General features: G+C 70.6%; 51 protein-coding genes (2 of these 51 cut by a window edge). 35 read left to right on the plus strand and 16 right to left on the minus strand.

The genetic code is table 11. The features are described 5' to 3' along the window. From thrC to SM116_RS06730, 5 genes are all read left to right on the plus strand, one after another. Positions 1-162: the end of a threonine synthase gene (gene thrC / locus SM116_RS06710; RefSeq protein ID WP_320943681.1), read on the plus strand. 927 nt of this gene lie to the left of the window's left edge; only the last 162 of its 1,089 coding nucleotides appear in the window; its start codon lies beyond the left edge, outside the window; it ends in the stop codon at positions 160-162. Continuing rightward, positions 159-1,112 carry a homoserine kinase gene (gene thrB, locus SM116_RS06715; protein ID WP_320943682.1) on the plus strand — a complete coding sequence of 318 codons (954 nt, stop codon included), beginning with the start codon at positions 159-161 and terminating at the stop codon, positions 1,110-1,112. Before thrC ends, thrB begins: the two co-directional genes overlap by 4 nt. Positions 1,113-1,251: 139 nt before the next feature. After that, entirely contained in the window at positions 1,252-3,462 is a 2,211-nt protein-coding gene (gene rho / locus SM116_RS06720; RefSeq protein WP_320943683.1) for a transcription termination factor Rho, read from the plus strand. A gap of 6 nt (positions 3,463-3,468) precedes the next feature. Next, complete coding sequence (gene prfA, locus SM116_RS06725) at positions 3,469-4,542, plus strand: peptide chain release factor 1 (RefSeq protein WP_320943684.1); 1,074 nt, start codon at positions 3,469-3,471, stop codon at positions 4,540-4,542. Between the two features lie 19 nt (positions 4,543-4,561). Further along, on the plus strand, positions 4,562-4,960 hold the full coding sequence (locus tag SM116_RS06730) for a phage holin family protein (protein ID WP_320943685.1): 399 nt from the start codon (positions 4,562-4,564) through the stop codon (positions 4,958-4,960). A gap of 4 nt (positions 4,961-4,964) precedes the next feature. Here SM116_RS06730 and SM116_RS06735 read toward each other — a convergent pair whose 3' ends face one another. The 4 genes from SM116_RS06735 to cysK (SM116_RS06750) form a co-directional block, all read right to left on the minus strand. Then, entirely contained in the window at positions 4,965-6,038 is a 1,074-nt protein-coding gene (locus SM116_RS06735; protein ID WP_320943686.1) for a DNA polymerase IV, read from the minus strand. A 44-nt stretch (positions 6,039-6,082) separates the two neighbouring features. Continuing rightward, entirely contained in the window at positions 6,083-6,667 is a 585-nt protein-coding gene (epsC, locus tag SM116_RS06740; protein ID WP_320943687.1) for a serine O-acetyltransferase EpsC, read from the minus strand. Then, entirely contained in the window at positions 6,664-7,617 is a 954-nt protein-coding gene (gene cysK / locus SM116_RS06745; protein WP_320943688.1) for a cysteine synthase A, read from the minus strand. Before cysK (SM116_RS06745) ends, epsC begins: the two co-directional genes overlap by 4 nt. Before the next feature lie 89 nt (positions 7,618-7,706). Beyond that, positions 7,707-8,645 carry a cysteine synthase A gene (gene cysK, locus SM116_RS06750; protein WP_320943689.1) on the minus strand — a complete coding sequence of 313 codons (939 nt, stop codon included), beginning with the start codon at positions 8,643-8,645 and terminating at the stop codon, positions 7,707-7,709. A 185-nt stretch (positions 8,646-8,830) separates the two neighbouring features. On the opposite strand from cysK (SM116_RS06750), the gene prmC reads away from it, so the two are divergent. The 13 genes from prmC (at position 8,831) to SM116_RS06815 (ending at position 19,990) form a co-directional block, all read left to right on the plus strand. Beyond that, positions 8,831-9,718 (plus strand): peptide chain release factor N(5)-glutamine methyltransferase, encoded by an 888-nt coding sequence (gene prmC, locus SM116_RS06755; RefSeq protein WP_320943690.1) that lies wholly within the window; start codon positions 8,831-8,833, stop codon positions 9,716-9,718. Positions 9,719-9,777: 59 nt separating this feature from the next. Further along, positions 9,778-10,572: an L-threonylcarbamoyladenylate synthase gene (locus SM116_RS06760; RefSeq protein ID WP_320943691.1), complete on the plus strand. Its 795-nt coding sequence runs from the start codon at positions 9,778-9,780 to the stop codon at positions 10,570-10,572. Then, positions 10,569-11,744 carry an MraY family glycosyltransferase gene (locus SM116_RS06765; RefSeq protein WP_320943692.1) on the plus strand — a complete coding sequence of 392 codons (1,176 nt, stop codon included), beginning with the start codon at positions 10,569-10,571 and terminating at the stop codon, positions 11,742-11,744. Before SM116_RS06760 ends, SM116_RS06765 begins: the two co-directional genes overlap by 4 nt. Next, entirely contained in the window at positions 11,741-12,220 is a 480-nt protein-coding gene (locus SM116_RS06770; protein ID WP_320943693.1) for a Cg1360 family ATP-synthase-associated protein, read from the plus strand. Before SM116_RS06765 ends, SM116_RS06770 begins: the two co-directional genes overlap by 4 nt. A 160-nt stretch (positions 12,221-12,380) precedes the next feature. After that, positions 12,381-13,181 (plus strand): F0F1 ATP synthase subunit A, encoded by an 801-nt coding sequence (gene atpB, locus SM116_RS06775; RefSeq protein WP_320943694.1) that lies wholly within the window; start codon positions 12,381-12,383, stop codon positions 13,179-13,181. Positions 13,182-13,227: 46 nt separating this feature from the next. Continuing rightward, the gene (gene atpE / locus SM116_RS06780) at positions 13,228-13,449 is read left to right on the plus strand and encodes a F0F1 ATP synthase subunit C (RefSeq protein WP_320943695.1); all 222 of its coding nucleotides are present in this window, start codon (positions 13,228-13,230) and stop codon (positions 13,447-13,449) included. Between the two features lie 26 nt (positions 13,450-13,475). Then, positions 13,476-14,027: a F0F1 ATP synthase subunit B gene (locus SM116_RS06785; RefSeq protein ID WP_320943696.1), complete on the plus strand. Its 552-nt coding sequence runs from the start codon at positions 13,476-13,478 to the stop codon at positions 14,025-14,027. Further along, positions 14,027-14,818 carry a F0F1 ATP synthase subunit delta gene (locus SM116_RS06790; protein ID WP_320943697.1) on the plus strand — a complete coding sequence of 264 codons (792 nt, stop codon included), beginning with the start codon at positions 14,027-14,029 and terminating at the stop codon, positions 14,816-14,818. Before SM116_RS06785 ends, SM116_RS06790 begins: the two co-directional genes overlap by 1 nt. A 61-nt stretch (positions 14,819-14,879) precedes the next feature. Next, entirely contained in the window at positions 14,880-16,517 is a 1,638-nt protein-coding gene (atpA, locus tag SM116_RS06795) for a F0F1 ATP synthase subunit alpha (RefSeq protein ID WP_320943698.1), read from the plus strand. A gap of 18 nt (positions 16,518-16,535) precedes the next feature. Continuing rightward, on the plus strand, positions 16,536-17,429 hold the full coding sequence (locus SM116_RS06800) for a F0F1 ATP synthase subunit gamma (RefSeq protein ID WP_320943699.1): 894 nt from the start codon (positions 16,536-16,538) through the stop codon (positions 17,427-17,429). Positions 17,430-17,453: 24 nt separating this feature from the next. Then, on the plus strand, positions 17,454-18,905 hold the full coding sequence (atpD, locus tag SM116_RS06805; RefSeq protein WP_320943700.1) for a F0F1 ATP synthase subunit beta: 1,452 nt from the start codon (positions 17,454-17,456) through the stop codon (positions 18,903-18,905). Between the two features lies 1 nt (position 18,906). Continuing rightward, positions 18,907-19,167, plus strand: coding sequence for a F0F1 ATP synthase subunit epsilon (locus tag SM116_RS06810; RefSeq protein WP_320943701.1), 261 nt, complete (start codon positions 18,907-18,909; stop codon positions 19,165-19,167). A 70-nt stretch (positions 19,168-19,237) separates the two neighbouring features. Then, positions 19,238-19,990, plus strand: coding sequence for a YaaA family protein (locus tag SM116_RS06815; protein ID WP_320943702.1), 753 nt, complete (start codon positions 19,238-19,240; stop codon positions 19,988-19,990). Between the two features lie 63 nt (positions 19,991-20,053). Here SM116_RS06815 and SM116_RS06820 read toward each other — a convergent pair whose 3' ends face one another. After that, on the minus strand, positions 20,054-21,568 hold the full coding sequence (locus SM116_RS06820; protein WP_320943703.1) for an APC family permease: 1,515 nt from the start codon (positions 21,566-21,568) through the stop codon (positions 20,054-20,056). Between the two features lie 83 nt (positions 21,569-21,651). Continuing rightward, positions 21,652-23,016 carry an NAD-dependent succinate-semialdehyde dehydrogenase gene (locus tag SM116_RS06825; RefSeq protein ID WP_320943704.1) on the minus strand — a complete coding sequence of 455 codons (1,365 nt, stop codon included), beginning with the start codon at positions 23,014-23,016 and terminating at the stop codon, positions 21,652-21,654. Between the two features lie 154 nt (positions 23,017-23,170). On the opposite strand from SM116_RS06825, the gene SM116_RS06830 reads away from it, so the two are divergent. Beyond that, complete coding sequence (locus SM116_RS06830) at positions 23,171-24,685, plus strand: S53 family peptidase (RefSeq protein WP_320943705.1); 1,515 nt, start codon at positions 23,171-23,173, stop codon at positions 24,683-24,685. 55 nt (positions 24,686-24,740) lie between these two features. Here the strand turns inward: SM116_RS06830 and SM116_RS06835 are convergent, their stop codons facing one another. The 3 genes from SM116_RS06835 to SM116_RS06845 all read right to left on the minus strand — a co-directional run bounded on the left by SM116_RS06835 (position 24,741) and on the right by SM116_RS06845 (position 30,101). Next, positions 24,741-25,457 (minus strand): PDC sensor domain-containing protein, encoded by a 717-nt coding sequence (locus SM116_RS06835; RefSeq protein WP_320943706.1) that lies wholly within the window; start codon positions 25,455-25,457, stop codon positions 24,741-24,743. Beyond that, positions 25,438-26,208: a FadR/GntR family transcriptional regulator gene (locus SM116_RS06840; RefSeq protein ID WP_320943707.1), complete on the minus strand. Its 771-nt coding sequence runs from the start codon at positions 26,206-26,208 to the stop codon at positions 25,438-25,440. The genes SM116_RS06835 and SM116_RS06840 overlap by 20 nt, the downstream gene beginning before the upstream one ends. Positions 26,209-26,279: 71 nt before the next feature. Further along, the gene (locus tag SM116_RS06845; protein WP_320943708.1) at positions 26,280-30,101 is read right to left on the minus strand and encodes a S8 family serine peptidase; all 3,822 of its coding nucleotides are present in this window, start codon (positions 30,099-30,101) and stop codon (positions 26,280-26,282) included. Positions 30,102-30,237: 136 nt separating this feature from the next. On the opposite strand from SM116_RS06845, the gene SM116_RS06850 reads away from it, so the two are divergent. From SM116_RS06850 to SM116_RS06865, 4 genes are all read left to right on the plus strand, one after another. Beyond that, positions 30,238-31,191: a helix-turn-helix domain-containing protein gene (locus SM116_RS06850; protein ID WP_320943709.1), complete on the plus strand. Its 954-nt coding sequence runs from the start codon at positions 30,238-30,240 to the stop codon at positions 31,189-31,191. A 107-nt stretch (positions 31,192-31,298) separates the two neighbouring features. Further along, positions 31,299-32,450, plus strand: a complete 1,152-nt coding sequence (locus SM116_RS06855) for a CaiB/BaiF CoA transferase family protein (protein ID WP_320943710.1) — start codon at positions 31,299-31,301, stop codon at positions 32,448-32,450. Next, complete coding sequence (locus tag SM116_RS06860; protein WP_320943711.1) at positions 32,447-33,637, plus strand: acyl-CoA dehydrogenase family protein; 1,191 nt, start codon at positions 32,447-32,449, stop codon at positions 33,635-33,637. Before SM116_RS06855 ends, SM116_RS06860 begins: the two co-directional genes overlap by 4 nt. Next, positions 33,637-35,079: an aldehyde dehydrogenase (NADP(+)) gene (locus SM116_RS06865; RefSeq protein WP_320943712.1), complete on the plus strand. Its 1,443-nt coding sequence runs from the start codon at positions 33,637-33,639 to the stop codon at positions 35,077-35,079. Before SM116_RS06860 ends, SM116_RS06865 begins: the two co-directional genes overlap by 1 nt. Positions 35,080-35,086: 7 nt before the next feature. Here the strand turns inward: SM116_RS06865 and SM116_RS06870 are convergent, their stop codons facing one another. Beyond that, positions 35,087-35,590, minus strand: coding sequence for a DUF4282 domain-containing protein (locus tag SM116_RS06870; RefSeq protein WP_320943713.1), 504 nt, complete (start codon positions 35,588-35,590; stop codon positions 35,087-35,089). 102 nt (positions 35,591-35,692) lie between these two features. Further along, positions 35,693-36,223, minus strand: coding sequence for a DUF4870 domain-containing protein (locus SM116_RS06875; RefSeq protein ID WP_320943714.1), 531 nt, complete (start codon positions 36,221-36,223; stop codon positions 35,693-35,695). Positions 36,224-36,373: 150 nt separating this feature from the next. Between SM116_RS06875 and SM116_RS06880 the strand changes: the two genes are divergently transcribed. The 6 genes from SM116_RS06880 (at position 36,374) to SM116_RS06905 (ending at position 45,518) form a co-directional block, all read left to right on the plus strand. Continuing rightward, positions 36,374-37,345 carry an aldo/keto reductase gene (locus tag SM116_RS06880; RefSeq protein ID WP_320943715.1) on the plus strand — a complete coding sequence of 324 codons (972 nt, stop codon included), beginning with the start codon at positions 36,374-36,376 and terminating at the stop codon, positions 37,343-37,345. A gap of 65 nt (positions 37,346-37,410) precedes the next feature. Beyond that, positions 37,411-38,049, plus strand: a complete 639-nt coding sequence (locus SM116_RS06885; protein WP_320943716.1) for a TetR/AcrR family transcriptional regulator — start codon at positions 37,411-37,413, stop codon at positions 38,047-38,049. 1 nt (position 38,050) lies between these two features. Further along, positions 38,051-39,784, plus strand: a complete 1,734-nt coding sequence (locus SM116_RS06890) for an ABC transporter ATP-binding protein (protein ID WP_320943717.1) — start codon at positions 38,051-38,053, stop codon at positions 39,782-39,784. Next, on the plus strand, positions 39,781-41,817 hold the full coding sequence (locus SM116_RS06895; protein WP_320943718.1) for an ABC transporter ATP-binding protein: 2,037 nt from the start codon (positions 39,781-39,783) through the stop codon (positions 41,815-41,817). Before SM116_RS06890 ends, SM116_RS06895 begins: the two co-directional genes overlap by 4 nt. A 68-nt stretch (positions 41,818-41,885) precedes the next feature. After that, positions 41,886-42,674, plus strand: a complete 789-nt coding sequence (locus SM116_RS06900) for a PP2C family protein-serine/threonine phosphatase (RefSeq protein WP_320943719.1) — start codon at positions 41,886-41,888, stop codon at positions 42,672-42,674. Positions 42,675-42,734: 60 nt separating this feature from the next. Beyond that, complete coding sequence (locus SM116_RS06905; RefSeq protein ID WP_320943720.1) at positions 42,735-45,518, plus strand: FtsK/SpoIIIE domain-containing protein; 2,784 nt, start codon at positions 42,735-42,737, stop codon at positions 45,516-45,518. Positions 45,519-45,571: 53 nt separating this feature from the next. On the opposite strand, the gene ald is transcribed toward SM116_RS06905, so the two are convergent. Together ald and SM116_RS06915 are read right to left on the minus strand one after the other, a co-directional pair. Next, on the minus strand, positions 45,572-46,687 hold the full coding sequence (gene ald / locus SM116_RS06910) for an alanine dehydrogenase (RefSeq protein ID WP_320943721.1): 1,116 nt from the start codon (positions 46,685-46,687) through the stop codon (positions 45,572-45,574). Positions 46,688-46,724: 37 nt separating this feature from the next. Next, on the minus strand, positions 46,725-47,744 hold the full coding sequence (locus SM116_RS06915; RefSeq protein ID WP_320944116.1) for an asparaginase: 1,020 nt from the start codon (positions 47,742-47,744) through the stop codon (positions 46,725-46,727). 41 nt (positions 47,745-47,785) lie between these two features. Here SM116_RS06915 and SM116_RS06920 point away from each other — a divergent pair, with 41 nt between their 5' ends. Next, positions 47,786-48,256 (plus strand): OsmC family protein, encoded by a 471-nt coding sequence (locus SM116_RS06920; RefSeq protein ID WP_320943722.1) that lies wholly within the window; start codon positions 47,786-47,788, stop codon positions 48,254-48,256. A gap of 3 nt (positions 48,257-48,259) precedes the next feature. On the opposite strand, the gene SM116_RS06925 is transcribed toward SM116_RS06920, so the two are convergent. Beyond that, positions 48,260-48,946 (minus strand): lysophospholipid acyltransferase family protein, encoded by a 687-nt coding sequence (locus SM116_RS06925; protein WP_320944117.1) that lies wholly within the window; start codon positions 48,944-48,946, stop codon positions 48,260-48,262. Positions 48,947-49,164: 218 nt separating this feature from the next. Here SM116_RS06925 and SM116_RS06930 point away from each other — a divergent pair, with 218 nt between their 5' ends. Both SM116_RS06930 and dxr read left to right on the plus strand, forming a co-directional pair. Next, positions 49,165-50,115: an FKBP-type peptidyl-prolyl cis-trans isomerase gene (locus tag SM116_RS06930; protein WP_320943723.1), complete on the plus strand. Its 951-nt coding sequence runs from the start codon at positions 49,165-49,167 to the stop codon at positions 50,113-50,115. A gap of 87 nt (positions 50,116-50,202) precedes the next feature. Beyond that, a complete protein-coding gene (gene dxr / locus SM116_RS06935) occupies positions 50,203-51,288 on the plus strand; it encodes a 1-deoxy-D-xylulose-5-phosphate reductoisomerase (protein WP_320943724.1) in 1,086 nt (361 codons plus the stop codon). A gap of 27 nt (positions 51,289-51,315) precedes the next feature. Here dxr and SM116_RS06940 read toward each other — a convergent pair whose 3' ends face one another. Next, positions 51,316-53,007: a Mur ligase family protein gene (locus SM116_RS06940; protein WP_320943725.1), complete on the minus strand. Its 1,692-nt coding sequence runs from the start codon at positions 53,005-53,007 to the stop codon at positions 51,316-51,318. 63 nt (positions 53,008-53,070) lie between these two features. Here SM116_RS06940 and SM116_RS06945 point away from each other — a divergent pair, with 63 nt between their 5' ends. From SM116_RS06945 to SM116_RS06955, 3 genes are read left to right on the plus strand one after another with little or no spacing between them, the layout of a single operon-like run. Continuing rightward, positions 53,071-54,450 (plus strand): M50 family metallopeptidase, encoded by a 1,380-nt coding sequence (locus SM116_RS06945; RefSeq protein ID WP_320943726.1) that lies wholly within the window; start codon positions 53,071-53,073, stop codon positions 54,448-54,450. 41 nt (positions 54,451-54,491) lie between these two features. Then, complete coding sequence (gene dapA / locus SM116_RS06950) at positions 54,492-55,469, plus strand: 4-hydroxy-tetrahydrodipicolinate synthase (RefSeq protein ID WP_320943727.1); 978 nt, start codon at positions 54,492-54,494, stop codon at positions 55,467-55,469. Between the two features lie 56 nt (positions 55,470-55,525). After that, entirely contained in the window at positions 55,526-57,202 is a 1,677-nt protein-coding gene (locus tag SM116_RS06955; protein ID WP_320943728.1) for a ribonuclease J, read from the plus strand. A 47-nt stretch (positions 57,203-57,249) separates the two neighbouring features. On the opposite strand, the gene SM116_RS06960 is transcribed toward SM116_RS06955, so the two are convergent. Beyond that, on the minus strand, positions 57,250-57,671 hold the 3' portion of the coding sequence (locus tag SM116_RS06960; RefSeq protein WP_320943729.1) for an SCO7613 C-terminal domain-containing membrane protein. Its footprint extends 4,108 nt past the window's final position; the window shows 422 of its 4,530 coding nt (coding positions 4,109-4,530); its start codon lies beyond the right edge, outside the window; the stop codon is at positions 57,250-57,252.

Consider the following 57,671-nt stretch of genomic DNA (forward strand, 5'->3'; position numbering starts at 1 on the left):
GGCGCGCGCATCGTCCTGACCGTCACCGGCCACGGTCTGAAGGACCCGCAGTGGGGACTCCGCCTGGCCGACGGCACGCAGGCGCAGCCGACGGTCGTGGATGCCTCGACCAGCGAGGTCGCCTCCGTGCTCGACCTCGTCGCCTCCGGAGCCACCGCGTGAAACAGACGCCCGGGGGCGTCGAGATCGGGCGCCGCGTCACGGTGCGGGTGCCCGCGACGAGCGCGAACCTCGGGCCCGGATTCGACACGCTCGGCCTCGCGCTGAGCGTGTACGACGAGCTCAGCGTCACGGCTCTGCCCGAGGGCGAGCTCGTCATCGAAGCCGAGGGCGAGGGCGCGGACGACGTCCCGCGCGACGCCTCGCACCTGGTCGTCCGCGCGATCGCGTATGCGTTCGAGGCGGTCGGGCGACGGATGCCGGGCCTGCACCTGCGCGCCGTCAACGTCATCCCGCACGGACGTGGCCTCGGCTCGTCCGGCGCCGCCGTCGTCTCGGGCCTGCTCGCCGCGAAGGGACTGCTCGAGGGCGATGTCGAGCTCGGCCCCGACACGCTCCTGCGCCTCGCGACCGAGATCGAGGGCCATCCCGACAACGTCGCCCCCGCCCTCTTCGGCGGCTTGACGATCGCGTGGGTCGACCAGTTCGGCCCCCAGCACAAGAAGCTGCTCGTGCACCGCGGCGTCTCGCCGCTCGTCTTCGTGCCCGGCTTCACCATGTCGACGACGGTCGCTCGCAGCCTGCAGCCCGACCACGTCACCCGCGAAGACGCCGTCTTCAACGTCTCGCGCTCGGCACTCCTCATCGCGGCTCTGACCCAGAGCCCCGAGCTGCTTCTCGCCGCCACCGAGGACAAGCTCCACCAGAGCTACCGCGCAGCCGCCATGCCCGAGACCGATCGTCTCGTCCAGGCCCTGCGCGCGGCGGGCTACGCCGCCGTCGTCTCGGGCGCCGGCCCGAGCGTGCTCGTCCTCGCGGACGGACCGGGCCAGCGCCTGACCGCGGCGGAGGTCGCCGCATCCGTCGTCGACACCCCATGGACCCCCCTGATGCTGGCCGTCGACTTCAAGGGTGGTACAGTGAGGGTGCACGCGGAGGATGCCACCGACTAGGTGAATCTGCCCTCCGACGCAATTCTGCGAGTCGTTGCAATAAAACCCGCGCCGGGCCCGAGCGGCCTGTCTGCGCTGCCGTCCTCACGGCGTTCGGCACGATCGTGCAGTTTCCATTCGTTTGACATAGGGAGAACTCGTGGAGTCCATCTCCGAGATCCACAACGACGGCGCGCCCGTCGACGACCGCACCGACGCGGACGTCGTCGAGGAGTCCGTGGCTGAGGACCAGGCGGCCGCGGAGGCCGTCGCCGAAGACATCGCGGCGGACGCCGCACAGCTGGCCGATGAGGCCGCCGCGGCCGAGCGGGTCGCGGAGGAGCTCGCCGGGGAGGCCGTCGAGATCGAGGCCGTCGTCGAGCAGCTCGAGGCCGAGGGCGAGACCGAGGCCGCGGCCGTCGGTGAGGAGATCGCCGAGGAGGTGGCCGCCGAGGCGGTCATCGCCGAGGAGGTCGCCGAGGCCGCTGCCGAGGAAGCCGTCGTGGAGGCGGTCGAGGCCGAGGTCGTCGCCGAGGCTGTTGCGGAGGCCGCCGCCGAAGAGACGCCCGCTGCGGCCCCCGCCGAAGGGGCCGCCGAGGCCGAGAAGCCCGTGAAGGCACCGCGCAAGCGTGCGCCGCGTCGGGCGAAGAGCACCGACGTCGTGACGCCCGCAGAGGCTCCGGCCGAGACCGGCGCTGAGGCTCCGGCCGAGCCCGGCGCTGAGGCTCCGGCCGAGACCGGCGCTGAGGCTCCGGCCGAGACGCCGGCCGCCGAGGGCGCGCCGAATGTCGAGGAGCCCGTCGCCGAGACGGCCGGCGTCGCCGAGCAGGCCGCCGAGGCTTCCGAGTCGGCGGAGGCCGCGGAGCCGGCGGAGGGCGCGGAGACGCCCCGTCGTTCGCGCAGCCGCAGCCGTTCACGCGGACGCGGCCAGGCCCAGCAGCCCGACGCCGCGGAGGGTGCCGACAAGGGCGAGGCCGAGGCCATGCCCCCGCAGGGTCAGAACGGCCAGCAGGGCCAGAACCCGCAGGGTCAGAACCAGCAGGGCCAGAACCAGCAGGGTCAGAACCAGCGGGATCAGAGCCAGCAGGGCCAGAACAGCCGCAACCGCCAGCGCAACAAGCGCCGCACCCCGGGTGCTCCGGCCGACGAGTTCGAGACCGAGATCGGCGAGGACGACGTCCTGATCCCGATCGCCGGCATCCTCGACGTGCTCGACAACTACGCGTTCGTGCGCACCTCGGGATACCTGCCGGGCCCGAGCGACGTCTACGTCAGCCTCGGCCAGGTCAAGAAGTACAACCTGCGCAAGGGCGACGCCGTCGTCGGTGCGATCAAGCAGCCCCGCGAGGGCGAGCAGTCCGGCCGCCAGAAGTACAACGCCCTGGTCAAGGTCGACGCGGTCAACGGCCTCTCCGTCGATGACGCCGCCACGCGCGTGGAGTTCGGCAAGCTGACGCCGCTCTACCCGCAGGAGCGCCTGCGCCTCGAGACCGCGCCCGAGAAGCTGACCCAGCGCATCATCGACCTGGTCGCCCCGATCGGCAAGGGCCAGCGCGGCCTGATCGTCGCCCCGCCCAAGGCCGGCAAGACGATCGTGCTGCAGCAGATCGCCGACGCCATCGCCAAGAACAACCCCGAGGTCCACCTCATGGTCGTTCTCGTCGACGAGCGTCCGGAGGAGGTCACCGACATGCAGCGCAGCGTCCGCGGCGAGGTCATCGCCTCGACGTTCGACCGCCCTGCCGAGGACCACACGACGGTCGCCGAGCTCGCCATCGAGCGCGCCAAGCGCCTCGTCGAGCTCGGCCGCGACGTCGTCGTGCTGCTCGATTCGATCACGCGCCTCGGCCGTGCGTACAACATCTCCGCGCCGACGTCCGGCCGCGTGCTCACCGGCGGTGTCGACGCATCCGCCCTGTACCCGCCCAAGCGCTTCTTCGGCGCCGCGCGCAACATCGAGAACGGCGGATCGCTCACGATCCTCGCCACCGCGCTCGTCGAGACCGGCTCCAAGATGGACGACGTCATCTTCGAGGAGTTCAAGGGCACGGGCAACAGCGAGCTGCGCCTGTCGCGCCAGCTCGCCGACAAGCGCATCTTCCCGGCCGTCGACGTCAACGCGTCGAGCACCCGTCGCGAGGAGATGCTGCTCAGCGCCGACGAGGTCAAGATCACCTGGAAGCTGCGTCGGGCGCTCGCGGGCCTCGACCCGCAGCAGGCCCTGGAGGTCGTGCTCGGTAAGCTGAAGGAGACGCAGTCGAACGTCGAGTTCCTCGTGCAGATGCAGTCGGCGCAGCTGAAGACGACGGCATCCGGCCGGGAGAGCCACGGCGGGGGCCACAGCCACGCGCACGACAACAGCATCCGCTGAGCCACCGTGTTCGAGTCCGTACAGGGCCTGATCGACGAGCACCGCGCGGTCCAGGAGGAGCTCTCCGACCCCGCGGTGCACGCCGACGCGGCGCGGGCGAAGCGCGTCAACCGGCGCTACGCCGAGCTGTCGAAGATCGTGCACGCGCACGAGGCGTGGCTCGCCGCATCCGACGACCTCGATGCGGCGCGCGAACTCGCCCGTGAGGACGAGGCCTTCGCGGCCGAGGTCCCGGTGCTCGAGGAGCAGCTCGCGCAGGCGCAGGAGCGCCTGCGGCGGCTGCTGATCCCCCGTGACCCCGACGACGCCCGCGACGTGATCATGGAGATCAAGCAGGGCGAAGGGGGAGCGGAGAGCGCACTGTTCGCGGCCGACCTCCTGCGCATGTACCTCCAGTACGCGGCCTCGCAGGGCTGGAAGACCGAGATCCTCGACCGCAACGAGTCCGACCTCGGCGGCTACAAGGACGTCCAGGTCGCGATCAAGGGCTCGAGCTCCGACCCGGCGCAGGGGGTGTGGGCCCACCTCAAGTACGAGGGCGGCGTGCACCGCGTCCAGCGCGTGCCGGCCACCGAATCCCAGGGCCGCATCCACACCTCCACGACCGGCGTGCTCGTCTTTCCCGAGGTCGACGAGCCCGACGAGATCGAGATCAATCCGAACGACCTCAAGATCGACGTGTTCCGGTCGTCCGGTCCGGGTGGGCAGTCGGTCAACACGACCGACTCGGCCGTGCGGATCACGCACCTGCCGACCGGCATCGTCGTGTCGATGCAGAACGAGAAGTCGCAGCTGCAGAATCGCGAGGCCGGCATGCGCGTCCTGCGTGCGCGCCTCCTCGCGCGCCAGCAGGAGGAGCTGGATGCGGCGGCCTCCGACGCGCGCAGGTCCCAGATCCGCGGCATGGACCGCTCCGAGCGCATCCGCACCTACAACTTCCCCGAGAACCGCATCGCCGACCATCGCACCGGCTACAAGGCGTACAACCTCGACCAGGTCATGGACGGCGCACTCGAGCCCGTCATCGAGTCCGCGATCCGCGCCGACGAGGAGGAGCGCCTCGCCGCACTCGGCACCTGACCGGCGCTAGGCTTCGCGTGTGATCCGATTCCTCATCCGGGCAGCGATCTGGCTCGTGTCGGCATTCCTCGGTCTGGTCGTCGCCGATCTGCTGCTGCAGGGCTTCTTCCTGCACTGGGACAACTGGTGGGGCGTCCTGCTCGCCGTCGTGATCTTCGCGATCCTCCAGAGCGTCCTGGCGCCCTGGATCCTGAAGATGGCCCATCGCTTCGCGCCCGCTTTCCTCGGCGGCATCGGCCTGCTCTCCACGTTCCTGGCGCTGCTGATCGCGGTGCTGATCCCCGCGGCGGGAATCGGCATCGACGGACCGGTCGCCTGGATCGTCGGCACGCTCATCGTGTGGCTCATCACAGCCCTCGCGACGTGGCTGCTGCCGGGCGTCTTCCTCAAGAACCGGGTGCAGGGCGGGCGAGCCTGACGCCTCACCACCCGCTGCGGGTCGGTGTGTGTCCGTCGCGGGCGTCATCCGGCATCGCCATCTCCGCGCGCATGCCGAGCAGGCGCACGGGCCGGTCGGGAGCGATCTTCGCGACGAGCTCCATCGCCTTCGCGACGACGGTGTCACGATCGCGCGTCTCGGGGATGCGCTTCGTGAACGTCTTCGTCGTGAACGGGACGTACCGCACCTTGAGTCCGAGGCCGACGACGGGCCTGCCGTCGGCGTCCACGTCCTCGAGCACCTGGTCGAGCAGCGTGCGCGCCGCATCCTCGATCTCCGCCCGCGTGGCGAGGTCGACCTGGTATGTCGTCTCGCGGCTGTGTCCGCGCGCGACCCACGGCGTGTCGTCGACGATCGCGGATGAGCCGCCGCGCCCGAGCTCGCGGTACCAGAGACCCATGCGAGGCCCGAACTCGGTCTGCAGGGGAGCATCCGGCGCCGCGGCCAGGTCGGAGACGGTGTGGATGCCGAGTCCCGCCAGTCGCTTCGACACCTTCGCCCCGATGCCCCACAGCTCCACGGTCGGCCGGTCGCCCATGACGTCGAACCAGTTCTCCGCCGTCAGGCGGAAGACGCCCCGCGGCTTGCCGAATCCGGTGGCGATCTTAGCCCGCACGAGGGTGTCGCCGATCCCGACGCTGCAGTGGAGCCGCGTGCGCTCCAGAACGGACCGCTGCAGCTGCCGCGCGTACGCCTCCGGGTCGTCGGCGTCGACGCCCACGAACGCCTCGTCCCACCCGAGCACCTGCACGGTCGCTCCGGGCTGCGCGCGCAGCGTCTCCATGACCTCCGCCGACGCCGCGTTGTACGCGGCCGCGTCGACGGGGAGGATGACGGCGTCCGGTGCTTTGCGCGCGGCGAGGCGCAACGGCATCCCGGAGCCGACGCCGAATTCCCGCGCCTCGTAGGAGGCGGTCGACACGACGGCCCGCTCAGTCGGATCGCCGCGGCCGCCGACGATCACCGGCAGGCCCGCCAGCTCTGGATGCCGCAGCACCTCGACGGCCGCGATGAACTGATCGAGGTCGACGTGCAGCACCCAGGGACGCACCGGCATACGGCGAGGCTACGCCCGAGGGGGGACAGCCCCGAGGTCGCGGGTCAGATGTGGTACTCGGGCGCGGTCAGGATCGCCCGCGTGTCCTCGCCGGGGCGGCGACTGCGCGCCTTCGCCGGGATGCCGACGAGGACGGAGTCGGGGCCCGCATCCCGCGTGACGACGGCGTTCGCGCCGATCACGCTGCCCGCGCCGATCGTGATCGGGCCGAGGACCTTGGCACCCGCACCGACGGCGACGCCGTCCTCGAGGGTGGGATGCCGCTTGCCGTGGTCGCGGGTGCGGCCGCCGAGCGTCACGCCGTGGTACAGCATGACGTCGTCGCCGACCTCGGCGGTCTCGCCGATGACGACGCCCATGCCGTGGTCGATGAAGAACCGCCGGCCGATGGACGCGCCGGGATGGATCTCGATGCCGGTGAGCCAGCGCGTCACCTGAGAGCCGGCGCGCGCGAGGAAGCGGAAGCCCCGGACCCACAGCGCGTGCCACACCCGGTGCGCCCAGATCGCGTGCAGCCCCGGGTACAGCACCGCGATCTCGATCCCCCCGCGCGCGGCAGGGTCGCGCAGCTTGGCCGCAGCCACGTCCTCGCGCACCCGCGCGAAGAATCCGATGCGTTCCTCGGTCATTCGGTCTGAACCTCCGGCTCGCGCAGGTGCGCGTACAGTGCGGTCGACAGGTAGCGCTCGCCGGAGTCCGGCACGACGACGACGATGCGCCCGCCCGCGGATTCCGGGCGCGCGGCGATCTGGAGAGCCGCCCACACGGCGGCGCCGGCGGACATGCCGGCGAGGATCCCTTCGCGGGTGGCGAGCGCGCGCGCGACCTCGATCGCGTCGTCGAACTCGACGTCGAAGATCTCATCGACGACCGAGCGGTCGAGCACATCCGGAACGAAGTTGGGTCCGATGCCCTGGATGCGGTGCCCGCCGGAGCGTCCCTCGGTGAGGACGGGGGAGTCCTTCGGCTCGACGAGACCGATCTTCACGTCCGGGTTGCGCTGCTTGAGCACCTGCCCCACGCCGGTCACGGTGCCGCCGGTGCCCGAGCCGGCGACGAACCAGTCCACCCGCCCCTCGGTATCGCGCCAGATCTCCTCGGCGGTGGTCCTGCGGTGGATCGCAGCGTTCGCCTCGTGCTCGAACTGGCGGGCGAGGACGGCGCCGGGGGTCTCCGCGACGATTCGCCGGGCGGTCTCGACCGCCTCGGTCATGCCCTTGTGCGGGTCGGTCAGCACGAGCTCCGCCCCGTACGCCTTCAGGAGCGTGCGGCGCTCCTTCGACATGGAGGCGGGCATCGTCAGGATGACGCGGTATCCCCGCGCGGCTCCGATCAGCGCCAGCGAGATGCCCGTGTTCCCGCTGGTGGACTCGACGATCGTGCCACCGGGCGCCAGCTCACCCGCGGCCTCCGCGGCCTCGACCAGCGCGTAGCCGAGGCGGTCCTTCACCGACGAGCCGGGGTTGTAGAACTCGAGCTTCGCGAGCACCTCCGCGCCGAGACCCGCCGTCAGCGCGTTGAGCCGCACGAGCGGCGTCTCACCGAAGGCGGTCGTGATGTCCGAATGGATGCCGGGCACGTGGTGCTCCCTTGACTCAGTACTGCCGCAGACGCCGACGGCGCATCGGCTCCCGACGAGGTCGGGCGCCGACGCGCCGTCGTGACGCCTCAATCTTCGCGCAGATCCGCGTAGAGCGCCGTCGACAGATACCGCTCGCCGAACGAGGGGACGACCACCACGATGTTCTTGCCGGCCGCCTCGGGACGCGCCGCGACCTGCAGGGCGGCCCAGATCGCCGCACCGGACGAGATGCCCACGAGGATGCCGTCCTGGGTGCCCACGGCGCGCGCGGTCGAGATCGCGTCGTCGAACTCGACGTCGATGACCTCGTCGATGACGCCCTGGTCGAGGATCTCGGGAATGAAGTTCGGCCCGAGGCCCTGGATCTTGTGGGGTCCGGGCGTGCCCTTGGTCAGCAAGGGGGAGTCGGCCGGCTCGACGGCCACGACCTTCGCGCCGGGCACCCGCTCCTTGAGCACCTGCCCGACACCGGTGATCGTGCCGCCTGTGCCGATGCCGGCGACGAAGTAGTCGATCTGACCGTCGGTGTCGCGGATGATCTCCTCCGCCGTGGTCTTGCGGTGGATGGCCGGGTTGGCCTCGTTCTCGAACTGGCGCGCGAGCACGGCGCCGGGGATGTCCGCGACCAGCTCGTTCGCCTTGGCGACCGCGCCCTTCATGCCGCCGGCCGGATCCGTGAGCACGAGCTCGGCACCGTAGGCCTTCAGCAGGAGCCGACGCTCGATCGACATCGACGACGGCATCGCGAGCACGACGCGGTATCCGCGCGCAGCGCCGACCATCGCCAGCGCGATGCCCGTGTTGCCGCTCGTCGCCTCGACGATGGTTCCGCCCGGCTGCAGCTCGCCGGACGCCTCCGCAGCGTCGACGATGGCGATGCCGAGCCGGTCCTTGACGCTGGAGGCGGGGTTGTAGAACTCGAGCTTGGCCAGGATGTTTCCGCCGACGCCCTCAGCGACGCGGTTCAGGCGCACGAGCGGCGTGTTGCCGAATGCGGACGTGATATCGGGGTGGATGCCGGTCATGTCAGGCCTTTCGCGGGTTCTCGGCTGATCAGGCACCAGCCTAGGGGGACTGGATTTCAATGAGTCCAAGTGTGACGCGGCTGCGCACCGACCTGAGTACCCTCACACGCTCAGGGCCTGCACCGCCTCGCGATGAGGTTCGGCGACCCGGGCGGCGGTGCGCCGGCTCTAGAGTGGGTGCGGTCATGGCCTCTCCCGACGCATCCTCCGTACTCTCAGACGTCCTGCGGCGCGCGGTCGCCGCCCTCGCCGAAGCAGGCATCGCCGATCCCTCCGTCGACGGCGAGCTGCTCGCAGCGCACGTCCTGGGGCTCAGCCGCGGCGGGGTGCAGGCCGCGGCCATCCGCGGCGACGCGGTGTCGACGGAGGATGCGGCGGCCCTCGCCGCGCTCGTCGCCCGACGCGCCGCGCGCGAGCCGCTGCAGCACCTCACCGGTCGTGCGCCCTTCCGCCATCTCGAGCTCGAGGTCGGGCCCGGAGTCTTCGTGCCGCGCCCCGAGACCGAGCTCCTGGCACAGCTCGCGATCGATGCGCTGCGGGCCGACGCATCCGCGGCTCCGGTCGCGGTCGATCTCGGCACCGGCAGCGGCGCCATCGCCATCGCGATGGCCACCGAGGTCCCGCACGCCCGCGTGCATGCGATCGAGCGGTCGCCGGAGGCCTTCGCGTGGGCCGCGCGCAACGCCGCCCGCCTCGCGCCCGACAATCTGGAGGTCGCTCTGGGCGACCTCGCCGACGCCGCCGTGTCGCTCCACGAGCTCGCGGGGACGGTCTCCGTGGTCGTATCCAACCCGCCGTACGTCCCCGACGACGCGATCCCGCGCGATCCGGAGGTGCGGCTGTTCGATCCGCCGCAGGCGCTCTACGGCGGACCGGACGGCCTCGACGTCGTGCGCGTCCTCAGCGGAGTGGGACTCGCGCTCGCGCGCCCGGGAGGACTCATCGCCATCGAGCACGGCGAGTGGCAGGGGGAGGACGTGCGCGCCGTGCTCACGCGAGCCGGATGGCGGGCCGCTGCCACGCATCCCGATCTGACGACGCGCGACCGGGTGACGACCGCTCTGCGCCCCTGACGGGCGCCTCGCACGTCCCGCGGGGAGCGCGCGGCCATCTGAAATAGACTGGGAACGCCATGACCTCCCTCCTCTTCGAATGCCGTGACGAGGCGCAGCTGCTGGCCGGGATGCGCCAGGCGCGTCAGGCCATCGGACGCGGCGACCTCATCGTCCTGCCGACCGACACCGTCTACGGCATCGCCGCCGACGCGTTCTCCCCGTCCGCCGTCGCGCGCCTGCTCGATGCGAAGGGCCGCGGCCGTCAGTCACCCCCGCCCGTCCTGGTCGCCGGACGCGCGACCCTCGCGGCCCTGGTCTCGGAGGTCCCCGAGCCCGTCGAGCGCCTCGTCGACGCCTTCTGGCCCGGTGGACTGACCATCGTGCTGCCCGCGCAGCCTTCGCTGGCGTGGGATCTGGGCGATACGCACGGCACGGTCGCCGTCCGCATGCCCGCCCACCGCATCGCCCTCGAACTGCTCGAGGAGACCGGACCGCTCGCGGTCTCCAGCGCCAACAAGACGGGCATCGCCGCGGCCCTCACCGCGGAGGGCGCGCGCACCATGCTGGGCGACCTCGTCGACGTCTATCTCGAGGACGGCATGGTCGAGAACGGCATCGCCTCGACGATCGTGGATGCCACGACCCTCGTCGGCGGCCAGACGCCCATCGTGCGGGTCCTGCGCGACGGGGCGATCGATCGCGCACGCCTGCGCGAGGTGCTCGGCGACCTGCTCGAGCCGGACCCTGCCGATGAGTCCGACACGGCAGCCGGCGCGGAGTCCGACACGGCAGCCGGCGCCGAGGCCGGCGAGGTGTCGGAGCCGGCCGTGGCCGCGCCGGCGGACGCGCCGCCGGCGGACGGCTCCGCGTGAAGCAGTACCTCTTCGCGGTCATCCTCACCGCAGCTCTCACGCTGTGCCTCTCCTGGGCGGTGTGGCGACTGAGTCTGAGGTACAAGCTCTACCCGGGCATCCGCGAGCGCGATGTCCACAAGACGCCGACGCCCCGGCTCGGCGGCATCGCCATGTTCCTGGGCGTCGTCGCCGCATTCGTCGTGTCCGCGCACAACCCGTTCTTCTCGATCATCTGGACCGATCCGAACCAGATCTACGCGATCCTCGGCGCCACCGGCATCATCGTGATCGTCGGCGTCGCGGACGACCTCTGGGATCTCGACTGGTTCATCAAGCTCGGCGCCCAGTTCCTCGCCGCCGGCATCATCGCCTGGTTCGGGCAGCTGCAGATCTACACGATCCCGATGTCGGGCGGCATCACGTATCTGCCGAGCGGCCTCAGCGTCCTGCTGACCGTGTTCGCGATCGTCGTCGTCATGAACGCCGTCAACTTCATCGACGGCCTCGACGGCCTCGTCGCGGGCGTCTGCCTCATCGCGAACGCGATCTTCTTCGCCTACTCCTACCTGTTCGTGCGGGATGCCGGCGCGAGCAGCTACTTCAATCTCGCATCCTTCATCGCGGCCGTGCTCGTCGGCGCCTGCGCCGGCTTCCTGCCGCTGAACTGGAGTCCGGCCAAGCTGTTCATGGGGGATGCCGGCGCCCTCATGCTGGGCCTGCTGATGGCCACCTCCGCCATCGCGATCACCGGCACGTGGGATCCGTCGATGCTCGATCCCAACGTCTTCGGGCGCTCGCAGCTGCTCGGCGCGTTCATGCCGATCCTGCTGCCCATCGCCGTCGCGATCCTGCCGCTCATCGACTTCGGCTCAGCGGTCATCCGCCGGCTGCGTGCGGGCAAGTCGCCCTTCTCGCCCGATCGCAAGCATCTGCACCACCGCATGCTCGACATGGGCCACTCGGATCGCGACGCGGTCCTCATCTTCTACGCCTGGACGGCGATCGCCGGCCTCTCCCTGCTGCTGATGTACATCGCGACGCGGCAGGACTGGTGGGGCCAGTACTGGATCGGCGTCGCCTACGGCGTCGTCGGCATCGCGGCCTGCCTCGTCGTCACCTTCACCCCCGCCCGCCGGCGGGCCGGCCAGCCGGATGCCGAGCCCCGCCGCCCAGAGGAGAGCCCCGTATGAACTATCAGAGACGCACCGCGACGATCATCCTCAACGCGACGCTGCGCTGGGCCGGGATCATCATCGGCATCCTCGCCGTCGTGGCCGCAGGAGTCGGCTACCTCGTCGCGGGGTGGAACGGCCTGTGGAGCGGCCTGGCCGGCGTGCTGCTCGCCGGCCTCTTCTTCGGGCTCACCGCCCTCATGATGCTCATCGGCGCCCGGCTGCCCGGCGACCAGCTGATGTCCACCGGCTACTTCGTCGTGGTGATGGGCGGCTGGTTCGTGAAGGTCGTCGTCTTCCTCGTCGGGATGCTGGTGCTGCGTGCGCAGCCCTGGATCGTGCCGTGGGTCTTCTTCTTCTCGGCCATCGCCGGGGCGCTCGCATCCCTCATCGTGGACATCGTCGTGTTCGCCAGAGTGCGGGTTCCGTACGTCGGAGAGGTGCCTCTTCCGGGCTCTTCAGACGATTCCTCGAAGCCGCCTACGAATTCGTGAGCCTGAAGGTTTCCTGATATGGTTGGGGAGTCGTCGCTTGCGCGGCCCGCGCCACAGAGCGTTGTTGCGCGCCAGCGGTCCACGACTCTCCTGACCCCCCGTCGCGCCGTTCCCCGGCGCCCCGAAGCTGGAGCCTAAGCTGTCAATCCACGTCGCTTCAATGATCGCCGCCGCGTCGAGCGATGACGGCGGGTTCCACGGCCCGTCCATCGACGACTTCTTCCCGCCGGCACTTCTCTTCCCGGGAACGCCGTTCGAGCTGAACCGCGTGATGCTCATCCGCGTCCTGGTCGTCGTGCTCCTGATCCTCATCTGCTGGCTCGCCACGCGTCGTATGAAGATCGTCCCGGGCCGCGGTCAGGCGGCGTTCGAAGCCGTCTTCATGTTCGCCCGGAAGAACATCACCTACGACACGCTCGGTGAAGAGCGCGGCCGCAAGTACGAGCCGATCATCATGACGATGTTCTTCCTCGTGCTCTCGATGAACCTGACGGGCACCATCCCCGGCCTCCAGGTCGCGACGACGGCGCTGATCGGTCTGCCCATCGTGCTCGCCATCATCTCGTGGGCCACGTTCATCTATGCGGGCATGCGCGAGAAGGGCTTCCGGTTCTGGAAGGACTCGGTCGTCCCGTCGGGCGTGCCGGGCTGGCTGCTCGTCTTCATCGTCCCGCTCGAGTTCCTGTCGACCTTCATCGTGCGGCCCGTCACCCTGACGCTGCGACTGACGATGAACATGATCGCGGGCCACATGCTCCTGGTGCTCTGCTTCACGGCCACGCAGTTCTTCTTCTTCACGGTTCTCGCGAACGGCAACCTGCTCGGCCTCCTCGGTCTCGGCTCATTCGCCTTCGGCGTCGCGTTCACGGTCCTGGAGCTGTTCATCGCGGCTCTGCAGGCGTACGTCTTCGCGGTCCTCACGGCCATCTACATCCAACTCGCGGTCGCCGAAGAGCACTGATCCGCTCCGGCACCTCAACCCAAACCCCTTCGAAAGGAACCACCCAGTGAACATCGTCGGACAACTCGCTCCGCTCGCCTTCGGTCTCGCCGTCATCGGCTCCGGTATCGGCGTCGGCTACGTCATCGGCAAGACGATCGAGTCGGTCGCACGTCAGCCCGAACTCCAGGGCCGTCTCCAGAGCCTCATGTTCATCGGTATCGCTCTGACCGAGGCCCTCTGCTTCATCGCCATCGCCGTCGCATTCATCCCGTTCCCCAAGCCGTAATCGGCCCGCACAGCCAAGGAGTCTGAATGCTCGAGGCATTCGTCACCGCAGCGGCGGACGCGCAGGTCAGCCCCGTCCTCCCCGCGCTCCCCGACCTGGTCTGGGGCACGCTCGCGTTCATCATCGTGCTCGTGTTCTTCATCTGGAAGATCCTGCCGACCATGAACAAGCTGCTCGACGAGCGCGCCGACGCCATCCAGGGTGGCATCGAACGCGCCGACGAGGCACAGGCCCAGGCCACCGCCGCGCTTGAGGAGTACACGGCGAAGCTCGCCGACGCCCGCGGCGAAGCCGCAGCGATCCGCGACCAGGCGCGTGCCGACGGCGCGAAGATCATCGCGGACGCCAAGGAGCACGCTCAGGCCGAGGCCGCCCGTGTCACGGCCAACGCGCAGGCGCAGCTCGCCGCCGAGCGTCAGACGGCGTTCGTCCAGCTGCGCGGCGAGGTCGGCACGCTGGCGCTCGACCTGGCAGGCGGTGTCATCGGCGAGACCCTCGCCGACGACAAGCGCGCGCAGTCCGTCGTCGACCGCTTCCTCGCGGAGCTCGAGGCGTCCGAAACGGCTGGCAAGGCCTGATGGGCAGCGCGACCACTCAGGCCGTGGCGGCGACGACCGCGGCGCTGAACGCCGCCTCGTCCGTCGACCTCAGTGTCGCCGGCGAGCTCTTCGCCGCGGCGCGGATCCTGAGCGCGTCGCCGCAGCTGCGCGGGGCGCTCGCCGACTCGTCCGCTGCTGCGCAGCTGCGCACCGCCGTCGTGCGCGATGTGTTCGGCACGGCGCTGTCGGCGCCGGCCATCGGCCTTCTCGACGCCGCCGTCTCCCAGGCCTGGTCGTCGGAGGACGACCTGGTCGACGGTCTCGAGGAGCTGGCCGTTCGCGCGGCCACCCAGGCGGACCCGGCGGCGGATGTCGACGGCGAGCTGTTCGAGTTCTCGCGCATCGTCGCGGCGAACCCGGAGCTGGAGCTCGGGCTCGGGAGCCGCGTGGGCGCGTCGGAGAAGAAGGGCGAGCTCGTCGAGTCGCTCCTGCGGGGACGCGCGAGCGAGGCGACCACGCTCATCGCAGCCTCCCTCATCCGCGAGCCCCGCGAGCGCCGCGTGCGCGAGCTGCTCGCCTGGGCGATGCGTCTCGCGGCCGCCCAGCACGGCCGCACGGTCGCGACGGTCTACTCCGCCGCGCCGCTGAGCGCGGCGCAGTCCGAGCGGCTGTCGAACGCACTGGCCGCGAAGTACGACACCCAGGTGTCGCTCAACTCCGTGATCGATCCGACAGTGGTCGGCGGACTGCGCGTGCAGGTCGCCGACGACGTCATCGACGCGACCGTGTCGGCGCGACTCGCCGACCTCCGTCGGCGCCTCGCCGGCTGATCCAGACTTCCCGCCGATGGCGGAGACTTCGGGGCCGAGGCCCCACGAACGAAGGAAGACAATGGCAGAACTCTCCATCAGCTCCGACGTCATCCGTGACGCGCTGAAGGACTTCGTGGCCGCATACGAGCCCACCGGCGCCGTTGCGACCGAGGTCGGCACGGTCGTCGACACGGCCGACGGCATCGCCCACGTCGAGGGACTCCCCGGCGCCATGGCGAACGAGCTCGTGACATTCGCGGACGGCACGAAGGGCCTGGCCCTGAACCTCGACGAGCACGAGATCGGTGTCGTCGTCCTCGGCGAATTCGCCGGCATCGAGGCCGGCCAGCAGGTCACGCGCACCGGCGAGGTGCTCTCGGTCCCGGTCGGCGACGGCTACCTCGGTCGCGTGGTCGACCCGCTGGGCAACCCGATCGACGGCCTCGGCCCCGTGGCATCGGAGGGCGTGCGCGCCCTCGAGCTCCAGGCACCCGGCGTCATGCAGCGCAAGAGCGTGCACGAGCCGCTCCAGACGGGCATCAAGGCGATCGACGCCATGATCCCGGTCGGTCGCGGCCAGCGTCAGCTCATCATCGGCGACCGCCAGACCGGCAAGACCGCGATCGCGATCGACACGATCATCAACCAGAAGGCCAACTGGGAGTCCGGCGACGAGAGCAAGCAGGTCCGCTGCATCTACGTCGCGATCGGCCAGAAGGGCTCGACGATCGCCTCCGTCAAGGGCGCCCTCGAGGACGCCGGTGCGATGGCGTACACCACCATCGTCGCCGCCCCCGCATCCGACCCGGCCGGCTTCAAGTACCTGGCCCCCTACACCGGCTCGGCCATCGGTCAGCACTGGATGTACGGCGGCAAGCACGTCCTGATCATCTTCGACGACCTGTCGAAGCAGGCCGAGGCCTACCGCGCCGTGTCGCTCCTCCTGCGCCGCCCGCCGGGGCGCGAGGCCTACCCGGGTGACGTCTTCTACCTGCACTCGCGTCTGCTCGAGCGCTGCGCGAAGCTGTCCGACGAGCTCGGCGCCGGATCGATGACGGGTCTTCCGATCATCGAGACGAAGGCCAACGACGTGTCGGCCTACATCCCGACGAACGTCATCTCGATCACGGACGGCCAGATCTTCCTGCAGTCCGACCTGTTCAACGCGAACCAGCGCCCCGCCGTGGATGTCGGCATCTCGGTGTCCCGCGTCGGCGGTGACGCCCAGGTCAAGTCGATCAAGTCGGTCTCCGGAACGCTCAAGCTCGAGCTCGCCCAGTACCGCTCGCTCGAGGCGTTCGCGATGTTCGCGAGCGACCTGGATGCGGCGTCCCGTCGCCAGCTGGCGCGCGGCGCGCGTCTGACCGAGCTGCTCAAGCAGCCGCAGTACTCGCCGTACCCGGTGGAGGAGCAGGTCGTCTCGATCTGGGCCGGCACCAACGGCAAGCTGGACTCGGTCCCGGTCGAGGACGTGCTGCAGTTCGAGAGCGAGCTGCTCGAGCACCTCCGCCTGAACACGAACGTGCTCGACACGCTCCGCGAGACGAACGTGCTCGACGATGCGACAAAGGCGGAGCTGAACACGCAGACGGATGTGTTCCTCGAGGAGTTCCTCGGCAAGGGTCGTGCGATCGACCAGCCGGGTCACGAGGAGTTCCAGCCGACCGGCGCCGGCGACGTCGTGCAGGAGCGGGTCGTCAAGGGCCGCCGGGGCTGAGCCCGCGGAACACGAACCATGGGCGCACAACTCCGGGTCTACAAGCAGAAGATCGCTTCTGCCCAGACGACCAAGAAGATCACGAAGGCGATGGAGCTCATCGCGGCTTCGCGCATCCAGAAGGCGCAGGCGCGCGTGCGCGCGTCCTCGCCGTATGCGCGCGCGGTGACTCGTGCGGTCTCGGCGGTCGCGACGCGCTCGAACGCGTCGCACCCGCTGACCACCGCGCGTGAGAAGGTGACGCGGTCCGCCGTCGTCATCTTCTCCTCCGACCGAGGCCTTGCGGGCGCCTTCAACTCGCAGATCATCCGCGCCGGCCTGGAGCTCGCCGAGCTGCTGCGCTCGGAAGGCAAGGAACCGGTCTACTACCTCATCGGACGCAAGTCGGTCGGCTATTTCCAGTTCCGCCGCCTGTCGAGTGAGGCGGAGTGGGTCGGCGACACCGACACACCGCACTTCGAGACCGCCGTCGAGATCGCGCAGACGCTGGTCGACGCGTTCAACCGCGGCGGCGACAGCGGGGGAGTGGATGAGATCCACCTCGTCTACAACCGCTTCGTCAGCATGATGACGCAGACGCCCGAGAACGTGCGGCTCCTTCCGCTCGAGGTCGTCGACGCTCCGGAGGACAGCACCACGGTGTTCCCGGAGTACGACTTCGAGCCCGAGGCGAGCCTCGTCCTCGACGCGCTGCTGCCGGTCTACATCCAGAGCCGCATCTTCAATGCGCTCCTGCAGTCGTCGGCGGCGAAGCACGCCGCGACGCAGAAGGCGATGAAGTCCGCCAGCGACAACGCCGACAAGCTCATCACCGACTACACCCGCCTGCGCAACAACGCGCGTCAGGCCGAGATCACGCAGCAGATCGCCGAGATCGTCGGCGGCGCCGACGCACTGGCGTCCGGCAACTGAGACCACACGAGGAAGACACCACACATGAGCACCACCGCCACTGCCGAGCCGGCCACCGCGGTCGTCGGTCGCGTCGCGCGCGTGACCGGACCCGTCGTCGACATCGAGTTCCCGCACGACGCCATCCCGGACATCTACAACGCGCTCAAGACGACGATCACGATCGGCGACGAGTCGACCGAGATCACGCTCGAGGTCGCCCAGCACCTCGGGGACGACCTGGTGCGCGCGATCGCGCTCAAGCCCACGGACGGCATCGTCCGCGGCCAGGAGGTGCGCAACACCGGTGAGCAGATCACGGTCCCGGTCGGCGACGTCACGAAGGGCAAGGTCTTCAACGTCATCGGCGAGGTGCTCAACGCCGAGCCGGGCGAGAAGATCGAGATCACCGAGCGCTGGCCGATCCACCGCAAGGCGCCGAACTTCGACCAGCTCGAGTCCAAGACGCAGATGTTCGAGACCGGCATCAAGGTCATCGACCTCCTGACGCCCTACGTGCTCGGCGGAAAGATCGGCCTGTTCGGCGGCGCCGGCGTCGGCAAGACCGTCCTCATCCAGGAGATGATCCAGCGCGTCGCGCAGGACCACGGCGGTGTGTCGGTGTTCGCCGGTGTCGGCGAGCGCACCCGTGAGGGCAACGACCTGATCCACGAGATGGAGGAGGCGGGCGTCTTCGACAAGACCGCCCTCGTCTTCGGCCAGATGGATGAGCCGCCGGGGACGCGTCTGCGCGTGGCGCTGTCCGCCCTCACCATGGCGGAGTACTTCCGCGATGTGCAGGGCCAGGACGTGCTGCTGTTCATCGACAACATCTTCCGCTTCACGCAGGCGGGCTCCGAGGTGTCGACGCTGCTCGGCCGCATGCCCTCCGCGGTGGGTTACCAGCCGAACCTCGCCGACGAGATGGGTGTGCTCCAGGAGCGCATCACGTCGACGCGCGGACACTCCATCACGTCGCTGCAGGCCATCTACGTGCCGGCGGACGACTACACCGACCCGGCTCCCGCCACGACGTTCGCGCACCTCGACGCCACGACCGAGCTCTCGCGTGAGATCGCCTCGAAGGGTCTGTACCCCGCCGTCGACCCGCTGACGTCGACGAGCCGCATCCTGGACCCCCGCTACATCGGCGCAGACCACTACCGCGTGGCGACCGCCGTGAAGCAGATCCTCCAGAAGAACAAGGAGCTCCAGGAGATCATCGCGATCCTCGGTGTCGACGAGCTCTCCGAAGAGGACAAGGTCGTCGTGTCGCGCGCACGCCGCATCCAGCAGTTCCTCTCCCAGAACACCTACATGGCGAAGAAGTTCACGGGTGTCGAGGGTTCGACCGTGCCGATCAAGGAGACGATCGAGTCCTTCGACGCGATCGTGCGCGGCGACTTCGACCACGTCGCCGAGCAGGCCTTCTTCAACGTCGGCGGGATTTCCGACGTCGAGGCGAAGTGGGCGCAGATCCAGAAGGAGAACGGCTGACATGCCGCTGCAGGTGAGTCTGGTCTCGGCCGAGGAGGAGCTCTGGTCGGGTGAGGCATCGCTCGTCGTCGCCAGGACCGTCATCGGCGAGATCGGCTTCATGGCGGGGCACTCGCCCGTGCTCGCGCTCCTCGCGGAAGGACAGGTGCGCATCACGCGTCCCGACGACACCCGTGTGGTGGCCGACGCGAAGGACGGCTTCCTCTCCGTGGAGAACGACGTCGTGACGATCGTGGCGAGCACCGCCGCCCTCGTCTCCTGACCTCAGGACACTCGAACCGCCCTCTGCCTCCGGGCAGGGGGCGGTTCCGCATCCCGCGAAAGGACGCGCCGTGCTGATCCTGCTGCCGCCCTCCGAGACGAAGCATCCCGGAGGCGTCCGTCGCGTCCTCGACCTCGACACAATGGCCTTCCCCGAGCTGCGGCCCCAGCGCGAGGCGGTCGTCGACGCGCTCGTCGCCCTCTCCGCGGATGAGAACGAGGCGGCGCGGGTGCTGAAGCTCAGCGAGCGCCAGCGTCCCGAGATCGCTGCCAACGCCCGACTGCGCGAGGCGCCCACGATGCCCGCCGTCGATCGCTACACCGGCGTGCTGTTCGACGCCCTCGATGCGTCGTCGCTGGATGCGGCATCCCGCCGCTGGCTCGGTGCGCACGTGCTCATCCACTCGGCGCCGTTCGGGCCGGTCGGCGCGCTCGACCGGATCCCCGCCTATCGGTTGGCGGCGAACACCGCTCTGCCGGGTGTTCCGCCACTGACGCGGCAGTGGGCGGGGGCCGTCACCGCGGCACTGGCAGCGGCATCCCCTCCGTTCGTCCTCGATCTGCGCTCCGAGGCGTACGCGGCGCTCGGGCCCGTGCCCGCCGATATGCCGACACGGTACGTGCGCGTGGTCGCCGAGGGCCCGGACGGCTCGGCGCGGGCGCTCAACCACTTCAACAAGCACGCCAAGGGGGCGTTCGTGCGCGCTCTGGCCGAGAGCCGCCCGCGAGCATCGACGGCGGTCGGCCTGCTGCGCTGGGCGGAGGCTGCGGGCTTCGTGCTGCGCGAGGGGGATGCGCCCGGCGAGCTGGATCTGGTCGTCTGAATCGCGCGGGAGGAAGCCGACGCCGGTGGGACGAGAATCCGTCCCACCGGCGTCGGCGTCCGATCAGCGCGTGGTCTGCACGGCTGCCGTGCGGCTGCGGATCTGCTCGGCGACCGCGATGGCATCGCCTGCCGGCGCGTGGGACTTGCGGTCCGGGCGCGCGATGAACAGGTAGAGCCCGCCGGTCACGAGGACGATGCCCAGTCCGATGAGCACGATCCAGTCCGCGAAGACGTTGCCCGACGACCCCGGGCGCGCCAGCAGGTACATCGCGAAGATGCCGTAGGCGAGCGCGACGAAGTTCACGAGCATGCCCCAGCGACCGAGCGAGAACGGACCGGCCGGTCGCCAGCCTCTCACGCGCTGACGGAGCGCGGCGAGTACGACCATCTGGAACGCGACGTAGATCCCGAGCACCGCGAATGCGGTCACCGAGTTCAGCAGGTCCTCGTTGACGAAGATCAGGAGCGCGAGGAGCACCGGGACGGTGCACGCGACGATGAGCGCATTCGCGGGCACCTTGGTGCGCGGGGTGACCTTCGAAAGCCAGCGGTGGCCCGGCAGCATCCCGTCGCGCGCGAACGAGTAGAGCAGCCTGCTCGCAGCCGCCTGCAGGCTGAGGACGCACGAGAGGAAGGCGGTGACCGCGACGACGAGGAAGATCTTCGCGCCGACCGGCCCGAGCGTCGACTCCAGGATGGCGGGGATGGGGTCGGTCTCCTTGCCCGACACGATGGCCTGCAGGTCCGGTGCCGCGAGCACGTAGCCGCCGAACGAGAACAGAGCCGAGATGCCGCCGACGATGATCGTCAGCATCATCGCCCGGGGGATGCGCACGGCGGGGCGGGCGACCTCCTCCGCCACGTCGCCGCACGCCTCGAACCCGTAGAACAGGAAGAGGCCGGCGAGCGCGGCGCCGAAGAACGCGGTGAGGTAGCTGCCGTCGCCCTGCACGCCCATCGTGTCGAAGAACACGCTGAACGGCTGCTTGCGCTGGAACAGCAGCAGGTACAGGCCGACGCCGATGACGCCGACGAGCTCGGCCGCGAGGCCGATCTGCGCCACGCGGGCCATCGTGCGCGTGCCCGAGAAGTTCAGCAGGAGTGCGACGAGCAGCAGTGCGACGGTCAGCAGCAGGGTCGACAGCGGCGTCGACGGGATGCCGAAGAGGCTTCCGAGGAAGCCGGATCCGTATTCCGCCACCGCGGTGATCGTCACGATCATCGCCCAGATATAGACCCACGCGGCCATCCAGGCGTAGCGGCGGCCCCAGAGGCGACGCGCCCACGGATAGATGCCGCCGTGGATCGGATACTGCGAGACGACCTCGCCGAATACGAGCGAGACCAGCAGCTGGCCCGCGCCGACGATGAAGATCCAGAAGATCGATGGCGGACCGCCGACCGACAGTGCGACCGCGAAGAGCGAGTACACGCCGACCAGGGGGGAGAGGTACGTGAAGCCGAGGGCGAAGTTCGCCCAGAAGCTCATCGACCGGTTGAAGTGGTCCTGGTAGCCCAGGACGTTGAGGTGCTCGCCGTCGTCGAGGACAGAGGGCTTGGGGGAGTCGCCGGACATCGCTTCCTTTCAGGGGTGGGTGAAGAGCGCTGCCCGCCGATCACGTCGGTCGGGCAGCGCGGGGGAGACGGCTCGGGATGCCGTCAGCCGATGCGGATCATCTTCTTGTTGACGAACTCATCGGCACCGAAGCGGCCGAGCTCACGGCCCGATCCGCTGCGCTTGACGCCGCCGAAGGGGAGCTCCGCTCCATCCGCGGCGACGACGTTGACGAAGACCATGCCGGCCTCGATGCCGTCGGCGACGCGCAGCGCCTGCTCGGCATCCGTCGTGAAGACGTAGGAGCCCAGCCCGAACGGCGTGTCGTTCGCGAGTGCGACGGCGGCGTCCTCGTCGGCGACGCGGAACACCTGGGCGACGGGGCCGAAGAACTCCTCATGGAAGGCGTCGCTCCCCGGCTGGACGTCGGTGAGGATCGTCGCGGAGTAGAAATTGCCGTTGCGCGAGCCGCCGGCGTGGAGCGTGGCGCCCTGCGCGACCGCACGCGCTACCTGCTCGGAGAGGATCTCCGCCGCGCGCGCGCTCGAGAGCGGGCCCAGAGCCGTGCCCTCCTGCTTCGGGTCGCCCTCGGCGATCGCGTTCATCGCCGCCGTGAACTTCTCGAGGAACGCGTCGTACAGGTCGTCGACGACGATGAAGCGCTTGGCTGCGTTGCACGCCTGGCCGTTGTTGTCGACGCGGGCCAGGACGGCGGATTCGACCGTGGCGTCCAGGTCGTCGGTCGACAGGAGGATGAACGGGTCCGACCCGCCCAGCTCGAGCACGACCTTCTTGAGGTACCGGCCGGCGATCTCCGCGACGGCTGCGCCTGCGCGCTCGGACCCGGTGAGCGAGACGCCCTGCACGCGCGGGTCGGCGATGACCGTCTCGATCTGTTCGTGGGAGGCGTAGACGTTCACGTAGGCGCCGGCGGGGAAGCCGGCATCCCGGAAGATCTGCTCCATCGCGGCAGCCGACTCCGGGCACTGCTCCGCGTGCTTGAGGAGGATCGTGTTGCCGATGACGAGGTTCGGGCCGGCGAAGCGGGCCACCTGGTAGTACGGGAAGTTCCAGGGCATGATTCCCAGCAGCACGCCGAGCGCCGATCGTCGGATGAAGGCCGACCCCTCGCCGGCGAGCAGATCGATCTTCTCGTCCGCCATCAGCGACTCGGCGTTGTCGGCGTAGTACTCGTAGATCGCTGCGGCGAACTCGACCTCGCCGACCGCCTGCTCGATCGGCTTGCCCATCTCGCGCACGATGATCTCGCCGAGCTCCTGCGCCCGCTCGTTGTGCAGCTCGCCCACACGGCGGATGAGCGCCGCCCGCTCCGCGACGGTCGAGCTCTTCGACCAGGTGCGGAACGCGTCGTGTGCGGAGGCGATCGCCGACTGCAGATCGGCGTCCGAGATGGTCGCGTAGGTCTTGACGATCTCACCGGTGAGAGGATCGGTCACGGCGTAGGACATGCGGTACTCCTTCGGGATGCACGCGCCGGACCGCCGCCCGCCGCGCTGCGAACTCACCTAAAAGATATACCAGTGAATGATTCGTTTGGCGAGGGGTTGGGCGCGCGAGCGGGGGGACTGCCGCGCGGCCGCGTCCGAGAGTAGCTTCAGCGCCATGAAGAACATGCGCCCCATCAGGGCCTTCGCTTTCGCCTGGGCTCTCGCCCTGTCCGGAGCACTGGTCGTCGTCACCCCCGGCGTCACGGCTGCTCCGGCATCCCGCTATCCAGCGGTCACCCCCGCCGCCTCCGACTACCAGCAGCTGTCGGCATCCACGACCCCGCCGACCGAGGCTCAGTGCAACTCGGTGGGCCGCCGCTGCTTCAATCCCGCCTCGATCCGGGCGGCCTACAACCTCAACGGCCTCGTCGCCGGCGGCATGGACGGAGGCGGGATCACGGTCGCCATCATCGACTCGTTCGGCAGCGACACGATGGCGCATGACCTGCACGTCTACAACCAGGCGTTCGGGCTGCCCCCGATGTGCGGCGAGGAGGGCGTGACGTGCGCCCCCGGCATGCCGACGTTCTCGCGCCTCGCCCTCCAGGGCGCGCCGGCGACCAAGGCGCCGCCCGCGACGGCGAAGTCGCCCGGGCTGCAGGACAAGTCGGCGTGGGCCATCGAGGTCGCGCTCGACGTCGAGACCGTGCATGCGGTGGCGCCGGGGGCGAACATCCTCCTGGTGACCACCCCGGTCGCCGAGACCCTCGGTGTCCAGGGACTGCCGCAGATGATGGCGGCCGAGAAGTACGTCGTCGACAACCACCTCGCGCAGGTCATCACGCAGAGCTTCGGGACCGCGGAGGAGGCGTTCAACACGCCGTCGTCGCTGCTGAACCTGCGCGGCGCATTCACGGCCGCGGCCGCGAGCGGTGTCACGGTGCTGGCATCCACGGGCGACAACGGCACGGCGAACGTCATGAAGGCGCCGGTCGGCGGACCCAATGCCGGACCCACGATCCCGTATCCCACCGTCGGGTGGCCGGCATCCGATCCGCTCGTCACCGCGGTGGGCGGCACCTACCTGTGCACCGACCCGACGGCGACCGTGGGTCGCGTGACCCTGAGTTCGATGAGTCCCACGCGGTGCCTGGCGAACCCGGGCGTCGCGGAGGTCGGCTGGATCGCCTCCGGCGGGGGATACAGCCACGTGTTCGGCAAGCCGGACTACCAGAACACGCTGCCGGCCGGAAGCACGCAGATCGGAGCGATGCGCGGGATTCCCGACGTCGCCCTGCTCGCGTCGGCAACGACCGGCACGCTGGAGTACCTGAGCCTGCCGCCGGACGGGCAGAGCGGCATCCTGTGCGGCGGCACTCCGTGCAGCACCGGCTGGTACGTGGTCGGCGGCACGTCCCTGTCGTCGCCGGCGATGGCCGGCATCGTCGCCATCGCGGCGCAGCTGAACGGTGGCGGACTGGGGCTCATCAACCCCGCTCTCTACAAGATCGGCGCAGACCCGACGCGGTACGCCGCTGACTTCTTCGACGTCACGACGGGGAACAACACGCTGGACCCGTCGGTTCCCGGCTATCCCGCGACGACGGGCTGGGATCCGGTCACGGGCCTGGGCACCATCAACGGCGAGAACTTCGTGCCCGACCTGGTCGCAGCCGTGCACGGCAACTGAGCGGGATGACGGCGGGCGCGGTGATCCGCGCCCGCCGTCCTCGTCCGCGCGGAGCTCAGGCGCGGTGCACCGCGGGACGCACGAGCACCGTGAACGGCGCTCCTGCGCAGGCGACGCGGGCGTCCGCATCCGCGATCGTCCCCACCTGCAGGGCAGGCTCGGTCGACACGATGACCCGGCCGTCCGCATTGACGAGGGCCACCGGCTCATCGGCGTCGAGGAAGGCGGGAAGCAGGTCGCGCTCGAGTCGGCGGACCGCCACATCGGCCCCCACGACTCCCGCGACGGCGCCCGTGGCGGCCGATCGCACCGGCGAGGTGAACGTCAGGATGTAATCGCACGTGCACAGGTGGTCGACGTAGGGGCCGGTCACGTGCGCCTGGAAGGTGGTGGCGGGGACGCGGAACCACTCGAGCGACCGGAAGTCCCGCAGGTACTCCGCGTAGCCGCGCGTCGTGAGGTCGAGCCGCGTCGGCACGGTCGTCGCCCCGAGCACGGGGTTGTCATCGAGCGGACCGAGCCACCACGCGAAGTGGACACCGCGCGCCGACACCACGTCGCTGTCGGCGATGAAGCCCGCGCCGACGAATCGGGCGTCGTCGGCGTCGAGCACCGGGAGCACGAGGTCGGCGACCGTTCCGTCGATCTCGGCGGGCTTCGGGTCGGAGCCCAGAGCCTCCTCCACGTCACCGCGCCACGCATCCAGAAGCGTGAAGACCTCGCGCGTCCGGTCGTCCACGAGGGCGGCGAGCTCATGCGCTGAGCGGCTCATCGAGGGCTCCTCCTCTCTCGACGCGCGCCTTCGCCGCGAGCACGCGCTCGGCCAGAAGGGTGATCAGCGAACCGGCCGCCTCCCGTGCCGGCGCAGGGCGGCACGTGGCCACCGCGCGCACGATCCGGCGGTCGTGCGCGAGGGTGTCGGTGCGCACGACCGGATCGTCGAGGCCGATCAGCAGCAGGGGCGCGGCATCGGCCTGGAGTCGGATCTGCTCGCGGACGAGCCGCGGCGATTGGCTCAGCACCGCGAGCTCGAGGAAGAACCCTCCCTGGTTCGTGCGGGCGGCCGCGGGGCCCGAGAAGTCCGCCTCGCCGAGCCACGCGTCCAGACGCTCGGCGTCGCCGGGCGTGGCGCGTTCCGCGGCGCGCTCGGTGGCCGCGGCCACGATCGCGGAGAAGTAGACGGCGATGTCGCCGATCTCGACCTGGCTGAGATTGCGCAGGCGCGCGGTCAGGATGCCGCGGTGCTCCGCGTCGTCGTGGACGACGAAGCTGCCGCCCTCGCGGCCGCGCCGCGTCTCGACCAGACCGCCGTCGCGGAGGATGCCGAGACCCTCGCGCACCGTGATGAGGGCCACGCCGAAGCGGCGCGCCAGCTCCGGCTCGCTCGGCAACCGCTCGCCCGGGGCGAGCACGCCCAGCACGATGCCGTCGGTGATGCGGCGCGCCACCTGCTCGGCGCGCCCGGCATCGGACAGCTGCGCGAACACCGCCTCGCGCGCACCGGGCCCCACCCTTGACGACACGTGCCCCACCATAGCCGAGGCACACGGCAGGGGTCCGAGCCGCGCGCGGCCCGGACCCCGTCATCCCTGGATCAGCGGACCGCGTAGGCCGCCGTGATCGTCTGCAGGACCTTGGCGCCGTTCGCGTCGGTGAGCTCGACCCGCAGGCTGACCGTCTTGCCCGAGGAACCCGTGTGGTCCACCACCAGGTTCGCGCCCGACGACGTCAGGCTCGTCGTGCCCTCGGTCCACGTCATGCCGGCGTCGACCGACGTCCACACCCGGGCGGCCGTGACGGCGCCCGCGGTGTACCCCGGGTTCGCCTGCACCCGCGCCGGGATGATCACCGGCCCCGCCGCGACGGTCTTGAGACCGTCCGTCGGAAGGTCCAGGCGCGGCAGGAGCAGCGCGAGCGGCTGACTGTAGACGTTCGGGTCCGCGTGCGAGGTGAACGTCCACGTCGTGTCCGTCGCGGTGGACCGCTTCCAGAACTTCGCAGGGCTGCCGACCTTCTCGATGTGCATCGACAGGTCGTAGGTCGCTTCACCGGACGGCACCGTGAAGACGCCGTACGGATCGTAGCTGCTGCCGATGACGACGCCGTTGCGCTTGAGCTGCATGTTGCCGAGGTCGCCGAAGCCGCCCTGATCGGCCCAGTGGCCCGCGCTGTCCCCCCACACGGCGGTCTGGATGCCGAGCAGGTCGCCCTGGCGCTCCGCGATCAACGTGGGTGCGCCGGTGGCATCCTTGCGGACAGCGGGTGCGATGCTGCCGCCGTACCACGAGTCGGTGATCCGCTGACCGGGCGTGAAGGTCCGGTAGTGGTCGTTCATCGCCTCGCCGAACGGCAGGCTCGAGGAGAGCGAACGGTAGTACTTCGTGCTGTCGGCGGTGACGAACTCCGTCCGCGCGCTGGGCGCGGGGATGAAGTCGAAGCCGCCGATCGCGAAGGCCACCGTGTCGGGGCGCTGCACCGCCACCGACCCGACCAGGTCCGTCGCGACGCCCATGCTCTCGTAGGTGTCGTCGATGCGACCGAGCGAGGCGTCCGACACGTCGTGCTTCTGAGCCGTCACGAGCTGACCGTCGGAGAAGAAGCCCAGCGTGTAGGCGTAGGGCGTGTTCGCCTGCGCCGACCAGGTCAGCGTCGACGGTCCCGCGGCCAGCTCTGCCGCCAGCGCCGCACCCTCGGTCGCGGAGAGCGTGTAGGTCGGCAGGGGGGCCTTGTTGAAACCGGCGGATGCCAGCCACGTCCCCGGGTCGTCGCGCCACAGCAGCAGCGCCTTCGCCCCGGCGCTCTGCGCGCGGCTGGCCACCGAGAAGTCGTCGGCTCCGATCGCGAGCTTCGCCACGACGACCTTGCCCTTGACGTCGACGTTCTTGAAGTCGGCTGCGGCTCCGGCGCCGACCGAGACGGCGTCTGCCGTGCCCGATCCGTCGAGGTTGCCGATGCCCGGCTTCGCCGACAGCGGGTGCAGCGCGAGGCCGCCTGCGGTCGTCATCGACGAAACGAGCGGCGCGATCCGACGGCTCCAGTGGCCGAACTCGAACGAGCCGTCGTCCTTGGCGACCTTTCCGGTGATCTGCGCGTAGAACTCACGCGTGCCCGGACCGACGTTCATCGACCCCGAGCTCACGAACATGCCCTGCCAGATGCGGTCGAACGTGAAGGTCGTCATCCGGGTCTCGGTGGGCTGCTCGGTCGAGACGGTCAGCGGGTTGGCCTGCCGCGCATCCAGGACGATCGTCGTGTCCTTGTCGATCGTCACCTCCGGGCGGGCGAGGTACGCCAGCGACTGTGCGGCGGCCCTGCTGTTCGCGGCCGTCCCCGGCGTCGGCGTGAAGTCGAACGACGAGACGAAGTACGTGCCGGGCCGGACCGTAAAGGTCTGCTCCTTGCCGTTGACGTACGCCTGCTGACCGACGGAGGTGTCCGTGTTCACGAACTGCACGCTCGACGAGCCGGTGGCCGGCTGGCCGTTGCGGTCGAGGACCTGGACCTTGACGGTGAGCGCCGGTGCCGACGCGTACAGGCCGAAGGCCGTCGACACCCGCTGGGTGTCGCTCGTGGCGATCATGCGCGCCGTGATGTCGCCGAGCGAGCTGTCCGGGATGTTGGCCCCGAGCTGCACGGTCACCGGGACGTCGACGCTGCCGTGCGCGGGAACCGTGACGTGCTGGGGCAGGCGCAGCAGCGGCGTGTTCAGCGGCTTGTCGTCGTTGCCCGTCACGCCCTGGACGTTCAGGCGCAGGTCGACTGCGGTGTCGCCGCGGTTCGTGTAGGTGAGGCTCTTCGCGCTGTACTCCTTGGTCTGGGGGTAGTCGAAGGAACCGCCGAACACGGTGGACTGGCCGGTGACCGTCTGGGTCAGCATCCGGGAGATGTCGAGGCGGCCGGCCCCAACCTCCTGGGCGTCGCCGGGAACGGTCGGGTCGGCCGACGAGGTGAGCACCTGCTTGATCTGTGCGCCGGTGAGTGTCGGGAAGGCCTCCTTGGCGATGGCCGCGGCGCCGGCGACGTGCGGGGTCGCCATCGAGGTGCCCGACATGGTGCGGTAGGCGTACACGCCGCGGCCGCCCGCGGCGGCGGCGAGGATGTCGACGCCGGGCGCCGCGATCTCGGGCTTGACGATGTGACTCACACCCACCGGTCCGCGGCTCGAGAACTGGGCCGTCGCATCCTTCGAGTCGACGGCGCCGACCGTCAGGGCCGAGGCGGCGCAGCCGGGGCTGGAGACCGTGTTGTGGCGTGCCCCCATGTTGCCCGCGGCGATCACGAACAGGCTGCTGCTCGAGGCCGACAGGTCGTCGACCGCCTGGGCGATCGGGTCGTCGCAGGTCGTCGCGGGCGCGGTGCTGCCGAGGCTCATCGAGATGACGTCCGCGTGCTGGGCCACGGCCCACTGCATCCCCGCGATGATGTCGGAGTCGTATCCGCCGCCCCCATCGCCGAGCACCTTGCCGATGAGCAGGGTGGCGCCGGAGGCGACGCCGCGCTCCTTGCCGCCGCTCGCGGCGCCCGTGCCGGCGATCGTCGAGGCGACGTGCGTGCCGTGGCCGACGAGGTCGTCGGTGCCGTGTGCGGAAGCGGTGAAGTCCTTGGTCTGGGCGATGCGTCCGGCGAGGTCGGGGTGACCCGCGTCGACGCCCGTGTCGAGGACGGCGACGGTGCTGCCCGTGCCGTCGAGGCCGGCCTGCCATGCCGCGGGGGCGCCGATCTGCTGCGTCGAGTCCGCCATGGTGGCGTGCACGGGGCGGTCGAGCCACAGCTTGGACAGACCGCTGCCGGGGGCCGAGGAGTCGTCTGTCAGCTGAGCCCAGGCCGCCTGCGCATCCTTCTTGTCCACGCTGTACGCCATCGCGTTCACGGATGACAGCGGGCCGGCGTCGCTCGCCCCCGCCGGAACGGGGGCGGGAGCGGCCTCGGACACCGAGCGCGCCTTGTCGTCGTACTGCGCGATGAGCCGGATCGACTGCGAGTGCGCGTCGTCGAACCCGGCGGCGACCAGCGCGGTGACATCGAACAGCTGGCGGTCCACGCGATTCGAGGCGAGCACGCCGCTCGCCGTGGTCGGGAAGACGTAGACGTCGTCGCCGTCGCGGTAGGTCTCGTAGTCGGGGACGACGCCGTTCTCGTCGGGGAGGAGCTGTGCGACGGGCTGACCGTCGGCGGTCCGCGTGACGCGCACCCGGTCGCCCGAGATGAGGGTGACGGTGGCCGCCTGGCCGGCCGGTGCGCCGAAGGCGGATCCGGCGAGCGGCAGCTGCACGGGTGCGGCGCCGGCCGTGCCGGCGGAGGCGAGCGCGATGCCGGGGACGGCGCCGATGCCGCCCAGCCCGATGGCGACGCCGCAGATGCCGGCGACGAGGGACCGCGCACGGCGTCGGGCGGGTCGTTGAGTTCGAGGATCCATGGGAGCCCTTCCGGTTGGGGGAGTGAGCCCACGGTCTCACGCGGTCGGACTATCGTTTGTGGCGAACAACTGCCATGACCGGCATCCGCCACGACCGACGACGGCGGGCGGATGCGCCGAGTCCGAGGAGACCTGCATGCTCGAGGCCATCGGACTGGATGACGAGCACACGGCGATCTACCGCCTGCTCCTGGAACTGCCGTCGGCGGATGCAGCGCAGATCGCCGCGGAGACCGGCATGCCCGTCGACGAGGTCGCCCGCCTCCTGGTCGACCTGGAGGGCCTCGGACTCGCGGCCCGGCAGGCGTCCTCGCCCGAGCGGGTCGTCGCGTCGCCGCCGTCGCTCGCGCTGCGGCCGATGCTGGTCGAGAGCGAGCGCCGCCTCACGGCCGCGCACGCCGCGTTCGTGCAGCTGAGCGAGATCTACCGCCAGGGCGCGGCGCTGCGGGCGGCGCCGGAGGTCGTCGACGTCGTGCTGGGACCGGATGCGGTGCGCCAGCGCATCGCGCAGCTGCAGGCGTCCGCGTCCGAGCGCGTCGACGTGTTCGTCAAGAGCGAGGTGGCGCTGCTGGAGGCGGCGGACAACGTCGAGGAGGAGCGGGCGCTCGGGCGCGGGGTCCGCTACCGCACGATCGTGGAGACGGGGGTGATCGAGCGGCCCGGGTTCCTGGACGCCGCCCGCGCCGCGACGGCCGCGGGGGAGGAGATCCGCGCTCTGCCGGAGGTGCCGACGCGGCTGTTCCTGGCCGACGGCAGGCTCGCGCTGCTGCCGATGCGGCCGGAGGGGTCGAACCAGGTCGGCGGCGCTCTGCTCGTCCATCCGAGCGGCCTGCTGGACCTGGTGACCGCGGTGTTCGAGGCGTTCTGGCAGAGCGCTCGTCCCCTGTTCACCGCGGACGAGGAGGATGCGGTGTCCGAGCGCGAGCTCTTGTCGCTCCTCGTGGTCGGCCTCACGGATGCGGCCGCCGCCGCACAGCTCGGCATCAGCGTCCGCACGGTGCAGCGGCGCATCTCCGACCTCAGTGAGCGGGCGGGAGTGTCATCGCGGTTCCAGCTCGGCGTCGAGGCCGTCCGGCGAGGCTGGCTCTGACCGGTTTCGCAGACTTAAAGATTCACTATAGGATGAATTAGCCGACCGAGCCCGTGGTGTCCGCAGCCGCGACGCGAGGCGGGGCGCGACGACGCAGAGGGCCGACGATGGATGACGTGAACGGGGCACCGGGAGTGCTGGCCGGCGTGCGCGTCGCCGACTTCTCACGGGTCCTCGCCGGGCCCTACGCCACCATGACGCTCGCCGACTTCGGCGCCGAGGTCGTCAAGATCGAGCCGCCCGCCGGCGACGACACCCGGCACTGGCATCCGCCCGTCGACGCCGACGGCATGGCGACGTACTTCGCGAGCGTCAACCGCAACAAGCGGTCTGTCCGCCTCGATCTCGCGACGGATGCCGGTCGGGCCGAGGCATGGCGGCTCGCGAGCACGGCCGACGTCGTCGTCGAGAATTTCCGCCCGGGGGTCATGGACCGCTTCGGCCTGGACTACGAGACCGTCGCCGCCGCGAACCCCGGCGTCGTCTACGCATCCATCACGGGCTTCGGGGCGGGCGAGGGCGCGGCGCTCGCGGGCTACGACCTGCTCGTCCAGGCGGTCGGCGGACTGATGTCGATCACGGGCGACCCCGAGGGTGCACCCGCCAAAGCGGGCGTCGCCCTGGTCGACGTGCTGTGCGGGTTGAACGCGGTCTCCGGCATCCTGCTCGCCCTGCGCGAGCGCGATCGCACGGGTCGCGGTCAGCGCGTCGAGGTGAACCTCCTGCACAGCCTGCTGTCCGCCCTGACGAACCAGGCGGCCTCGACCCTCGCCACCGGCACCGCGCCCCGTCGGCTGGGGAATGCGCATCCGTCCATCTCGCCGTACGCCGTGTACCGTGCGGCGGATCGCGACCTCGTCATCGCCGTCGGCAACGACAAGCAGTTCGCGGCGCTCGGGGAGGTGCTCGGCCTCCCTTCGCTCGCCGCCGACACGCGCTTCGCGACGAACGCCGACCGCGTCATCCACCGTGATGAGCTCACCTCCGAGCTCGAGCAGGCACTCGCGGGGGCGCCGGCCGCCCAGTGGGTCGACCGGCTCGCCACCGCCGGAGTGCCGTCGGGTCTCGTCAACGATGTCGGCGAGGCCATCGCGCTCGCGGACAGGCTCGGACTCGGCCCCGTCGTCTCGCTCGGCGCCAGCCGCACGATCTCGAGCCCGATCGGGCTCGCCCGCACCCCCGCCGCTTACCTGACCCCGCCGCCGCCGCTGGACCGCGACGCCGGCGCCGACTGGCTCCCGAGAGAGGACACGCCATGACAACCGCGCCCCGCATCGACGAGGTGTTCGACTTCGACGCGCTGCTCACCGACGAGGAGCGCGCGTGGCAGCAGAAGGCCCGCGCCTTCGCGCAGGATCGCATCCTGCCCGTCATCGAGGACGACTTCGAGAACCGGCACTTCCGCCGCGAGCTCATCCCGCAGCTCGGCGAGGCGGGCTTCCTCGGCATGCACATCATGGGCTACGGATGCGCCGGGGCCGGCGCCGTCTCGTACGGGCTCGTCTGCCTCGAGCTGGAGGCCGCCGACAGCGGCTGGCGGACGTTCGTGTCCGTCCAGGGCTCGCTCGCCATGAGCGCGATCGCGAAGTACGGCTCTGCGGAGCAGAAGCAGACGTGGCTTCCCGGCATGGCAGCCGGCGAACTCGTGGGATGCTTCGCACTGACCGAGCCGCAGGGCGGCAGCGACCCGGCCGCGATGACGACGACGGCCCGCCGCGACGGCGACGGATGGGTGATCGACGGTGCGAAGCGCTGGATCGGTCTCGCCTCGCTCGCCGATGTCGCCGTGGTGTGGGCGCGCGTCGACGACCCCGAGTTCGGCGACGGCGGCAAGGCCGTCCGCGGCTTCCTCGTCCCGACCGGGACGCCCGGCTTCACGGCCACCCCCATCGCGGGCAAGCTCTCCATGCGGGCGTCGATCCAGTGCGACATCGCGCTCGAGGGCGTCCGGGTCGGGGCGGATGCCATGCTGCCCGGCGCCGAGGGCCTGTCCGGCCCGTTCGGCTGCCTCAACGAGGCCCGCTACGGCATCGTGTGGGGCGCCATGGGCGCTGCGCGCTCGTGCCTCGAGGCGGCGCTCGACCGGTCGATCACGCGCACGGTCTTCGGCAAGCCGATCGGCGCCAATCAGCTCACGCAGGCGAAGCTCGCCGACATGCTGCTGGAGGTGGAGAAGGGGATGCTGCTCGCCCTCCATCTCGGACGACTCAAGGAGCGCGGCGCCCTCACGCCGGCGCAGATCTCCGTGGGCAAGCTCAACAGCGTGCGCGAGGCGCTGAAGATCGCGCACGAGGCTCGAACGATCCTCGGCGGCGACGGAATCACGAGCGAGTTCCCCGTGATGCGCCACGCGGCCAACCTCGAGTCGGTGCGCACCTACGAGGGCACCGACGAGATCCACCAGCTCGTCCTGGGCCGGGCCCTGACCGGATTGAGCGCCTTCTGATGACCGGCGTCGACGAGGCCGTGCGCGCGGCCGCCGCATCCGGTTTCTCCGACTCCGCCCGCGCCGACCGGGCGACGTGGCTGCGCGCGCTCGCGACGGCCCTCGAGGCGGACGCCGCCGAGCTCGTCGCGCTCGCCCATCGTGAGACGCACCTTTCCGAGGCGCGCCTGTCCGGGGAGGTCGTGCGCACCGCGACGCAACTGCGGTTCTTCGCCGACGTCTGCGCCGACGGGTCGTACCTCGAGGCCACGATCGACACGCCCGATCCGTCGGCGATCCCGCCGCGGCCCGATCTGCGCCGCATGCTGCGGCCCATCGGCGTGGTCGCGGTGTTCACGGCGTCGAACTTCCCGTTCGCGTTCTCGGTGGTGGGCAACGACACGGCGTCGGCCCTGGCCGCCGGCTGTCCGGTCGTGGTCAAGGCGCATCCGGGCCACCTCCAGCTGTCGCGCCGGGTCGCCCGTCTGGCACGGACGGCGCTGCGGGATGCGGGCGCCCCCGTCGACGCCCTGGTGCTCGTGGAGGGCGTGGAGGCGGGCGTCGAGCTCATCCGGCATCCTCTCGTCCGCGCCGTCGGCTTCACCGGCTCGACGCGCGGCGGCCGCGCGCTCTTCGACATCGCGGTCTCCCGACCCGATCCGATCCCGTTCTACGGCGAGCTGGGATCCGTGAACCCGGTCGTCGTCACGCCCCTCGCCGCGAACGCGGACGCTGCCGGTCTGGCCGCGGGCCTCGCCGGCTCGTTCACGCGGGACGGCGGCCAGTACTGCACCAAGCCCGGCATCGTGTTCGTGCCGAGAGGCACCGGGTTCGAGGACGCCCTGGCGTCGGCCGTGGCAGAAGCCCCGTCGCAGCGGCTGCTCACCGACGGGATGACGGCGGCCTTCGCCGAGGGCTCGTCCGCGCTCGCCGGTCGCGGGGACGTGGAGGCCGTCGTCGCCGGGCGAGCCGCGGACCCGGAATCCGCGCCCATCGTCCTCGCCACGACGGCGGCAGCGTTCGCCGCGGACCCGGAGACGTTCCAGGAGGAGCACTTCGGACCGCTGACGCTCCTCGTCCGCTACGACGACGCCGCGCCCGCCGGAGACCTCGACCGCGCGCTCGGCATGCTCGAGGGCAGCCTCACGGGCACGGTGCGGCACGCCGCATCCGACGATCCCGAGCTGCTCGACCGCGTGACGCGCTCGCTGTCCCGGATCGCGGGGCGTGTGCTCTACGAGGGCTGGCCCACGGGCGTCGCTATCGCGTGGGCGCAGCACCACGGAGGCCCGTGGCCGGCGTCGACGGCGTCGGTGCACACGTCCGTCGGCGCGACCGCCATCCGGCGGTTCCTCGCTCCCGTCGCGTATCAGGATGCCCCGCAGGTCGTGCTGCCCGCGGAGCTGCGCGACGGCAATCCCCTCGGCATCCCGCGCCGCGAGGACGGCGTGCTGATCGGCTGAGACCGGCTCAGCCCCGGGTGTTCTGAGCCGTGCGCTCGGTGTTCTCGGCGATCGCGATGAGGGCGACGACCGCCTCGATCAGGAACCTCAGCACGATCACCGCGAAGAAGCTCACGAGCGGCACGAGGATGATCGTGGCCAGGAGCAGAGCGATGCCGGCGCCGACGTGCCCGGCGATGACCGAGGGGGCGACGAGCAGGCTGATGCCCCGGACGATCCCCGAGATGAAGTAGACGAGGAACCCGATGGCGATGCCGATGAGGCCGACGATGTAGAACACGCCGGCGAGCCGGCGCGTGATGAACGTGCGGAACGAGACGTCGAACAGAGCGCTGAAGAATCCGCGGCCGATCGCCGTGACGTCGTCGCCGACCGTACCAGCGCCGGTGTCGTCGACGTCTGCGACCGGTGTCGCGGTCGCCGATGGACCAGCCGCCGGCGGAGGGGGCGTGCGGCGGGCGGCCTCGTCCGCGGATTGCTCGGGAATCGGGGGAGTGGTGTCGTCCGACATGGTGTCCTCTCGACGAATGCTGCGCGTAGCGGTCCCGCCAGGCTATCCGCCGGACACGACGAAGGCCCGGATGCGACGGCATCCGGGCCTTCGATCGAGCTGCTACTTGATGAAGCGGAAGTTGATCGGGTAGCGGTAGGAGCCACCGGCGTTCACGCGCACGCCGCCCATGATCGACCAGATCACGTTCAGCACCCACAGGGCGAACGGGAGGAGGCCGATGAGGATGGTCACCGGCCCGAGGCCGGCCGCCCACAGCACGCCGTTGACGATGTTGACGACGATGACGAGCGCGATGTAGACGATCGTGAAGGTGATCTGCCAGTTCAGCGCCTCCTTCGCCTCGACGTTGGTGCGCGGACCGCGATCCTTCAGGATGAGCCAGATCAGCAGGGACGGCAGGAAGCCGACGATCCCACCGATGTTGGCCCACATCGCCGCCTGACGGTCGGCGTCGGGCGAGAGGGGGGCGGCTGCGCCGGGCGCATACTGCGGCGGCTGCTGGTACTGCGGCGGCTGCTGGTACTGAGGGGGCTGCTGGGCTCCGGCAGGCGGCGGTGTATACGGCGACTGGGGCTGGGCAGGGGGCGGGGTGTTCGGGTCTCCGGGCACGGCCGCGTTCGGGTCGCTCATCTGAGGTGCCTTTCTGTCTGTGGTCACTCGGGGAGACTGCTCGCGCACAGCCGAGGGCCGAGGCTGATCGATACGGTAGTCGTGCGCCTCCGGCGGCCGCAACGATCGCCGGCACGCGCCGTACATCAATACAGAGGATGGGAACCGCTCATGGATACACCGCAGCGCAGGGTCGGGGCATCCGGCCTCCTCGTCTCGGCCGCCGGACTCGGCTGCAACAACTTCGGCCGCGCGGGCACGCGCACCGAGACGCTGGAGGGCACGCGGGAGGTGCTCGACGCCGCGATCGCGGCGGGGGTGACGTTCCTGGACACGGCAGACATGTACGGCAAGGAGTTCGGGCTGTCCGAGACGCTCATGGGCGAGGCGCTGCGCGGTCGTCGCGACGAGGTCGTCATCGCCACGAAGTTCGGGCACTCGGCGGTCGGACCGGCGACCCTCGGCGGTGCGAAGGCGTCGCGCACGTATATCCGCCGCGCTGTCGAGGCATCGCTGCGGCGGCTGCAGACGGACTGGATCGACCTCTACCAGCTGCACACGCCGGATGCCGCCACCCCGATCGACGAGACGCTGGATGCTCTGACCGACCTCGTCCGGGAGGGGAAGGTCCGCTACCTCGGCCACTCGAACTTCGCGGGGTGGCAGATCGCGGAGGCCCACTTCACCGCGCAGCTGGGCCACGACATCCCGTTCGTGTCGGCCCAGAACGAGTACAGCCTGCTGCGCCGCTCGGCGGAGAAAGAGGTCCTGCCCGCCGTCGAGCGCTTCGGGCTCGGGTTCTTCCCGTTCTTCCCGCTGTACAACGGCCTGCTCACCGGCAAGTTCAGCCGCGAGGGCGGCCCCGACTCGAGCCGCATCATGCGCCAGCGCCCCCACTTGTGGCGCGACGCACCGTGGGACGCGCTCGAGGCGTACCAGGCGTTCTGCGACGAGCGCGGCATCTCGATGCTCGAGGCCACGTACGGGTGGATGCTCGCGCGCCCCGCGATCGCGAGCGTCATCGCCGGCGCGACGAGCGCCGAGCAGGTGCGCGCGAATGCCGCGGCATCCTCGGCCTGGACCCCGAACGCCGACGACCTCGCCGCCATCGACGGCTTCTTCCCCGCGCCGGCCGAGGTGTAGCCCGTCCGCCCCGGGCGAACACTGTTTCGTTGCGGAGTGAGTGCTCACTCAGTTAAAGTCGACCCGTGATCGACGTATCCACCGAGAGCGAATCCGGGGCGGACGCGGCCGCACGCACCCGCGCGCAGCCGATGGCGCCCGACGACCGCAGACGGATGATCGCCGAGCAGGCGGTGCCGCTGTTCCTCGAGCACGGCGCGGCGCTGACGACCCGCCAGCTCGCGGACGAGCTCGGCATCGCCGAGGGCACGATCTTCCGCGCGTTCGGCGACAAGGACTCGCTCGTCCGGGCCGCCGTCCAGACCTTCATGGAGCAGTCGCAGGCCCGCATGGCGGACGGGCTGGTCGACCCCGCCCTGCCGCTCGAGGAGAAGGTGGCGCTGCTCGTCCACGGCACGCGGATCTGGATGCAGAACATGTTCCGGATGGTGGCCCTCGTCCCGCGCGAGGACATCCCCCAGATCATGCACCGACCGCGCGACGACGAATACCAGACGGCCATCGCGGCGGCCTTCGAAACCGACGCCGACCGGCTGACCATCCCGGTCGACCGGCTGGCGGCGATCATGAGCATCGCGGGCGTCGCAGCCAACGCTCGCCGGTTCGGCGACGCGCAAGGACTCACGGACGAGGAGCTCGTCCACTTCATTCTCTACGGAATCGCGGGCGAGCCCCGCGGCGGCACCGACGGCGGGAAGGACTGACATGCTGGGGAAGCTGCTCGTTCGCTATCTGAAGCCCGGGTGGGCGCTCATCATCGGCGTGGTCGTGTTCCAGCTCGCGCAGTCGATCGCGTCGCTGTGGCTGCCCACCCTGCAGGCGGACATCATCAACACGGGCGTGCTCAAGGGCGACATCCCGTACATCTGGCGCACCGGCGGCATGATGCTCATGGTCTCCTTCGGACAGATCATCTGCGCCATCATCGCCGTGTACTTCGGCTCGCGCCTCGCGATGGGGATGGGTCGCGACCTCCGCGGCGACCTGTTCCACCGCGTGGTCGGGTTCTCGCAGCGCGAGGTCGGCCAGTTCGGCGCGCCGTCGCTCATCACCCGCAACACGAACGACGTCCAGCAGGTGCAGATGCTCGTGCAGATGTCGGCGACCGTCATGGTGGCCGCGCCGATGCTCGCGATCGGCGGCGTGATCTTCGCGATCAGAGAGGATGCCGGGCTCTCCTGGCTGATGCTCGTGTCGGTGCCGGTGCTCCTGATCATCGTGACCCTCATCGTGACGCGGATGGTGCCGGCGTTCCGCTCGATGCAGGTCAAGATCGACCGCGTCAACCAGGTCATGCGCGAGCAGCTGACCGGCATCCGCGTGGTGCGGGCCTTCGTCCGCGAGGATCACGAGCGCAACCGCTTCGAGACGGCGAGCGCCGCGGTGCGCGACACCGGGTGGCGCGCCGGCAACTACATGGCGCTGATGTTCCCGGCCGTCATGCTCGTGCTGAACGTCTCGAGCGTCGCGGTGATCTGGTTCGGGGCGTTCCAGGTGCAGGACGGCACGACGCAGATCGGCACGATCATGGCCTTCCTCAGCTACATGATGCAGATCCTCATGGGCGTCATGATGGCGACCTTCATGTTCGTCATGATCCCGCGCGCGGCGGTCTGCGCGAACCGCATCGGCGAGGTCCTCGAGACGGATGCGTCGGTCTCGGCGCCCGAGGTCCCCGCGGACGCGCCGGTGCCCGCCGGGCGGGTCGTGTTCGACCACGTCGATTTCGCCTACCCGGGTGCCGAGGAGGCCGTCCTGCACGACATCACCTTCGCGGTCGAGCCCGGTACGACGACCGCGATCATCGGGTCGACGGGAGCCGGCAAGACCACGCTCGTCGGCCTGATCCCGCGGCTGTTCGACGTCACGTCCGGGAGTGTCACGATCGACGGGGTGGACGTGCGCGAGTACGACCCCGACGAACTGTGGGAGCGCATCGGGCTCGTCCCGCAGCGGGCGTTCCTCTTCTCCGGGACCGTCGCATCCAATCTCCGCTACGGCGACGGCGAGGCGACCGACGACGACCTGTGGCGCGCGCTCGAACTCGCGCAGGCCGGCGACTTCGTCAGCGCGATGCCGGAGGGGCTCGGGGGCTCCATCGCCCAGGGCGGCACGAACGTCTCCGGCGGGCAGCGGCAGAGGCTCGCGATCGCGCGGGCGCTCGTGAAGCGTCCGGAGGTCTACATCTTCGACGACTCGTTCTCGGCTCTCGATCTCGCGACGGATGCCGCCCTGCGCCGCGCGCTCGACACGCATCTGCCCGATGCGACGCGCATCGTGGTGGCCCAGCGGGTGTCCACCATCCAGCATGCCGATCAGATCATCGTGCTCGACCACGGGCGCATCGTCGGCCTCGGCACGCACGACGATCTGGTCGAGACGAACGTCACGTATCGCGAGATCGTCGAATCGCAGCTCTCCGTGGAGGCGGCAGCATGAGCGGCACCCAGCAGGCGGAGCAGCGCCGAGGCCCGATGGGCGGCGGCCGCGGACCGTTCGGCGGCATGGGCCAGCCGGTCCAGAAGGCGCAGAACTTCGGGCCGAGCGCCAAGCGGCTCCTCGGCACGCTCAAGCCGGACGCCACCCTCCTCGTGGTGGTGGTGCTGCTCGGCGCGATCAGCGTCGCCCTGAACGTCATGGGGCCGAAGCTCCTGGGCGCTGCGACCAACGTGGTCGTCGCCGGTTTCGCCTCCCTGCAGTTCAAGAACCTGCCGCCCGGCACCACCCAGCAGCAGATCATCGACGGGCTGCGCGCCACGGGCCACACGCAGCAGGCCGATCTGCTGTCGGGCATGACGTTCACGCCGGGCGCCGGCATCGACTTCCCGCAGCTCGCGCTCATCCTCACGGGGGTGCTCGCGCTGTACGTCTTCGCGAGCCTGTTCGCGTACCTCCAGGCGCGCCTGCTCAACGGGATCGTGCAGCGCGGGATGCATCGGCTGCGCACGCAGGTCGAGGACAAGGTCCACCGCCTGCCGCTGTCGTACTACGACAGCGTGCAGCGCGGCGAGCTGCTCAGCCGGGTCACGAACGATGTCGACAACATCGGGCAGTCGCTGCAGCAGACGATCTCGCAGGTCGTCATCTCCCTGCTCACGGTCGTCGGCGTCATGATCATGATGTTCACGATCTCGCCGCTGCTCGCCGTGATCGCGCTCGTCACGATCCCGCTCACTCTCCTGGTGACCGTGGTGGTCGCCAGGCGTTCGCAGAAGCTGTTCATCGCGCAGTGGAAGGCGACAGGCACACTCAACGCGCGCGTGGAGGAGACCTACTCCGGCCATGCCATCGTCAAGGTGTTCGGGCACCAGAAGGAGGTGGAGCAGGACTTCCGCGGCGAGAACGAGGCGGTGTACAAAGCCAGTTTCGGCGCGCAGTTCGTGTCGGGCATCATCATGCCCGCCATGCAGTTCATCGGGAACCTCGTCTACGTCGCCATCGCGGTGGTCGGCGGCATCCAGGTGGCCAACGGCGTGATCTCGATCGGCGACGTGCAGGCCTTCATCCAGTACTCGCGCCAGTTCACCCAGCCGCTCGCCCAGCTCGGCTCCATGATGAACCTCCTGCAGTCCGGCGTCGCGAGCGCGGAGCGCGTGTTCGAGCTGCTCGACGAGAGGGACGAGACGCCCGAGCCCGACGAGGCCGAGACCGCGGAGGAGGACGCGGCGACGCTCGAATTCGACGGTGTCGACTTCCGCTACATCGCCGACAAGCCGCTGATCCACGACCTCAACCTCACGGCCGAGCCCGGCAGCACGGTCGCCATCGTCGGTCCCACCGGAGCAGGCAAGACGACGCTCGTGAACCTCATCATGCGGTTCTACGACGTGGACGCCGGCACGATCGCCCTGGACGGCGTCGACACGAGACGGATGACGCGGGCCGATCTGCGTGCGCGCACCGGAATGGTCCTGCAGGACACGTGGCTGTTCTCCGGCACGATCCGCGAGAACATCGCATACGGCCGCCCGGATGCGACGGAGGAGGAGATCGTGCAGGCGGCGACCGCCGCGTACGTCGACCGGTTCGTCCACGCTCTTCCCGACGGCTACGACACCATGCTCGACGACGACGCCTCGAACCTCTCGATGGGCGAGCGCCAGCTCGTCACCATCGCGCGGGCGTTCCTTGCGGATCCTCGCATCCTGATCCTCGACGAGGCCACGTCGTCGGTCGACACCCGCACCGAGCTGCTCATCCAGCGGGCGATGTCGCGGCTGCGCGCAGACCGCACCTCGTTCGTCATCGCCCACCGGCTGTCGACGATCCGGGATGCCCATCTCATCCTCGTGATGGAGAACGGCGGGATCGTCGAGCAGGGCGACCACGATCAGCTGCTCGCGGCGAAGGGCGCGTACTGGCGCCTGTACAACGCGCAGTTCGAGGGCGCCGCGGAAGAGGAGAGCGGCACGGTCCCCGCAGGGATGCCCGCTGCCCGCGCCGCGGGCGCACCCGCTGTCGGCGGTGCATAGGCGTTCCACTAGGATGTGAGGCACCGTCTGCGCGCGGTGCTGCGTGTGGTCGGTCGAGGGGAGGTCGTGTGCCCGACGTGACGACGGAGGTCCGGACCGTCCCGCTGGCCGATGGAGAGCTGCGCCTGTCGTGGGCCGAGGCCACCGACACGGGTCGGCGGCGTGAGATCAACCAGGATGCGGTGCTCACGCTGTATCCGCTGTTCGTCGTGGCCGACGGCATGGGCGGCCACATCGGCGGCGAGATCGCGAGCTCGCGGACGATCGAGCGTCTGCGCGCCGTCGCCGAGACGGGCGAGGTCACGGCGCACACGATCGAGGCCGCGCTCGAGAAGGCCGTCCAGGACATCGCCGCCCACCCGGGTGCGACGGACGACGGCACCGGCACCACGGTCACGGGAGTCTTCCTCGACACCGCCGCCGGTGACCCGCACTGGGTGACGCTCAACATCGGCGATTCCCGCGTCTACCTCGTGCGCGACGACGATCTCATCCAGATCACGACCGACCACTCCGTGGTGCAGGAGCTCGTCGCCGCGGGCCGGCTCAGCCCCGAGGAGGCCGAGCACCACCCGTACGGCAACGTCATCACGCGCGCGGTCGGACCCAGCGAGGGCGTGGTTCCGGATTACGTGCGTCTCGACCTCGTCGACGGCGACCGCTTCGTCGTGTGCTCGGACGGGCTCACCAAGGAGCTGACGGATTACGGCATCCAGCATTTCCTCTCGGAGCACGCCGACCCCGCCGAGGCCGTCGAGGCCATGCTCGCCGCTGCGCTTGAGAACGGCGGCCGCGACAACATCACCATCATCGTCCTGAACGTCGGGGTCTCCTCCACGGAGGACGACGGGAGCTGACGCTCCACGGGCCGGCTGCGCGGGGATCGCTCCGGGCCAGCCCGGCACTGGACTGGTGCGATGCGCCCGATCGCCGTCGACCCCGCCTCGCCGCTCAGCCTGCCCGCTCCTGCCGAGCCACCGCGCCGCGCCCCGGTGCCGCTGCTCGCCTCGGTGGTCCCGATCGTCGGCGCGGGTGCACTCGCCCTCGTGACCGGGTCGTACGCGATGCTGTGGTTCGCCGCCCTCGGCCCGCTGATCGCCGTGGCCACGCTCCTCGACGGCGCGCGCGCTGCGCGGCGTGATCGGCGGCGCACGGACCGCGAGGCGGCGGCCGCCCGCGATCGCGTCGCGGACGAGATCAGGCTGCGCCACGATGCCGAGCGGGCGGCGCTCGAGGTCCGGCATCCGGATGCCGGGTCCCTCTGCTTCACCGACGCCGGCGTGTGGCGGCCCGTTCCCGGCAGGCGCGAGGCGATCGTCGTCGGCAGGGGGTCGCAGGCGAGCGCCCTGCGGGTGACGGGCGGGGGCGACGGCACCGACGACGCGGCGCTGCGCGCCCGGGCCATGCGTCTGGACGGGGCGCCGGTGACGGTGCCGCTGACCGACGGTGTGGCCGTCGTCGGACCCGAGCCGCTCGCGGAGGCCGTCCTGCGGGCACTCGTCCTGCAGGTGTGTCTGAGCCGATCGCCCGATGAGCTGCGCGTCCTTCCTGGCGTGGGCGAGGACAGGTCATGGGTCCGAGAGCTGCCGCACACGGTCTCTCGGTCCGCGGACACCCCGACCCTGGTCATCTGCGGGCCTGACGCGTCGCCGACCTCTTCGGTGGACGTCGTCATCGCCCGCGCGGTCCCCGGTCAGCACGTCCCTCCGCGATGCGGGGCCGTGCTCACCCTGACCGGTCCGACCCAGGCGACGCTCCAGCACGCAGGAGAGTCGCAGACAGTCGGGGTGGAGGCGGTGTCGCTCGTTCAGGCGCACGCGGTCGCGCGCGCGCTCGCCGCCCGCGCCGGCGGGGGAGGCGACGGCGAGGGACCCGTGTTGCTGGCCGATCTCCTTCCCGCGGGAGCGCCTCCGGCCGCCGTACGGGGATCGCTCACCGCCGTCATCGGCCGGAGCGGGAGGTCCCCGGTGTCGATCGACCTCGTCGGAGACGGCCCGCATGCCGTCGTCGCCGGAGTGACCGGATCGGGCAAGAGCGAGCTCCTCACCACCTGGGTCACCTCGCTGTGCGCGACCCACCCGCCGGGTGAGCTCACGTTCCTTCTCGTCGACTTCAAGGGGGGCACGGCGTTCGAGCCCCTGCGCGCGCTCCCGCACGTTGCCGGGATCATCACGGACCTCGACGAGGCGGGAGCCCGTCGGGCGGTCGAGAGCCTGCGCGCGGAGCTGCGGCGCCGCGAGGGCGCGCTGGCGGCCGCGGGTGTGCGCGACATCCGTGACGAGCGCGGCGACCTCGCGCGCCTCGTCATCGTCGTGGACGAGTTCGCGGCCCTCCTGGGCATGCACCCCGATCTGCACGCGGTGTTCACGGATGTCGCGGCGCGCGGCCGAGCGCTCGGGATGCACCTGATCCTCGGGACGCAGCGCGCGTCGGGCGTCGTGCGCGACGCGTTGCTCGCGAACTGCCCGCTGCGGGTCAGTCTGCGGGTGACGGATGCCGCGGACAGCCGAGCGGTCGTCGGCACCGACGCCGCCGCCGCACTTCCGGGCGGTGCGCAGGCGCGCGGCATCGCACTCGTCCGCCGTGCCGCGGACCACGAGCCGCAGCGCCTGCGGGTCGCCCTCGCCGACGCCGAGCTGATCGCCGCCGTCGGCGAGCGCTGCGCACCCGTTCCGGCGGTGCGCCGTCCGTGGCTCCCCGAGCTCAGCACCCGCATCGAGCTCGCGGACCTGCTCGGCTCCGGCGACCGACTCGGCGAGGGCGAGCTCGTCATCGGGCTCGCCGACGAGCCCGATCGCCAGCGCCAGTCGCGCGTCGCCCTCGGTGCGCGCGAACGCGGGCTCGTCGTCACCGGCGCGGCGGGCACCGGACGCAGCACGGCCCTGCGCACGCTCGCCGCCCAGGTCGCGGACGACGGGCTCCTCATCGTGCCGAGCGACCTCGAGGGCGCATGGGACGCCGTCGAGCGGGCGCAACACGCGCCGCCGGGCACGGTGGTCGTCGTCGACGACCTCGACGCCCTGATCGGGCGCTACCCGCTCGATCACGCGCAGGTGGTCGCCGAGCGGCTGGAACGGCTGGCCCGCGGAGCGGGCGACGCCGGCGTGCGCCTGCTGGTCGGCGTCCAGCGGCCGGCCGGGGCGAGCGCACGCATCGCCGAGCTGATCCCACGGCGGCTCCTCCTCGCCTCCGCGACCCGCTCCGATCACCTCGCCGCCGGAGGCACTCCGGAGCTGTGGCGCCGCGACCTCCCGCCCGGGCGGGGCGAGCTCGACGGCCGCGCGGTGCAGGTCGCTCTGACGGGCGGGTTACGGATGCCACCGACCGAAGACGTGCCGCGGTGGCATCCTTCGGACCGGCTCACGGGCCTCGTCGTCCGCAACGGCGCCGCGCTTCCGGCGTCGCGCGACGGTCATCGGATCATCGATGTGCGGTCGGTCGTGGAGCCGGCGGAGCTGCGCGATGCCCGCGGCACGGTCGTCGTCGGCGATCCCGAGGCGTGGCAGCGGGCCTGGCGTGTGCTCGATGCGGTCCGCGACGCCGGCGAGCTGCTGATCGACGCGGCGTGCGCACCCGACTACCGCGCCCTCACCGGCGACCGCGAGCTGCCGCCCTACTGCACTCCTGCAGCGGGCAGGGGATGGCGGATCCTTCCCGGCGTGCCGTCGAGCCGCGTGCAGTGGATGCCTGCGGCGCGGTGAGTGCGGACCTCCGAGACGGGTCGATGCGCCAGGGGCCCGCACTCACGCGTCGATCAGGCGATCGCGTCCTCCAGGGAGCCGAGCTCGAGGCCGTGCGCCGTGGCGACGCCCGCGTTGACGACGGAGCCGCCGACGACATTGAGCCCTCCGGCGAGCGCAGCGTCCGCGCCCAGCGCGTCCTTCCAGCCACGGCGTGCGATCTGCCGGATGTAGGGCAGCGTCGCGTTGGTCAGTGCCGAGGTCGACGTGTTGGGAACGGCTCCGGGCATGTTGGCCACGCAGTAGAACACCGAGCCGTGCACCGTGAACGTGGGGTCGTCGTGGGTCGTGGGGTGCGTGTCCGCGAAGCATCCGCCCTGGTCGACGGCGATGTCCACGAGCACCGAACCCGGGCGCATGCGCGCCACCATGTCGTTCGTGACGAGCTTCGGCGCCTTGGCGCCGGGGATGAGCACCGAGCCGATCACCAGATCGGCGTCCACGACTGCGCGGTCGAGGTCGAGCGGGTTGGATGCGGCGGTCTTGATACGGCCCTGGAAGTGGTCGTCGAGGAACCGCAGACGCTGGATGTTCGTGTCGAAGATCGTGACGTCGGCGCCCATGCCCGCGGCGATCACGGCCGAGTTCGCACCCGCGACGCCGCCGCCGATCACCGTGACGCGAGCCGGGCGGGTTCCGGGGACGCCCGACATGAGCAGGCCGAGGCCGCCGGCGGAGCGCATCAGGGTCGACGCGCCCACCATGGGCGCGAGGCGCCCCGCGACCTCGCTCATCGGGGCGAGCAGCGGCAGGCCGCCGCCGGCGAGCTGGACGGTCTCGTAGGCGATCGCCGTCACGCCGTCGGCGAGGAGGCGGTCGGTGAGCGGCCGGTCGGCGGCCAGGTGCAGATAGGTGAAGATCACGAGGTCGTCGCGGAAGTACCCGTACTCCGAGGCGATCGGCTCCTTGACCTTCAGCAGCAGCTCGGCTCGGGCCCAGACCTCTGCCGGGTCGCCGACGAGCGTCGCTCCCGCAGCCAGGTATTCGTCATCCGGCATGGACGATCCGGCGCCGGCGCCCGACTGCACGATGACCTCGTGGCCGGCCGACACCAGGTCGTGGACTCCCGCGGGTGTCAGCGCGACACGGTACTCGTTGTTCTTGACCTCGGTGGGGACGCTGATCCTCATTGATATCGCTCTTTCTGTGCGCCCATGCGGCGCAGCCTCACACGGTCGGGCGAATGATCCCGACATCACGACCGCCGCCGAGCACCGACAGCGGAAGCAGCGACATCGCGTCCGCGACGTCGGAAGAACGAAGTGCTCCGGCCTTCTCGAGGAGGCGCAGGGCGACGGCGGCTGTTGCCCGGCCGCTGCCGTCGAGCATCTTGAGGGCGACGGTCGTGCCGTCGGGCGCGACCATCACGTGGACGCCCTCGGCTCCGCCCTTGGCGAAGACGCCGAGGCGCTCGATGAGGACGGTGTCCGGCTGTCCGGGGCCGGCGATCCCCCACGGGTTCTCGCGCACGGCGCGGACGAGCGCACCCGCGGCCCGGTGCAGGGCGAACGGCGATGATTCGGACGACCCGCCGATGCGATGGATGGCGCGCGCCAGCCCCGCGAGGGTCATGGCGTACACCGGGGCACCGCATCCGTCGATCGCGGTCGCCGCCATGCGCTCGCCGGTCATCCGCTCGATGAGCTCGCGGATGTGGATCTGCACCGGGTGATTCGGCTCGAGGTAGGTCGCCGTGTCCCAGCCGTTGACCGTGCAGGCCAGCAGCATCGTCGCATGCTTGCCGGAGCAGTTCATCCGCACGCGCCCCGGCTGGTCGCGCTCGCGCACCATGTCGTCGCGGGTCGCCTGATCGCTCGGCCACGCGGGCGGGCAGCCGAGGTCGTCCTCGCCGACCCCGGCGGTCTCGAGGATGCTGCGCACGACGGCGGCGTGACTGTCCGTGCCCGAGTGGCTCGCCGTGGCGAGGGCGAGCTGCGGGCCCTCGACCTGGGCGCCGGCGGTGATCGAGCCGAGCGCCTGGAGCGGCTTCATGCTCGAGCGCGGGAGGATCAGCGCGGAGGCGTCGCCCCACGTGCCCGAGACGGTCCCGTCGGGTGCGAGCACGATCGCGGTCCCGATGTGCCGGGACTCGATGAACCCGCTGCGTTCGACGACGGCGAGCTCGACGGCGGCTTCGGCTGTGAAGGTCTCCGGCACGGCACCCAGCCTACTGCGGGCGTCGTGCATCACCCAGGCGGAGAGGGTCATCGGGATGGAATACTGACGGGATGTTCGGCGAGCACCGCTATACCGTCACATCCGTCTGGACCGGCGACCGCGGAACCGGCACCAGCGGCTACCGCGACTACGACCGGTCGGTCACCCTGTCGATCCACGGCAAGCCCGATCTGCCGGCGTCGTCCGACAAGCCGTTCCGGGGCGACCCGGCGCGATGGAACCCCGAGGACATGCTCCTGGCCGCGCTGTCCGAGTGCCATCTGCTCTCGTACCTGCACGCGTGCGTCCAGGCGGGGGTGATCGTCCGCGGCTACACCGACAAGGCGATCGGCATCATGTTCGAGGACGGCCAGGGGGGCGGCAGGTTCACCGAGGTCATCCTGCGGCCGCACGTGATCATCGCCGAGGAGTCGATGAAGGATGCCGCCATGCGGGCGCACCACCAGGCCCACGAGTGGTGCTTCATCGCGAGCTCGGTGAACTTCCCGGTGCGCGTCGAGCCGACGGTGCGCGTCGCCTGACGATCAGAGCCGCTCGTGCGGCAGGACCTGCTTGATGCGGTCGATGCCGTGCGCGGGCGCTTCGTTGTACGCGTTCGCGAGCTCCTGGCCCGATAGGGCATGGATCGACGCCATGATCTCGTCTGTGGCGAGGCGGCGCGCCTTGCCCGACTCCGCGGTGCCGTGCTTGGAGAGGTCCAGCGGCTCGCCGAACTTGATGGAGACGCGCGGGCGCGTGCGGGGGAACTTGGCGCCGACGGGCATCACCTTGTCGGTGTTGACGAGCCCCACCGGCACGACGAGCGCGCCCGTCTGGAGTGCGAGGTAGGCGACACCGGTGCGGCCCTTGTAGAGGCGCCCGTCGAGGGAGCGGGTGCCCTCCGGATACATCGCCGTCGCCTGGCCCGCCTCGAGCATCCGTCGCTGCTGGTCGAGGGCGTCCAGCGCGGCCTGACCCGCGCCGCGCCGCACCGGGCTCGCACCGATCGCGCCGAAGAACTCGCGGGCGAGCCATCCGGAGAGGCCCTTCCCCTCGAAGTAGCTCGACTTGGCGAGGAAGTGGACCGTGCGCGGCGCGACGACGGGGATCGCGATCGAGTCGATGAACGAGAGGTGGTTGCTCGCGAAGATGATCGCGCCCTCGCGGGGTACGTTGTGCCTGCCCTCGATGTTCGGCCGATAGATGATGCGCACGAGGGGCACGAGGATCATGCGGATGAGGCCGTACAGGAAGCCGGCGGTGCGCGGCTCTTCGTCGGGCTGCTCGGCATCGTCCGACGCGTACGTCTCCGCTTCAGTCACCTATAGAGGGTACTCCGGGATGCATTCCCGTCCCGTTATGGGGCGTCTGCTGGTCCCTTCCCAGCGCGGACACACGAACATGCGACAGGATGAGTGCACTCCCTTCTTCTTTCTTTCGTGAGGTTTCCGTGCGCATTCGTCCGATCGCCGCCCTGTCCGCCGCCGCTGTCGCGGCGCTCCTGCTCGCCGGCTGTTCGTCGTCTCCGACGCCGACGGCGTCCCCGTCCGCGTCGGCCGGTGCCGACCTGTGCTCCGCGGTCGCCGCCGGAGGCGACGCGGTGAAGGCGGTCAAGGTCACCGGCGACGTCGGCAGCGAGGCGAGCGCCACTTTCGACAAGCCGCTGTCGGTCTCGAAGATCCAGCGCACCGTCGTCACGGAGGGCACCGGCCAGAAGGTGAAGGCCGGGGACCTCGTGCAGTACGCACTCACCGCCTACAACACCGAGACCGGCGCGAAGCTCGGCTCGGTGGGCTACAAGAAGGGCGAGGTGCTGCCGTCGCAGATCTCGGCCGACAGCCCGCTCGGCCAGGTCTTCGGCTGCGCGCCCGTCGGCACTCGTGTGGTCGCCGCTTTCCCCAGCACCGAGACCGCCCCGGGCGAGGTCTACGTCCTGGATCTGCTGAAGGTCGTTCCGGCCAAGGCGTGGGGCGCCGACCAGTCCGCCTCGACGGCCGGCCTGCCGACGGTGAAGCTCGCGAAGGACGGCGAGCCCTCGATCTCCATGCCGAAGGGCGCGACAGCGCCGACCGAGACCAAGATCGTCACCCTCAAGAAGGGCGACGGCGAGACCGTGGCCTCGGGTGACCAGGTGCTCGTGCAGTACAAGGGCGTCCTGTGGAACGACGGCAAGGAGTTCGACTCCAGCTGGAAGCGCGGCACGCCCGCGAGCTTCCAGACCACCGGTGTCGTCAAGGGCTTCCAGAAGGCCCTGGAGGGTCAGACGGTCGGCTCGCAGGTGCTCGTCGTCATCCCGCCGGCCGACGGCTACGGCAGCAAGGCACAGGGCTCGATCCCGGCGAACTCGACGCTCGTGTTCGTCGTCGACATCCTCGGCACGCAGCACACGACCTCACAGTAGGCGGCAGGTCCGCGACAGCTGTCGATGCGCCCTCGGCTTGACGCCGGGGGCGCATCCGTCTGCGCGCACCTCGCTAGGCTGACGGTCGTGCGGCGCATCGTCATCCTCGGTTCCACGGGCTCGATCGGGACGCAGGCGCTCGACGTCATCCGCGCGAACCCGACGCGCTTCGACGTGGTGGGTCTCGCCGCCGGTTCGAACCGGGATGCGGTGGCCGCCCAGGCCGCGGAGTTCGGTGTCGAGAACACCGCCTTCGGTGCCGCCGAGGCCGAGCAGCTCGTGCGCGACGTCGAGGCGGACGTGGTGCTCAACGGCATCACCGGATCCGTCGGCCTCGGCTCGACGCTCGCCGCGCTGGAGAGCGGCCGCACGCTCGCGCTCGCCAACAAGGAGTCTCTGATCGTCGGGGGCGACCTCGTCACAGCGCTCGCCGCCCCCGGCCAGATCGTGCCCGTCGACTCGGAGCACTCCGCGATCGCGCAGGCCCTGCGCGCGGGCGAGCACTCGGAAGTGCGGCGGCTCGTGGTCACCGCCTCCGGCGGCCCGTTCCGCGGTCGCTCGCGGGCGTCGCTCGCGGAGGTGACGCCCGCCGAGGCGCTCGCGCATCCCACCTGGAACATGGGCCGGGTCGTGACGACCAACTCCGCGACGCTCGTGAACAAGGGCCTCGAGGTCATCGAGGCGCACCTCCTGTTCGACATCCCGTTCGGCGACATCGAGGTGGTCGTCCACCCGCAGTCCATCGTGCACTCGATGGTCGAGTTCTGCGACGGATCGACGATCGCCCAGGCGTCGCCGCCGGACATGCGACTGCCGATCTCGCTGGGCCTCGACTGGCCGCACCGGGTGAGCGGCGTCGGCCGTCCGCTGGACTGGACGGCGTCGGCGTCCTGGACCTTCGAGCCTCTCGACGACGACGCCTTCCCCGCCGTCCGCCTCGCGAAGGCGGTCGGGCGCGCGGGAGGCACCTATCCCGCGGTCTTCAACGCCGCGAACGAGCAGGCGGTCGACGCCTTCCACGACGGCCGGCTGTCGTTCCTCGGCATCGTCGAGACGATCCAGCGCGTCGTGGATGCGCACGACCCACCCGACGCGCTCACCCTCGAGTCCCTCGCCGAGGCGGAGCGCTGGGCGAGGGACGTCGCGGATCGCGCGATCGCCGGCGGCCGCTGAGCGAACGCGGTCGAGACCCGATGGCGGTCAGCGCCACTCCCTCTCGGGATCCGAGAGCGGCGTCTCATCCTCGGGGTACGGCACGGGCCAGTGCGGATCGGGCACCGGCCAGCCGGCGTCGCGCAGCGCGCGCCGGGCGAGCTCGCGGGCCGAGTACGGCGTGCGGGCGCCGCGGATGTCGCGGTAGTCCTGGTGCCCAGGGCCGCACCACAGGATCGCGTCGCCCTCGCCGGCGAGCGCGACCGCCTCGATGATCGCGCGCTCCGGCGGCGTGTACTCGAGGATCACCGCGTCCGGGCGCGCCCGGCGTGCGCCCTCGATGAGGGTCGCGCGGATCGAGTCCGGGTCCTCGAAGCGCGGGTGGTGGTCGGTGATGATGAGGATGTCGCTGCCCTCGACGCCCGTGCGGCCCATGTCGTGGCGCTTGGTGGCGTCGCGGTCGCCGTCGGCGCCGAAGAGGAACAGCACCTTGCCGGGCGTCACGCGCCGCACCGCGGCGAGGGTCTTCTCGAACGCGTCGGGGGAGTGGCCGAAGTCGACGTAGACCGCGGGCCCGCTCTCGCCCGAGACGAGCTGCGTGCGTCCGGGCAAGGAGGCCTCGATGCGGCCCGAGCCGCCGGCCGAGGCATCCAGCGCCCCGACCAGGGCGTCCCACATGTAGCCGCCCTCGAGGATCATGACGATCGCGAGGCCCGCGTTGGCGGCCATGTGGCGGCCGATGACCGGCACGACCGTCGTGAGGCTGCGCCCGTCGCGCGACGACAGCCGGAACTCGGTACCGGTCGGGCGCTCGTCGAGGATCTCGACGATCCAGTCGGCCTTCGCCGCAGCCTCCGGATCCGCGGCGATCGCCGGTGTCGCGATCGTGACGGACGGCACCTCGGAGCGCTCGGCGACCTCCGCGCCGGGCTCGGAATCGAGCGAGATGACCGCGCGCCGCGATCGGTCGGGGCGGAACAGCGCCATCTTCGCCTCGAAGTACTCGCGCATGTCGGCGTAGTCGTCGAGGTGGTCGTGGCTGAGGTTCGTGAACCCGGCGACGTCGAACACGAGACCGTCGACGCGGTGTCGGCTGAGCGCCTGCGCGCTGACCTCCACGGCGACGGCCTCGACACCGCGTTCGCGCATCAGGGCGAGGAGCGCGTGGAACTCCGATGCCTCGGGCGTCGTGAGCCGCGACACGATGACCTGCCCGGCGATGTGCCGCTCGGCGGTCGACGAGAGCCCCGTGGTCACCCCGAGCTGGCCGAGGATGCCTTCGAGCAGGTGCGAGACGCTCGTCTTGCCGTTGGTGCCCGTCGTCGCGAACAGGGTCGGGATGTCGTCATCCGGACCCGTGCCGTAGACCCATGCGGACAAGTCGCCGAGAAGCGCCCGCGGGTCGTCGACGACCACGATCGGAAGACCCGCGGATGCAGCGATCCCGGCGCCCTCCGCGTCGGTGATGACCGCGACCGCGCCCTTGTCCGCTGCGGCCCGGGCGAACTCCGCGCCGTGCCGGTTGACCCCGCGGATCGCGACGAACGCCTCGCCGGCGCGCAGATCGGCGGTCGCGAGGGTGATGCCCGTCAGGGTGACCCCGGGCTCGCCACGGAGCTCCCCGCCGAAGCGATGGGCGAGCTCGTCGAGCGAGCGGACGGGCGGATGCTCGGGTCGGAGGACGGGGGGCAGGTTGGCGGGTGCGGCGGGGTGCACCGGCGAATCAGGGGCTGTCGGCATGGCGCATCCATCTTCCCCCGCCTGTTGGGCGAACTCAAAGCGCGCACGAGTACCGTTGGCGGGGTGACAGTCGTGGCCTTCGTGATCGGCATCCTCATCATGGTGGTGGGGCTCGCCGTGTCCATCGCGCTGCACGAGCTCGGGCACCTGTACCCCGCGAAGCGATTCGGGGTGCGCGTCGGCCAGTACATGATCGGGTTCGGCCCGACGCTGTGGTCGCGCACGTACGGCGAGACCGAGTACGGCGTCAAGGCGATCCCGCTGGGCGGCTACATCTCCATGGCCGGCATGTATCCGCCCTCGGCCGAGCTCGCCGCCGCATCGGCCGGTGGCGGAGCCGGCGGGAGCAGAGCTCGCGACGGGCGAGCGCGCGACGGGCGCGCCGGCGGCGGGTTCTTCGCGACGATGGTCCAGGATGCGCAGACCGCCAACGACCAGACGCTCCGGGGTGCCGACGACGACCGGGTCTTCTACAAGCTTCCGGTCTGGAAGCGCATCGTCATCATGCTCGGCGGGCCGACCATGAACCTCCTGCTGGCGGTCGTCCTGTTCGCGATCCTGTTCAGCGGCATCGGCGTGAAGACGGCGACGACGACCGTCGGCTCGGTGTCCGCGTGCGTGATCCCCGCGGACACGCAGCGCACGACGTGCCAGTCGTCCGACCCGGCGTCCCCGGCAGCGCAGGCCCGTCTGCGCGCGGGCGACCAGATCCTCTCGGTGGGCGGCACGCCGGTCTCGACCTTCGCCGAGGTGTCGGCGATCGTCCGGGATGCGCCGAACCAGGACCTCGCGTTCGTCATCCGCCGTGACGGGCAGACGCAGACCCTCACCGTGACGCCGATGCTGGCGACGCGCGACAAGACGGACGCCTCCGGCGTCCCGGTCAAGAACGCCGACGGCACGACGCAGACGACCCAGGTCGGCTTCGTCGGCGTGAGCCCGCAGCTGCAATACGTGCGCCAGCCGATCTGGGAGGGGCCGGCCGCCGCCGCGCAGAACGTCGGGGCCGTCGCGGGCATCGTGTGGCAGATGCCGGTCAAGGTGTATCAGACGGCCGAGACGCTCGTCACGGGCGGACAGCGCGACCCGAACGGCCCGCTCAGCATCGTCGGGGCGGGCGTGCTCGCGGGCGAGGTCGCATCCTCGGACGCTCCCGTCCTCGACCGGGCGGCCGGGATGCTGGGGCTGCTCGCATCCCTCAACATCGCCCTCTTCGTCTTCAACCTCATCCCGCTGCTGCCTCTCGACGGCGGACACGTCGCCATCGCGCTGTGGGACGGCGCGCGCCGGTCCTGGGCGAAGCTGTTCCGCCGTCCGCCCCCGCCGCAGGTGGATGCCGCGAAGCTCGTGCCGGTGACGTATCTCGTCGTCGTCGCGCTCATCGTGATGGGCGCCGTGCTGATCGTCGCGGACTTCGTCAACCCGGTCTCGCTGTTCGGCTGAGGGGGCTGAGAGGCCACCGCCCGGTCCGATAGCCTGAGTGCATGACGCACACCGGCAATCCCTTCGGTCAGGTGCTCGTCGCGCTCGTCACTCCCATGACGGCCGACGGCGAGGTCGACTGGCCCGCCGTCGAGAAGCACATGGACGACGTCATCGACGCCGGAGCCGACGGCATCGTCGTCACAGGCACCACGGGTGAGACGAGCACGCTCACCGACGCCGAGAAGCTGCGGCTCGTCGAGGTGGGCAAGGAGGTCGCAGCCGGTCGCGCCAAGATCATCACGGGCGGCGGCTCCAACGAGACCGCTCACGCCATCGAGCTCTACAAGGCCAGCGAGAAGCTCGGCGCCGACGGCATCATGATCGTCACGCCGTACTACAACAAGCCCACGCAGGCCGGCATCCTCACCCACTTCCGGCTGGTCGCGGACGCCACCGACCTGCCCGTCATCCTGTACGACATCCCGGGTCGCACGGGCGTGCCGATCAAGTACGAGACGATCCTGCGGCTGGCGAAGCATCCCAACATCCTCGCCATCAAGGATGCCAAGGGCGACTTCAGCGAGGTCAGCCGTGTGCTCAACCAGACCGACCTGATGTACTTCTCGGGCGACGACGCCAACGTCCTTCCGCATCTCGCGATCGGCGCGACCGGGCTCATCGGCGTGACGGCGAACGTCACCGCGCGTCCGTATCGGACGATCGTGGATGCGGTGAACCGCGGCGACCTCGCCGCAGCCACCGCCGAGCACAAGCGCCTCGAGCCGCTCGTGCGCGCGCTCATGACCCATGTGCCCGGGACTGTGTCGACCAAGTACGTCCTGCACGGCCTCGGCCGCATCTCGAGCCCGCGCGTGCGCCTGCCGCTCGTCGGGCCGGAGGAGTGGGAGGCCGCGATGATCGAGGACGAGCTCGCCCTCGTCCAGGACGTGCCCGGCGCCGACTTCTCCAACTTCCGCCCCGACCGCAATGCGGCCGCCGGTGGCGCCCTGCCGAAGGTGCACGGCACCACACGGTAACGCGTTCGCGCAAGCCAGCTAGAGGGGGATGCCGCGGCATCCCCGAGGAGGCATGAATGCCCGACAACGTGTACGACCCGCCCGCCCTCGTCCCCGGAACCCTGCGTGTGACGCCGCTCGGCGGCCTTGGCGAAGTCGGCCGGAACATGACCGTCTTCGAGTACGAGGGCAAGCTGCTGGTCGTCGACTGCGGCGTGCTGTTCCCCGAGGAGCATCAGCCCGGCGTGGACCTGATCCTCCCGGACTTCGAGCCGATCAAGGACCGCCTCGACGACATCGTCGGCGTCGTCCTGACCCACGGTCACGAGGACCACATCGGCGCGGTGCCGTACCTGCTGCGCCTCAAGGGCGACATCCCGCTCATCGGCTCGGGCCTGACCCTCGCCCTCACGGAGGCGAAGCTCAAGGAGCACCGCATCCGTCCGTTCTCGCTCACCGTCAGCGAGGGCGACCTCGAGACGGTGGGCCCGTTCGACCTCGAGTTCATCGCGGTCAACCACTCGATCCCCGACGCGCTCGCGGTCGCGATCACGACGCCGGCGGGCACGGTGCTCGCCACCGGCGACTTCAAGATGGACCAGCTGCCGCTCGACGGCCGCCTGACCGACCTGCGCGCGTTCGCGCGGCTCGGGGAGGCGGGCGTCGACCTCTTCCTGCCCGACTCGACCAACGCCGACGTCCCCGGCTTCACGCCGCTCGAGCGCAGCATCGGGCCGGTGCTCGACCAGGTGATCGGCCGGGCCCCGCGCCGGGTCATCGTGGCGAGCTTCTCGAGTCACGTCCATCGGGTGCAGCAGGTGGTGGATGCCGCGGCCGCCCACGGGCGCCGTCTCGCGTTCCTCGGCCGCAGCATGGTGCGCAACATGACGATCGCCCAGGACCTCGGCTACCTCACCGTCCCCGACGGCCTCCTGATCGACTACAAGAAGGCGCAGGACCTGGCCGACGACCAGATCGTCTACATGTCCACAGGCTCCCAGGGCGAGCCGATGGCGGTGCTCTCGCGCATGGCGAACCTCGATCACGCGATCGAGCCCGGCCACGGCGACACCGTCATCCTGGCCTCGAGCCTGATCCCCGGCAACGAGAACGCGGTCTACCGCGTCATCGACGGCCTGACGAAGCTCGGCGCCACCGTCGTGCACAAGGGCAACGCGAAGGTGCACGTCTCCGGTCACGCCGCAGCGGGGGAGCTCCTGTACTGCTACAACATCATCAAGCCGAAGAACGTGCTGCCCGTCCACGGCGAGTACCGGCATCTCATCGCCAACGCACGGCTCGCCCAGGACACGGGCATCCCCGAGGAGCGGACGATCATCGGCTCGAACGGGACGGTCGTCGACCTGCGCGACGGGGTCGCCGAGGTGGTGGGCCAGCTCGACCTCGGCTTCGTCTACGTCGACGGCTCGACGGTCGGCGAGATCACCGACGCGGATCTGAAGGATCGTCGCATCCTCGGCGAGGAGGGCTTCATCTCGGTGATCGTCGTGGTGGATGCCGCGACCGGCCGCGTCATCACGGGACCCGAGGTGCACGCTCGCGGCGTCGCCGAGGACGACTCCGTGTTCGATGACGTCATTCCGAAGATCACGTTCGCCCTCGCCGAGGCCGCCGGCAACGGCGTGCGGGACAGCCACGCCCTGTCGCAGGTCGTGCGCCGCACCATCGGACGCTGGGTGAACCAGCGGCTGCGCCGCCGCCCCATGATCGTGCCGCTCGTCATCGAGGCCTGAGGCCGCCGCGCGAGGCTGCCCGGTGGCCGGCTGCCTCACCGGCCGCCTCACCGGAGTGAGGCGACCGTGCGGAGCATCGACCTGGCGAAGCGGAGCTGCCGCTCGTAGGTGGCGGCGATCACGATGAGGATGATGCCCGCGATCGCGATCCACAGCCACCACCAGACCTTGCCGTAGTTCGCGGCGATCACCGGCCACAGCTGCGCCAGGCCGTGCACGACCAGCACTGCGACGCCGAGGACGAACGGGGCCTGCAGGCGCAGGAAGACCCCGACGAGCATGACCCCGAGCGCCGCGACGCCGAGCGCCACGAGCCGCCACTGCACGGGGTCCGCATAGTCGGCGAGCAGCGAGGGGACGAGCAGCACCGCGAGCCCGGGACCGAGCGCCGGCCAGCTCGGCAGCGCCGGGGTGCGCAGCATCCTGATCGCGCCCCGCAGGATCAGGGCGACACCGACCGTCGCGGTCA

It is taken from the genome of Microbacterium rhizosphaerae, from assembly GCF_034120055.1.
Classification (GTDB): Bacteria; Actinomycetota; Actinomycetes; order Actinomycetales; family Microbacteriaceae; genus Microbacterium; species Microbacterium rhizosphaerae.

Bases quoted from the DNA above. Each gene is read 5' to 3' on its own strand.
- SM116_RS06890 (WP_320943717.1), top strand. From the start codon at position 38,051: ATGCTGGGGAAGCTGCTCGTTCGCTATCTGAAGCCCGGGTGGGCGCTC.
- SM116_RS06845 (WP_320943708.1), bottom strand. From the start codon at position 30,101: ATGGATCCTCGAACTCAACGACCCGCCCGACGCCGTGCGCGGTCCCTC.
- SM116_RS06860 (WP_320943711.1), top strand. From the start codon at position 32,447: ATGACAACCGCGCCCCGCATCGACGAGGTGTTCGACTTCGACGCGCTG.
- SM116_RS06830 (WP_320943705.1), top strand. From the start codon at position 23,171: ATGAAGAACATGCGCCCCATCAGGGCCTTCGCTTTCGCCTGGGCTCTC.
- SM116_RS06880 (WP_320943715.1), top strand. From the start codon at position 36,374: ATGGATACACCGCAGCGCAGGGTCGGGGCATCCGGCCTCCTCGTCTCG.
- SM116_RS06820 (WP_320943703.1), bottom strand. From the start codon at position 21,568: ATGTCCGGCGACTCCCCCAAGCCCTCTGTCCTCGACGACGGCGAGCAC.
- atpD (WP_320943700.1), top strand. From the start codon at position 17,454: ATGAGCACCACCGCCACTGCCGAGCCGGCCACCGCGGTCGTCGGTCGC.
- SM116_RS06810 (WP_320943701.1), top strand. From the start codon at position 18,907: ATGCCGCTGCAGGTGAGTCTGGTCTCGGCCGAGGAGGAGCTCTGGTCG.
- SM116_RS06915 (WP_320944116.1), bottom strand. From the start codon at position 47,744: ATGCACGACGCCCGCAGTAGGCTGGGTGCCGTGCCGGAGACCTTCACA.
- SM116_RS06835 (WP_320943706.1), bottom strand. From the start codon at position 25,457: ATGAGCCGCTCAGCGCATGAGCTCGCCGCCCTCGTGGACGACCGGACG.
- SM116_RS06770 (WP_320943693.1), top strand. From the start codon at position 11,741: ATGAACTATCAGAGACGCACCGCGACGATCATCCTCAACGCGACGCTG.
- atpA (WP_320943698.1), top strand. From the start codon at position 14,880: ATGGCAGAACTCTCCATCAGCTCCGACGTCATCCGTGACGCGCTGAAG.
- epsC (WP_320943687.1), bottom strand. From the start codon at position 6,667: ATGACCGAGGAACGCATCGGATTCTTCGCGCGGGTGCGCGAGGACGTG.
- SM116_RS06790 (WP_320943697.1), top strand. From the start codon at position 14,027: ATGGGCAGCGCGACCACTCAGGCCGTGGCGGCGACGACCGCGGCGCTG.
- SM116_RS06850 (WP_320943709.1), top strand. From the start codon at position 30,238: ATGCTCGAGGCCATCGGACTGGATGACGAGCACACGGCGATCTACCGC.
- SM116_RS06855 (WP_320943710.1), top strand. From the start codon at position 31,299: ATGGATGACGTGAACGGGGCACCGGGAGTGCTGGCCGGCGTGCGCGTC.
- SM116_RS06870 (WP_320943713.1), bottom strand. From the start codon at position 35,590: ATGTCGGACGACACCACTCCCCCGATTCCCGAGCAATCCGCGGACGAG.
- SM116_RS06865 (WP_320943712.1), top strand. From the start codon at position 33,637: ATGACCGGCGTCGACGAGGCCGTGCGCGCGGCCGCCGCATCCGGTTTC.
- SM116_RS06735 (WP_320943686.1), bottom strand. From the start codon at position 6,038: ATGCCGGTGCGTCCCTGGGTGCTGCACGTCGACCTCGATCAGTTCATC.
- cysK (WP_320943689.1), bottom strand. From the start codon at position 8,645: ATGACCGGCATCCACCCCGATATCACGTCCGCATTCGGCAACACGCCG.
- SM116_RS06920 (WP_320943722.1), top strand. From the start codon at position 47,786: ATGTTCGGCGAGCACCGCTATACCGTCACATCCGTCTGGACCGGCGAC.
- SM116_RS06895 (WP_320943718.1), top strand. From the start codon at position 39,781: ATGAGCGGCACCCAGCAGGCGGAGCAGCGCCGAGGCCCGATGGGCGGC.
- SM116_RS06875 (WP_320943714.1), bottom strand. From the start codon at position 36,223: ATGAGCGACCCGAACGCGGCCGTGCCCGGAGACCCGAACACCCCGCCC.
- SM116_RS06940 (WP_320943725.1), bottom strand. From the start codon at position 53,007: ATGCCGACAGCCCCTGATTCGCCGGTGCACCCCGCCGCACCCGCCAAC.
- SM116_RS06955 (WP_320943728.1), top strand. From the start codon at position 55,526: ATGCCCGACAACGTGTACGACCCGCCCGCCCTCGTCCCCGGAACCCTG.
- SM116_RS06785 (WP_320943696.1), top strand. From the start codon at position 13,476: ATGCTCGAGGCATTCGTCACCGCAGCGGCGGACGCGCAGGTCAGCCCC.
- SM116_RS06905 (WP_320943720.1), top strand. From the start codon at position 42,735: ATGCGCCCGATCGCCGTCGACCCCGCCTCGCCGCTCAGCCTGCCCGCT.
- SM116_RS06800 (WP_320943699.1), top strand. From the start codon at position 16,536: ATGGGCGCACAACTCCGGGTCTACAAGCAGAAGATCGCTTCTGCCCAG.
- ald (WP_320943721.1), bottom strand. From the start codon at position 46,687: ATGAGGATCAGCGTCCCCACCGAGGTCAAGAACAACGAGTACCGTGTC.
- SM116_RS06760 (WP_320943691.1), top strand. From the start codon at position 9,778: ATGACCTCCCTCCTCTTCGAATGCCGTGACGAGGCGCAGCTGCTGGCC.
- SM116_RS06925 (WP_320944117.1), bottom strand. From the start codon at position 48,946: ATGATCCTCGTGCCCCTCGTGCGCATCATCTATCGGCCGAACATCGAG.
- SM116_RS06825 (WP_320943704.1), bottom strand. From the start codon at position 23,016: ATGTCCTACGCCGTGACCGATCCTCTCACCGGTGAGATCGTCAAGACC.
- dapA (WP_320943727.1), top strand. From the start codon at position 54,492: ATGACGCACACCGGCAATCCCTTCGGTCAGGTGCTCGTCGCGCTCGTC.
- prmC (WP_320943690.1), top strand. From the start codon at position 8,831: ATGGCCTCTCCCGACGCATCCTCCGTACTCTCAGACGTCCTGCGGCGC.
- atpB (WP_320943694.1), top strand. From the start codon at position 12,381: ATGATCGCCGCCGCGTCGAGCGATGACGGCGGGTTCCACGGCCCGTCC.